The organism is Candidatus Blastococcus massiliensis AP3 (genome assembly GCF_000582785.1).
Classification (GTDB): domain Bacteria; phylum Actinomycetota; class Actinomycetes; order Mycobacteriales; family Geodermatophilaceae; genus Blastococcus; species Blastococcus massiliensis.
Genome location: NZ_HG931175.1, coordinates 490,259 through 547,929 on the forward strand (window position 1 = coordinate 490,259; position 57,671 = coordinate 547,929).

Sequence of the window (57,671 nt, forward strand, 5' to 3'; positions counted from 1 at the left end):
CCCACATGGTGTCCGCGTTGGCGGCACCGTTGCCCTTGGTGCCGTCCGGGAACACCCAGCCGTCGATGTTCTTGACCTCCTCACGGGCGGCCAGGACGGTGAGCGTGCCACCGGCGAACGTGTGGATCGCCTCCTCGTTGAGCACCAGGCCGATCTCCTCGACCGCGGCCTTGCGCTCGTCGAGGTCGGTGGTGCTCTTCAGGATGTCCAGCTGCTCGTCGATGTCCGGGTGCTGGAAGGCCGACATGTTCAGCGGCCCGTCGGTGAAGGCGTTGTCCAGCGTGATGTACGGGTCGCTCTCACCGCCCACCCGCGTGCACCCGGTCTGGTAGTCGCGAGCGAGCATGTCCTGGATCCAGGCCGCCTGCTCCGTCTGCTGGAGCTGGACCTGTGCCCCCAGGTCGCCCCACAGCGACTGGATGATCTGGGAGAGCTCGTTGAGGCTCGGGTCCGGCGGGCACTGGAAGGTGAAGGAGAGGTCCTCGCCGACCGGCCGGCCGTCGGAGCGGTCGGGGTCGTTGATGTACTCGTCGTACAGCTCCTGGGCCCGCTCGGGGTCGTACGACGGGTAGGCCTCGGCCACCTCCTCGGACCAGTAGGGGCTGTCCTCGCTGAAGAACTGCGTCTGCGGCGGCGTGATGCCGGCTCCGCCGAGCGTCGCGATCAGCTGCTCCTGGTCCAGGGCGTGCGCCAGCGCCTGGCGCACCCGGACGTCGTCGAAGGGCGCGACGCTGGTGTTCAGCGTCGTCGCGCCAGCGTTGCTGCCGAGGTTCTCGTAGTTGCTGACGCCGTCGAGGTCGCGGGCGCGGACGATGGTGCTCTGCCGCAGCGACTGCATCACGTCGATGTCACCGCTCTGCAGGCTCTGGAAGCGGGTGTCCTCGTCGGGGATCGGCCGGAAGGTGATCTTGTCGAGGTACGGCAGACCGTCCTGCCAGTAGTCCTCGTTCTTCTCGACCACCAGGCGGCTGTCCCGCTGCCATTCGACGAACCGGAACGGGCCGGTGCCGACCGGGTTGGCGCCGGCGTCGGGACCCGCGGCCGCCGCGGCGGTGGGCGAGAACGGCCAGCCGGCGGCGGTGATCAGCGCGTCCGGGAAGGCGGCGTTGGTCTCCGCGAGGTTGTACGTGACGGTGAGGTCGTCGACGACGTCCATCGACTCGACCTCGGCGAGCGACGCGGCCAGCCGTGAACCGGGGGCCTTGAGGTAGTCGTCGAAGACCGTCTTGAGCGCCTCGGAGTTCAGCGGCGTCCCGTCGTGGAAGCTGATGCCCTCGCGCAGCGTCAGCGTCCACTGGGTGAGGTCCTCGTTGGCCTCCAGCGACTCGGCCAGGTAGGGCTCGACCGAGCCGTCCTCCGCGCGCTGCATCAGCGGGTCGTAGATCGCGTGCGCGACGGTCAGGCCCGGCTGGTTGAAGGTGCCCTCGCTGGGCAGCCAGCTGTTGGTCTCGGCCTCCAGCCCGACGGTGATCTCGCCGCCCTCGACCGGGTCACCCGCCTCCGTGGCATCGACGATGGCGCCTTCTCCGGAGTCCCCGTTGCCGTTCCCGCTGCCGCAGGCGGCGCTCCCCAGTAGCAGGGCCGCCAGCCCGGCGGACGCGAGCGTCCGGCTCCAGGGGGCTCTCATCGGCCGATGTCCTCGCATGTGTTGCCTCTCCGATCCACGATGCCGGCAGCACAGCGACAATCGATCGACGTCGATGTGCGGCGCTCCCTAGAGCGCCTCGGGAGTCTGGCTCAGATCAGTGAGCGAAGTCACTAGCTGTGTCCAGCCTGTGACCAGGCCCACACGGTGGGGTGACACGAGGCCGGGGCGCGTCCTGTCGCACGACGCACGGCGGCGGTCCCGGGACCTGGTCCCGGGACCGCCGCGCGGCCAGGGCCTGAGTGGCTGGGCCCTGATAGTCCGGTCTAGTCGGCCAGCCAGACGTAGGCCCACATGGTCGTCGCGCCCGGGACGCCGTTGCCCGCCGTGCCGTCCGGGAACTCCCAGCCGTCGACGTTCTTCACCTGCTCGCGCACCGCGACGTCGGTGAGGGTGTAGCCGGTGAACAGGTTCGGCACGTTCTCGGAGATGTCCAGGCTGATCGCCTCGACGGCTGCCTGCCGGTCCGCCAGGTCCGTGGTGGTACGCAGGATCTCCAGGTTCTCGTCGATGACGGCGCTGGTGTAGCCGGTGAAGTTCAGCGGCCCGGCGGTGAACGCGTCCTTCAACGTGAAGTACGGGTCGGTCTCCGCGCCCACCCGCCAGCACTGCACGTCGTAGTCCTTCGCCAACCCGTTCTGGATGTGCGCGGCCTGCTCGACCGTGTTGAGCGAGACGTCGATCCCGAGGTCGCTCCAGAACGACTGGTAGAGCTGGGAGAGCTCGTTGAGGCTCGGGTCCGGTGGGCAGTTGTACGTGAACGAGATGTCCGTGCCCACCGGCTGGCCGTCCGACCGCGCCGGGTCGTTGATGTACTCGTCGTACAGCTCCTGCGCCCGCTCGGGGTCGTAGACGGGGAAGGCCTCGGCGGCCTCCTCCGAGTAGAAGGGGCTGTCCGGGCTGAAGTACTGGGTGGCGTCCGGGGTGAGCCCGGTGCCGCCGATGACGTCGATCAGCGCGGGCTGGTCGATGCCGTGGGCCAGCGCCTGCCGCACCCGGACGTCGTCGAACGGCGGCTTGCTGGTGTTGATGATCGACCCGCCGCTGTTGTTGCCCAGGTACTCGTAGTTGTCCACCCCGTCCAGGTCGCGGGCGCGGGCGACGGTGCTCTGCCGCAGGGTCTGCATGACGTCGATGTCACCGCTCTGCAGGCTCTGGAAGCGAGTGTCCTCGTCGGGGATCGGCCGGAACGTGATCCCGTCCAGGTAGGGCAGGCCCTCCTGCCAGTAGTCCTCGTTCCTCTCCACGACGAGGCGGCTGTCCCGCTGCCACTCGACGAACCGGAACGGCCCCGTGCCCACGGGGTTGGCGCCGGCGTCGGGGCCGGCGGCGGCCGCGGCGGTCGGGGAGAACGGCCAGCCGGGCGAACCGGTCAGCACGTCCGGGAAGGCGGCGTTGGGCTCCTCGAGGACGTACTGCACGGTGAGGTCGTCCACCACGTCCAGCGAGGTGACGTCGGCCAGCCGGTTGGCGACGTTGGACGTAGGAACGGTGAGGTACTCGTCGAAGATCGTCTTGAGCGCCTCGCCGTTCAGCGGCGTGCCGTCGTGGAACTGGATGCCCTCCCGCAGCGTCAGGGTCCAGGTCGTGAAGTCCTCGTTCGGCTCCATCGACTCGGCGAGGTACGGCTGGAGATCACCGTCCGCGGTCTGCTTGATCAGCGGGTCGTAGATCGCGTACGCGACCGTGGTGCCCGCATTGGCGAAGCTGCCCTCGCCGGGGATCCAACCGTTGGTCTCGGCCTCGAGCCCCACCGTGATGGTGCCCCCGGTGACCGGCTCGCCCTGCTCGGAGATCTGGTCGGGTCCGACGCCTCCGGAAGTGTCGCCCCCGCCCGCTCCGTCGTCCGCACCGCAGGCCGCGGCGCCGAGCAGCAGGGCCGCGACGCCCGCGGAGGCGAGCACGCGCCTCCAGGAAGTTGTCGCCGGCCGACGATGTCCTCGCATGTCCACACTCCTTGACAGGGGGCGCGCCGGGTGCGGAGCCCGCTGACCAGCGCGTTGGGGCGCCCGAGCGGCGCGTGAGCGGAGTCTGGTCCACGACCATGACGTACGTCACTCATCGCAGCCGAACTGTGACCCGGACCACAGGGACCTCACAGGTCGGGCTGCCTCGTCAGTCCGTCACCCACACGTGGCCCCACATGACCTGGGCACTCGCCGCGCCGTTGCCCTTCGTGCCTCCGGGGAAGATCCAGCCGTCGATGTTCTTCACCTCGTCGCGGGCCGCCATGACCGTCAGCGTCCCGCCGCTGAAGGTGTTGGGGACGTTCTCGTTGATCACCAGCCCGATGGCCTCGACGGCGGCCTTGCGCTCGTCCACGTCCGTGGTGGTCCGCAGGATGTCCAGCTGCTCGTCGATCTCGGGGTGCTGGAAGGCCGTCATGTTGAGCGGACCGTCGGTGAAGGCCGCGTCGAAGACCAGGTAGGGGTCCCGGTCGGCGCCCACGCGGGTGCACCCCGTGTCGTAGTCCCGGGCGAGCATCATCTGGATCCAGGCGGCCTGCTCGACCTGCTGGAGCTCGACCTGCGCGCCGAGCTCGCCGTAGAGCGACTGCACCAGCTGTGCGACCTCGTTGAGGCTCGGGTCGGGCGGGCAGGAGTAGGTGAACGCCAGGGGCGTGCCCACCGGCTTGCCGTCCGAACGCTCCGGGTCGTCGACGTAGGAGTCGTACAGCTCCTGCGCCTTCTCGAGGTCGTACTCCGGATAGGCCTCCGCCACCTTCTCCGAGTAGTACGGGCTGTCCTCGCTGTAGAACTGGGTCGTCGGGGGCGTGACGCCGGCACCACCGAGGACCTCGATGATCGCTTCCTGGTCCAGCGCGTGGGCCAGGGCCTGGCGCACCCGGATGTCGTCGAACGGCGGCTTGCTGGTGTTGACCGTCCCGCCGCCGGAGTTGCTGCCGAGGTGCTCGTAGTTGCTGACCCCGTCGAGGTCGCGGGCCCGGATGACCGCGCTCTGCCGCAGCGACTGCATCACGTCGATGTCACCGCTCTGCAGGCTCTGCAAGCGGGTGTCCTCGTCCGGCATCGGCCGGAAGACGATCCGGTCCAGGTAGGGCAGCCCCTCCTGCCAGTAGTTCTCGTTCCGCTCCAGCACGATCTGGCTGTCGCGCTGCCAGCTGACGAACCTGAAGGGGCCGGTACCGACCGGGTTGGCACCCGCGTCCTCGCCGAACTGCGCGGCGGCGGTCGGCGAGAAGGGCCAGCCGGGCGAGGAGACCAGCAGCTCGGGGAACGCCGCGTTCGCCTGCGAGAGCCGGTAGACGGCGGTGAGGTCGTCGACGACGTCGAGCGAGTCGACCTCCGCGAGCGACGCCGCGGTGTTCGAGTCCGGTGCCGTCAGGTACTCGTCGAAGATCGTCTTGAGCGCCTGGGCGTCGAGGGGCGTGCCGTCGTGGAACAGGACTCCCGGGCGGAGCGTCAGCGTCCACTCGGTGAGCTCCTCGTTGGGCTCGAGCGACTCCGCCAGGTAGGGCTCGAGTTCGCCGTCCTCGTTGCGGTGCATCAGCGGGTCGTAGAGCGACCAGGCGACGTTGACCCCGGGCTGGTTGAAGGTCCCCTTGCCGGGGAGCCAGCTGCTGGTCTCGGCCTCGAGCCCGACCGTGATCTCGCCGCCCCGGACCGGGTCCCCCGCGTCCGCGGCGTCGACCACCGCCCCTTCGCCGACCTCCCCGTTGCCACCTCCGCAGGCGGCACTCCCCAGCAGGAGAGCCACCAACCCCGCCGAAGCCACCACCCGCCGCCACGGGCCTCTCGTCGGCCGCCGATGTCCTCGCATGCGCTCGTCCTCCCCGTCCACGTCGACTGCGGCACAGCGACCGGTCCGGAGGTCCCGGCGGCGCTGTGCGACCGCGCTGGCGCGCGCTGGGAGTGTGGACCACGGGAGTGAGCCACGTCACTACCTGCCGCCGAACTGTGACAGCGAGTCCCTGTCGCGCGACGTCCGGACGGCACAGCGGCCCGGGCGATGTCCGCCCGGGCCGCTGTGGAGATCAGCTGTGTGGATCAGCTGTGTGGATCAGGACTCAGTCGGTCACCCAGGCCTGTCCCCACATGGCGGTCGCGTTCGCCGCGCCGTTGCCCTTGGTGCCGTCCGGGAAGACCCAGCCGTTCAGGTTCTTCACCGCGTCACGGGTGGCGATGACGGTGAGCGTGGCCGCGGTGAAGGTGTTGGGCACGTTGGCGTTGAGCACCAGCCCGATCTCCTCGACGGCGGCCTTGCGGGCCTCGAGGTCGGTCGTGCTCTTGAGGATCTCGAGCTGCGCGTCGATCTCGGGGTCCTGGAACGCCGTCATGTTCAGCGGGTTCGGCTGGAAGGCCTGGCTGAAGACGATGTAGGGGTCCCGGTCGTTGCCCACGCGGGTGCAGCCGACCTCGTAGTCACGGGCCAGCATCTTCTGGATCCAGGCAGCCTGCTCGACCTGGCTCAGCTGCACCTCGGCACCCAGGGCGGTCCAGAACGCCTGGTACAGCTGCGAGAGCTCGTTGAGGCTCGGGTCCGGCGGGCACTCGAAGGTGAACGACAGGTTCTCCCCCACCGGCTTGCCGTCGCTGCGCTCGGGGTCGTTGATGTAGGAGTCGTACAGCTCCTGGGCCTGGTCGAAGTCGTACGACGGGTACGCGTCCTCGACCGCCTGCGAGTAGTACGGCGAGTCGGGGCTGAAGTACTGCGTCTGCGGCGGGGTGACGCCCGTGCCGCCGAGGACCTCGATGAGCTCGTCCTGGTCCATGGCGTAGGCCAGGGCCTGACGCACGCGGACGTCGTCGAACGGCGCCTGGCTGGTGTTCATCGTCGCCGCCCCGGAGTTGCTGCCGAGGTGCTCGTAGTTGCTGATGCCGTCGAACTCGCGAGCGCGCACGACGGTGCTCTGCCGGAGGCTTTGCATCGCGTCGACGTCACCGCTCTGCAGGCTGGACAGACGGGTGTCCTCGTCGGGGATCGGCCGGAAGGTGATCTGGTCCAGGTACGGGAGCCCCTCCTGCCAGTAGTCCTCGTTCTTCTCGACGACCAGGCGGTTGTCCCGCTGCCACTCGACGAAGGTGAAGGGGCCGGTGCCGACCGGGTTGGCGCCGGCGTCGTCACCGGCCGCGGCGGCCGCGGTCGGCGAGAACGGCCACCCGGCGGCGGTGACCAGCTCGTCGGGGAACGCCGCGTTGGGCGACGAGAGCCGGTAGACGACGGTGAGCTCGTCGATCACGTCGAGCGAGGTGACCTGCGCCAGCTGGGCGGCCAGGTTGGAGCCGGGTGCGGTGAGGTACGTGTCGAAGACCGTCTTGAGCGCCTCGGAGTTCAGCGGCGTCCCGTCGTGGAAGTCGATGCCCGGGCGCAGCGTCAGCGTCCACTCGGTCAGCGCCTCGTTCGGCTCCATCGACTCGGCGAGGTAGGGCGCGACCCCGCCGTCCTCGGTGCGCTGCATGAGCGGGTCGTAGATCGCGTAGGCGACGTTGAGGCCGGGCTGGTTGAACGTGCCCTCGCCGGGCAGCCAGCTGTTGGTCTCGGCCTCCAGGCCGACGGAGATGGAACCACCCTCGACCGGGTCCCCCGCCTCCGAGACGTCGACGACGGCGCCGGCCTCGGCGCCCCCGTTCCCGTTGCCGCCGCCGCAGGCGGCGCTGCCCAGGAGGAGCCCCGCGAGGCCCACGGAAGCGAGCGTGCGCTTCCAGGGGCCCCTCGTCGGGCGCCGATGTGCGTGCATGTGAGAACTCCTTGACCGTGTGCGTGTCGGCACCTCGCAGCACGCCGGGATGCAGGCGCGTCGAAGTGCAGCGCTGAGCGCCTGGTCGGAGTCTCTCCCGGGGATTGCGCAGAGTCATTGGGCGACCCGCCACCGTTACCGACGGTGACCCCCGGCGGCCTGCACAGCAGGCCGGCTGTGCTAACCGGGCGCACGACAGGGCGGCCCGGGCAGTTGCCCGCCCGGGCCGCCGTGTCCGCTACGGCCTAGTCAGCCAGCCAGATGTGCCCCCACATCGCCGTGCCCTCCGGCACACCGTTGCCGTCCGAGCCGTCCGGGAACGTCCAGCCGTCGACGTTCTTCACGGCTTCCTTGACCGCGATGACCGTCAGCGTGCCGCCGGTGAGCGTCACCGGCACCTGGTCGGCCAGCACCAGGCTGATGGCCTCGGCCGCGGCCTTCCGCTCCTCCACGTCGTTCGTGCTGCGGAGGATCGCCAGGTTCTCGTCGATGTCCGGGTGCTGGAACTCCGTCACGTTCGGGACTCCCGGCGTGAACGCGCGGGAGAAGACGTAGTACGGATCCCGGGCGCCGCCGTGCCGGGTGCAGCCGGCGTCGTAGTCCCGCGCGATCGCCTGCTGCGTGTAGGCCGCCTGCTCCACCTGCTCGAGCTCGACCTGCATGCCCAGGTCGGACCAGAACGACTGGTAGAGCTGGGAGAGCTCGTTCAGGCTCGGGTCGGGCGGGCAGGTGTAGGTGAAGGAGATGTCCGTGCCGACGGGCTGGCCGTCGGAGCGCGCCGGGTCGTTGATGTAGTCGTCGTACAGCTCCTGCGCCTGCTCGGGGTCGTGGTCCGGCCACGCCTCGGCCGCCTTCTCCGAGTAGTACGGGTCGTCCGGGCCGAAGAACTGGGTCGACGCCGGGGTGAGGCCGGTGCCGCCGAGGACCTCGACCAGCGCCTCCTGGTCGAGCGCGAGGGCCATCGCCTTGCGGATGCGCACGTCGTCGAACGGCGGCTTGCCGGTGTTGATGTTGGACCCGCCGCTGTTGTTGCCCAGGAACTCGTAGTTGTCGACGCCGTCGAAGTCGCGGGCCCGGTCGACGGTGCTCTGCCGCAGCGACTGCATGGCGTCGATGTCGCCGCTCTGCAGGCTCTGGAGGCGGGTGTCCTCGTCCGGGATCGGCCGGAAGGTGATCTTGTCGAGGTACGGCAGCCCTTCCTGCCAGTAGTTCTCGTTCTTCTCGACGACCAGCTGGCTGTCGCGCGTCCAGCTGACGAACCGGAAGGGCCCTGTCCCGACGGGGTTCGAGCCGGCGTCGTCGCCGAACTCGGCCGCCGCGGTGGGCGAGAACGGCCAGCCGGCGGGGTCGGTGAGCAGATCCGGGAAGGCCGCGTTGGGCGCCTTCAGCTGGTAGGTGACCGTGAGGTCGTCCACGACGTCGAGCGAGGCCACCTCGGCCAGGTTGGACGCCAGGTTGGAACCGGGGGCGACGAGGTAGGTGTCCCAGACCGTCTTGAGGGCCTCGGCGTTCAGCGGCGTGTCGTCGTGGAACTGCACGCCCGGGCGCAGGGTCAGCGTCCAGGCGGAGAAGTCCTCGTTGGGCTCCATCGACTCGGCCAGGTAGGGCTTGACCTCGCCGTCGGGCGTCCGCTTCATCAGCGGGTCGTAGATGGCGAAGCCGACGTTGTAGCCGGGGTTGCCGAAGTTCGCCGTGCCGGGGAGCCAGGCGTTGGTCTCGGCCTCGAGCCCGACCGTGATCTCACCGCCCTCGACCGGTTCCCCCTGCTCGGAGATGTCGACGACCGCGCCGGCCTCGTCGTCCCCACCCCCGTTGCCTCCGTCGTCGTCGGAGCCGCAGGCCGCCGAGGCCATCAGCAGCGCCACGATCCCCACCGACGTCAGCGCACGGGCCGACGTCCTCCACGGCCGTCGCCGACGCACCTGTTCCCGCATGTGACCACCCCTCGACGAAGTTGCCGGCCCGTGCGCGCGCCGACCGACGCCGCGACGAGCCCGCGCTGATCGCGCTGGCGAGAGTGTGCTCCCTCACAGTGAGGAACGTCACTAGTCGTCATGCCACAGTCACAGGCGGTCGGACTATGCGCCGCGCCCAATCGGCGGGTGGAGCATGGCGCTCAGCTGCAGCCGGCGTCGCCCAGGACCGAGGGCTCCAGCAGCCGCAACGCCTCCACCGCGACGAACAGGCGGGCGACGCTGCGCGGGTCCTCCAGCGACTGCCCGCTGAGCTGCTCGAGCCGGCCGAGCCTGTTGCGCACCGTGTTGCGGTGGCAGAACAGCAGCCTCGCCGTCTCCGTGGAGTTGCCGTTGGTCGCCAGCCAGGTCGCCAGCGTGGAGAGCAGGGTCTGCTGCTCGGCGTCGGGCAGGTCCATGACGCCGCCGAGCAGCAGCCGGGAGACCTCGCTCGACGTCTCGACCGACGAGGCCAGGAGCGCCGCGACGGGGTCGTCGTCGATCGCCGTCACGCCGACCGCCCCGGCCGGCAGGCACCGGCGGGCCACCGCCGCGCGGGCCACGGCCGCGGAGGTCTGGTGCGCGTCGTCGTAGGAGCGGCTGAGCCCGACCCGGCCGGTGGCGAGCGTCCCGAGCAGCTCGCGGATCGAGGTCACGGTGCGCCACTCGCCGATGGCGACGATGCCCACGACGCCGTCGGCGCCGGTGCGCCACGCCGAGCGCACACCGTGGCCGGAGAGGAACTCCTCCACGGCGGGGAGGACGGCGCCCCGGCGGACCGACTCCGCGGAGACCGCCACATAGGGACCGCGCTCGGGCAGCCCGAGCCCGGCCAGCGAACCGCCGAGGCGGGCCCACTCCCCCGGACGCCCGTCGAGCAGGGCGTCGAGCAGCGCGCGCCGGCGCTCGTGATCGGCCTCCAGGAGCGCGGCGAGCCCCTCCTCGTGCCCGCGGATCGCCGCCCGGAGCAGCTCGTCCGTCGCCGTCCACACGGCGCCGGACCCGTGCAGGCAGGCGGCCATCTCCTCGGCCGGCCGCACGGCTGCCCTGGCCACCAGGGCCTGCCATCCGACGGCCCCGACGGTGTGGACGGCGAGGAGCGAGGCGGCGAGCGGAACGTCCCGCCCGGCGCGCCGCCGGGAGACCGCCGACGCGTCCCGGGCCGTGCGCTCCGCTGCCGCCGGACCGACGGCGAGCCGTCGCAGGAGGCCGTCGAGGAGGGTCCCGACGTCGCGGGCGAGCTCCTCGACGTCGTGGCGAGGGTGGACGTCGTGCGCCAGGAGGCGGCCGACGGCCTCCGCGATGAGTCCGTCGAGGTCGCTGCCGAGCAGGTCGACGGCGAGCGCGCGGAGCGTCGACGAGGACCCGTCCGGCTCCTCCACGGCGGCGCACAGGGCGCTCCCCCGGGCCGGGGCCTTGGGCTGCTGGTCGGGCACGGTGCCTCCGGGATGTGCGAGCGACGACCGCGCCGCCGGTGCCGAGTGTGTCGGTCGCTCGAGAATGCCGATGGTTAGAGGCTTGTACTTTTCCAGGGGAGCACTAGATTCGGGAGACCCGAGCGCCCGAAGGAGTGCGTATGGCCACCGACACCGCGGCCGAGCGACTGGACAGCCCGAACGACGTCCGTTCCGCCGTCAAGGCTTTCATCGACGAGAACTGGGACCCGCAGGCGTCCCTCAAGGACTGGCTGAACCGGCTGGCGGATTCCGGCTGGGCGGTGCCGCAGTGGCCCGCGCAGTGGTTCGGCAAGGGCCTCACCAACGACCTCGCCGCCGTCGCCTACGACGAGTTCAAGAAGCTGGGCGCCGTCGGCCCGCCGGCCGGCCTGTCCCGCATGCTCGCCGCGCCGACGATCATCGCCCACGGCAGCGACGAGCAGAAGAGCGCCTTCGTCCGGCGGATCCTGGTCGGCGAGGACGCCTGGTGCCAGCTGTTCAGCGAGCCGGGGGCCGGCTCCGACCTCGCGTCGCTCTCGACGCGGGCCGAGCTCGACGGTGACGAGTACGTCGTCAACGGCCAGAAGGTGTGGACCTCCGGCGCCATGGGGTCCGACGTCGGCATGCTGATCGCCCGCACCGACCCCGACGCCGTCAAGCACGCCGGCATCACCTACTTCGCGATCGACATGGACCAGCCCGGCATCGAGGTGCGGCCGCTGCGCCAGATCACCGGCGAGTCGCACTTCGCCGAGGTCTTCCTCACCGACGCCCGCGTCAGCGCGGAGAACATCATCGGTGGCCTGAACAACGGCTGGAACGTCGCGCGGACGACCCTGGCCAACGAGCGCGTCGGCCTCGGCGGTGGTGGGTCCCTCGGGTTCCCCATGTCGGCCCCCGGTGGCCGACGGTCGGCCCAGCTGCTCGAGCAGTCCGTCGGCGAGTACGTCGAGTCGGTCAAGCGCCAGGCGACCGGCGGTCGCGTGCCGGCCATGATGATGGTCCGGAACGGCGAGGCGCTGGCGAAGATGGCCAAGGCGATGGGCCGCGACAAGGACCCGTCGGTGCGCCAGGGCATCGCCCGGGTGCACGCCCTGACCTCGCTCAACCGCTGGAACACCCTGCGCGCCAAGGCCGCGGTGGAGGCCGGTGGCCGCCCCGGTCCGGAGGCCTCGCTCGGCAAGCTGATGGTCTCGCGCATCACCCGGATGTCGCGCGACGTCGGCATGGAGATCGCCGGCCCGTCGGGAATGCTCGCCGGTGAGGACGGCCCGCTGAACGGGGCGCTGGCCCTGCAGTTCCTCGGGGCGCCCGCGCCGTCGATCTACGGCGGCTCGGACGAGGTCCAGCACAACATCATCGGCGAGCGGGTGCTCGGTCTCCCGCGTGAGCCCGACACCTCCAAGTCGGTGCCGTTCCGCCAGCTGAAGACCGGCACGCAGCAGTAGGCAGTACGCATCCGGGACCCGTGGTCCGGCCCGACGGGCCGGCCACGGGTCTCGTGCGTTCCGAGCCCGCTCAGGTGTCGGCGGCGTCGCTCGCGGCCTGGGCCCGGCCCCCGAACACGTCGGCGGCGACCTGCCGGCGCGCCTCGGCCAGCCACTCGTGCTGATGGTCGGCCTGGTCGATCAGCCGGTCCAGCAGGCGCGCGTCGACCCGCCGGTCGTACTCGCCGATGGCCCGCAGCGTCTCGAATCCGGCCCGCTTCGCGAGCACGGCGGTGGCGATGAACTCGAACTCGATCAGATCGCTGAGCGGCGACCGGGACAGCACCCGTCCGTTCAGCTTGGCCCGGCTGAACTTCTCCCCCACCCACGTGGCCAGCTGCTTGTACTGGCGGACCGGGAGGCCCAGGGACGCCATCGTCGACCGCACCCCGGACCGCTCCTCCCGGAGCTCGTCGAGCAGCTGCTCGAGCGGCTGCTCGAACGGGCTGCCGCGCCAGCGCGACAGCATCCGGCCGACCAGTTCGATGCCGCCGGTGGCGGCGGCGAGGTGGTCGTTGCAGTAGACGCCGAGCAGGTCGGGGTTGTGCAGTGCGCCGCCGGTGGACGACTCGGTCACGGGGCCTCCTGGGGACGACGGGGTCGCGGCCATTGCGGCCACGAGCAGGACTGCCCGCTCCGCCGCCGGATCAACCGCGCAGAAGGACCGCGACGCCCGCGCAGGCCGCGGCCCACAGCGCGCTGGCCAGCGTGCCGACGATGAACCGCTCGGCGGCAGCGGAGGAGGCGCGCAGCTCGGAGAACCGGCCCAGCCCCTTCACGGCGAAGACCACGGCCAGCCCCTCGGGCCAGCCCGCCAGCAACGTGCCGGCGATCGCGGCGCGCTCCAGCACCCCGATCCAGGCCCCGCCGCGCAGGATCTCCGGGTCCTGGGGGCCGCCGGTGACACCGACGGCTGCGGGCGCGTGCAGCACCCCGGTGGCCACCGGTCCTCCTCCGGACACGGCCGCGAGGACGGCCAGCACCGTCGCGACCTGCACGGTCGCGTCGGAGGACTCCCCCGCCCCCCAGGCCAGCGCGGCCACCACCGCCAGCAGCGCGGCCACCCCGGCGGCGCTCGCCCGGGGCGGCAGCCGCTCCTCGAGGAAGCTCATGCCGAGGCCGACCGCGCCGGTCAGCCCCAGGAGCAGGAGGGCGGCGACGCTCATCCCGCCGCCCGCTCGAGCAGGCGGGCCGCGGTGGGCCGCAGGTCGCGCTCCAGCTCCCACAGGCCGGCGGCGAGTCGCTGGCCGACCGCCTGCCGGGAGATGCCGAGCTCGGCGGCGGCCTCGGCCTGGGTGCGGCCGGCCTCGACCAGGCCGATCGCCTCCCACGCCTGCTCGCTGCGCCGCTCGACCACGACCGCCAGGGCGCTCAGGACCGCCTGCGCGTCGCCGGCGTCGGCCGGGGCGGCGCCGCGCACGGCGACCCGTGCCGGACGCTGCTTGGCCGCGTCCACCGCGCGGCGGGCACTGAGGAAGGCCGGGCCGCTCCCGGCGCGGGTGCTGGGCGGCAGCGGTGTCTGCACCGGGCCCGCACCCACGCCGATGCTCCACGCGCCCTCGCGCAGCAGCCCCAGCACCACCTCGACGACGACGTCGGGCTCGGCCAGCACGCCCTGGAACTCGTCGCCGGCGGTGCGCTCGAAGCCGAGCAGGGTGGGGACGGTGCCCTCGAGCCGGCGCAGCACGTCAGCGACCCGGTCCGGAGAGCGCCGGCTGGCTCGCTGGTCGACCGTCAGGACGAAGGGCACCGCGCAAGTCTGACACCTTTCGGGCACGCATGCAAGCCTCAGAGCTTGTCGACCACGTCCGGGGGGAAACCTCCCGTCGCGACCGGCCCCCACCCGGTCACCGTGATCCGCAGCAGCGACTTGCCCTGCCGGACCATGGCCGCGCGGTACTCGTCCCAGTCGGGGTGCTCGCCGCTGATCGCCCGGTAGTAGTCGACCAGCGGCTCCAGCGCCTCGGGCAGGTCGAGCACCTCCGCCTCCCCGTCGACCTGGACCCAGGGGCCGTCGAAGTCGTCCGACAGGACGCACAGCGACACCGCCGACGTCCGGCGGGCGTTGGTGACCTTCGCCCGCTGCGGATAGGTGGAGACCACGATGCGCCCCTCGCCGTCCACCCCGCAGGTCACCAGCGAGAGCTGCACGCCCTCCTGACGGCGACGGGTGACCAGCACCGCCTTGTGACGCGGTCGGACGAACTCCAGGAGGGCATCCCGGTCGACGCGGTCGGCGGTGGCGGTCCTCGGCATGCCCCGACGCTACGACGCGGGTGTGACGATCGCCGTCCGGCCGGTCGGACCGCGCCCCGTGTGCTGAGATCTCCCGCATGAGGATCCGTCTGCCCGGTCGCACCAAGCCTGCGCCGAACGCGACCACCGACGCCGCCGGGACCAGCGTCTCCGCACCGGACCCCGACGAGCCCGACCAGTACGCCGACGGGGCCGGCGTCCGGCCCGGCTCCTACACGCCCGGCACCACCAACCTGCGCGGTCAGCGCCTGCAGCAGGCCAGCCGCGCCCTGGCCGGCGCCTCGGCCCAGCTGCTCCTGATCGTCCTGGCGCTGATCGTGGTCGGCTACGTCCTGGGCAAGCTCTGGATCGTCCTGCTCCCGGTCGTGCTGGGTCTGCTGTTCAGCACCGTGCTCTGGCCGCCCGTGCGCTTCCTCCGCAACCACGGGTGGCCCTCCGCGCTCGCCTCGATCAGCGTCCTGCTGACCTTCTTCGCCGCCTTCGCCGGCATCATCGCGTGGCTGGCACCCCAGGTCATCGACCAGGTCGAGGACCTCGCCGACGGCGTGACCAGCGGCCTGGAGCAGCTGCAGGAGTGGCTGGCCGGCCCGCCGTTCAACATCGGCGAGGAGCAGCTCGGCACCGCCATCGACCAGGTCATCGACTCGGTACAGGGCAACGCCCAGAACATCGCGCAGTACGCCGTGACGGGCGCCACCGCGATCGGCGGCATCGTGCTCAACCTGGTCCTGGCGCTGGTGCTGACCTTCTTCTTCCTCAAGGACGGTCCGCGCTGGGTCCCGTGGCTCGCCGCGCAGACCGGCCCGCCCGCCGCACCGCACATCGCGGCGCTGTCCTACAAGACGTGGTCGACCCTCTCGGAGTTCATCCGTCTCCAGGCCGTCGTGGGGTTCGTCGACGCGCTGTTCATCGGTCTCGGCCTGTGGGCCCTCGGCGTTCCGCTGGTGCTCCCGCTGGCCGTCCTGACCTTCTTCGGTGCCTTCATCCCCATCATCGGGGCCTTCGTGGCCGGCGGGTTCGCGGTGCTCATCGCACTGGTGGACAGCGGCCCCACCACCGCCCTCCTCGTCCTGGGCCTGATCATCGTCGTGCAGCAGATCGAGGGCAACGTGCTGCAGCCGATCCTCCAGGGCCGCGGCCTGAACCTGCACGCCGCCGTCGTCATCCTGGCGGTCACCGCAGGCAGCAGCCTCGCGGGCATCATCGGCGCCTTCCTCGCCGTCCCGGTGACCGCGCTCATCGCCGTCTCCTACCGCTACGCGCGCGACCAGCTCGACGGCAAGTCACCGGAGGTCGACTCCGACGGCACCCGGGCCCAGGTCGTCGAGGACGAGACGGGCGCACACCTGACCCGGGAACAGGTCGCTCCTCCGGAGGACCCCGACGAGGAGGGGTCCCCCGTCCGGAGCTGAGTCCGCCCCCCTCCTGCGGGGGCGGGAATGCGGCAGGGCCCGGTGGGGCTGCACCGGCAGTGGTTTCGACGTCGACGGAGGAATGACCAGGTGACCCAGCGACCGGAGGAGCTCGTGGAGCTGCTCCCCGAGGCGGAGCGCTTCCTCGCCCGTCAGGAGGCGGCCGACGACGCCGCCCGGCGCCGGGGGCTGGTCCTCGTGCACGACGTCGCCGGTGACTTCGACGCCGCCCGCGCGGGCGCGACGGCGGGGTCGCACCTGCTGGCCGGGCTGTCGCACGAGGTGCTGGCCCGGTTCGACGCCGACGCCCTCGTCGACTACCGGGCGCACCGTCCCCGGGTCACCTTCAGCGGGGACCGCTACGAGGCGTTCCTCGCCCCGGAGATCGCGCTCTACGCCCTCGAGGACGACGCGGGCGTGCCCTTCCTGCTGCTGCACGGGGCGGAACCGGACTACCAGTGGGAGCGGTTCGTCAGCGCCGTCCGCGGGCTGGTCGAGCGCTTCGGCGTGACATCCGTGGTAGCCCTGCAGGCGATCCCCATGCCGGTGCCGCACACCCGGCCGGTCACCGTCACCGCGCACGCCACGCGCCGCGCGCTCATCGAGCACTATCCGGTCTACTGGGGCGAGATGCGCATCCCCGGCAGCGTCGCCTCGCTGCTCGAGATCCGGCTGGGCGAAGCCGGCGTCGACGCCCTCGGCGTGGCCGCGCACGTCCCGCACTACCTGGCGCAGACCGTCTACCCGGCCGCCTCGCTCACCCTGGTCGAGCACCTCGAGCGGCTCACCGGGCTGCACCTGCCCACCGAGTCGCTGCGGGTCGCCGCGGAGACCCACCGCACCGAGGTCGACGAGCAGATCGCCCGCTCGGCGGAGAACACCGCGGTGGTCGCCGCCCTGGAGCAGCAGTACGACGCGTTCACCGCCGCCCGCGAGAGCAGCGACCTGCTCGGCAGCGCGGGCGAGGTGCCCACGGCCGAGGAGATCGGCGCGGAGTTCGAGCGGTTCCTGGCGGACCAGGACCGCAAGCCGCCCCGTGGCGGCGAGTGACAGCGCGGGTGCTCCAGCCCTGACCGGCACGATGCACGGCCGGTTCGACGACCTCCTCACCGGCAGCGCGCTCACGTTCCCCGGCGCGTCCCGGGTCCTGGTCGCCCGCGAGCCGGCCGACGTCGTGCCGGTGCTCGCCGAGGTCGAGCGGGCCACCGCCGGCGGGGAGTGGGCGTTCGGCTACCTGGCGTACGAGGCGGCCGGGGGCCTGGATCCGGGCCTCGCCGTCGCGCCCCCGGTCCCCGGCGACACCCTGCCGCTGGCCGTGTTCGCGCTGACCGACCGGATGGTCCCCGCGCCCGTGGTGACCACACCGCCCGGACGGGCCCGCGACTACACGGCCGGCCCCTGGCAGCGCGGCTGGACCCGCGAGAGCCACCGGGACGCGGTGGCCGGCGTGCGCGCCGCCATCGCGGCGGGGGACGCGTACCAGGTGAACCTCACCGTGCGGATGCGGGCGCCCGTCGACGGGGACCTGACCCAGCTCTACGCCGACCTCGCCTGCGGGCAGCGCGGCGGGTGGTCGGCCTACCTGGACCTCGGCAGCCACGTCGTCGCCAGCGCCAGCCCGGAACTGTTCTTCGACTGGACCGGCGACCGGCTGCTCACCCGCCCGATGAAGGGCACGGCCCGCCGGGGCGCGCTCACCGCGGACGACGGCGCGGTACGGGCGGCGCTCCTGGGCAGCGAGAAGGAGCGCGCCGAGAACCTGATGATCGTCGACCTGCTGCGCAACGACCTCGGCCGGATCGCCGAGGTGGGCAGCGTCGACGTGCCCGCCCTGTTCCGGGCCGAGCGGTACGAGACCGTCTGGCAGCTCACCTCCGACGTGACCGCCCGGCCCCGGCCGGACGTGGGCCTGGTCGACGTGTTCCGCGCGCTGTTCCCGTCCGGCTCGGTCACCGGCGCCCCCAAGCAGCGGACCATGGAGCTGATCCGGGAGCTCGAGGACGAGCCACGCGGCGCCTACTGCGGGGCGATCGGGGTGGTCGCTCCCCCGGGCCAGGCGTTCCGCGCCCGGTTCAACGTGGCGATCCGGACGGTCACGGTCGACCGGACCACGGGGACCGCCGTCTACGGCACCGGGGGCGGGATCACCTGGGCTTCCGATCCGGACGCCGAGCACGCCGAGCTGCTGGCGAAGGCGGCGATCCTGACGCAACCGTACGAGGAGTTCGCGCTGCTGGAGACGATGGCCCGCACCAGCGGTGGGAACCTGCGCAACCTGGAGCGGCACCTGGCCCGGCTGGCCGACTCCGCCGCCTACGCCGGATTCGCCCTCGACCTCGACGACGCCCGGAGGCGGCTCGCGGCCGTCGCCGGGCAACCGTCGGCTGCCCGGGTGCGCCTGCTCCTGCGGCGCGACGGGACCGTCGAGGTCGGTGTGCACCCACCTCCCGCGCCGCTCGCCGGCCCGGTCCGGCTGGCAATCGACCCCGAGCCGGTCGACGCCGACGACGTCTGGCTGCGGCACAAGACGACCCGGCGGACGCCCTACGAGGAGCGCGCCCGCCGGTGGCCGGACGCCGACGACGTCGTCCTCGTCTCCTCCCGCGGTGAGGTCACGGAGACGACGATCGCCAACCTCGCCGTCCGCCTGGACGGGCAGTGGTGGACCCCGCCGGTCTCCAGCGGCTGCCTGCCCGGCGTCGAACGCGGTCGACTGGTCGACGACGGCAGGCTGCGCGAGCGGGTGCTCCGCCCCGCCGACCTCGCCGCGGCCGAGGGGCTCGCCGTCGTCAGCTCGCTGCGCGGCTGGCGGGAGGCCCGCCTGGTGTAGTGCCGCGCGAGTGGGGCCCGGAGGGTCCCGCGCAGGCGTGGCGGGCACGCTCAGCCTGCGCGGGACGGCTCCTGGCCGCGGTGTCGTCCGGAGGACGACGATGTGCTCAGGCGACGACGACGTGCTCGTTGGGCACGCAGTGCGTCATGTCCTTGCCGGTGACGTCGCGCGGACCGTTCTTGCCGAGGTTGGCCGCACGGGCCAGCTCGTCCCCGGAGAGGGTCTGCGTCTGCAGCGGCTCCAGGCCACGGACGTCGTCGGCGGAGATGCCGAGGGCGTCACCGACCCGCTGGCCCCACTCGTCGTCGCACATGAAGAAGTGCCACACCATCCGCTCCTGGATGTCGCGGCGGCACTGCTCGAGGGCACCGACGAGGTTCGCCACCAGCTCGTCCTTCTCCCACTGCTCGGAGAGCTGGTAGCGCTCGCCGGCCTGCTGGTAGTCGTTCGTCCGCGGGATCCGCTTGCGGGTGAGCCGGCCGGTGATGACCGGGCCCTGCTCGTCGTGCGTCGGGTACTCCGCCTCACGCAGACCGCCGAGGATCGACGGCTCGTAGTTCACGTGCGGGTTCGTGCCCTCGGCGCGGTCCACGCCGTAGGCCATCGCACCGTCGCGCTGGTTGGTGGCCACCTTCGCCTTCGGGGCATTCACCGGCAGCTGCAGGTAGTTCGGCCCGACGCGGTAGCGCTGGGTGTCGGAGTAGGAGAACGTCCGGCCGACCAGCATCTTGTCGTCGGAGAAGTCCAGGCCGTCCACCAGCACGCCGGTGCCGAACGCGATCTGCTCGTTCTCGGTGAAGTTGTCCACCGGCATCCGGTTCAGGGTCATCGTGCCGACCTTGCGCACCGGGAAGAGCTCCTGCGGCCAGGTCTTCGTGTCGTCCAGCGGGTCGAAGTCGAGCTCGGGGTGCTCGTCGTCGCTCATGATCTGGACGTAGAGGTCCCACTGCGGGAAGTCGCCCGCGGCGATGGAGTCGTGCAGGTCCTTGGTGTGGGTGCCCAGGCTCGTCGCCTGCGCGGCCGACGCGTCGGCGGCGCCCCAGGACTTCACGCCGTCGCGCGGGTACCAGTGGTACTTGACCAGGACGGTCTCGCCCTGGGCGTTGACCCACTTGTAGGTGTTCACGCCAAAGCCCTGCATGTTCCGGTAGTTGGCCGGCGTGCCGCGGGGGCTGAAGACCAGCGAGATCATGTGCAGGGCCTCGGGGGTCTGGCTGAAGAAGTCGAACGCGCGCTCGGCGACGTTGGCCTCGAAGGTGACCGGGTCGGGCTTCTGCGAGTGGATGAAGTCGGGGAACTTGATGGCGTCCCGGATGAAGAAGACGCCCAGGTTGTTGCCGACGAGGTCCCAGTTGCCGTCCTCGGTGTAGAACTTCACCGCGAAGCCGCGGGGGTCGCGCGCGGACTCCGAGGAGTCACGGCCACCGGCCACGGTGGAGAAGCGGACGGCGACGTCGGTGCGCTTGCCCTTCTCCTGGAACAGCTTGGCGCGGGTGTACGTCGAGACCGGCTCGTCGCCGACGGTGCCGTCGGCCTCGAAGTAGCCGAACGCGGTGATGCCGCGGGCGTGCACCACGCGCTCCGGGATCCGCTCCCGGTCGAAGTGGCTGATCTTCTCGAGGAACTGGTAGTTCTCCAGGGTGGCCGGGCCTCGGGCGCCCACCGTCCGCTGGTTCTGGTTGTCGTAGACCGGGTGACCCTGACGGTTGGTCAGGAGCGGGCGGTCGGCCTCGCTCGGGGCCGGGCCCTGCGATGCGACGTCGGTCATGCGGGTATGCCTCCTACTTCGTCGGACACTTCTGCTGCCGTTCCCTGGCAGCTGCGGCACAGGCCCCAGAACACGACCTCGGCCTCGTCGACGACGAAGCCGGCCGTGTCCGAGGGGCTCAGGCACGGGGCCGCCCCGACGGTGCAGTCGACATCGGCGACGGCACCGCACGAGCGGCAGACCAGGTGGTGGTGGTTGTCGCCCACCCGCAGCTCGAAGAGCGCAGGCGCACCGGCGGGTTCGATCCGGCGGGCGAGCCCCACGGAGACCAGGGCGTCCAGCACGCCGTAGACCGTCTGCGGGGACAGCGTGGGGTGCTGGGCGCGGGCGCCGGTGACGAGGGTGTCGGCATCGGCGTGGGGATGGGTGGAGAGGACCTCGAGCACCGACAGCCTCGGTCGGGTGACCCGCAGACCGGCCTCGCGCAGCTGGTGCGCCCACGTCGTCTCCATCGACGTCCAGTGTCCGCCCTTGTTTTGAACCAGTCAAATCAAGGCCGACCCGTAGGGGCGAGGATGATCAGCTCACCTGATCGTCCAGCGTCCTCCCTCAGCGCCGGCCGTGAGGGAGGACACGCGATGATCAGGTCAGCTGATCATCGACGGGGCGGTCAGGCGAAGACGATGGTGCGGTCGCCCTCGACGACGACGCGGTCCTCGACGTGCCAGGTCACCGCCTGCGCGAGCACCTGCCGCTCGACGTAGCGGCCCACTCGCCGCATGTCCTCGACCGTCGCCCGGTGATCCACGCGGGCGACCTCCTGCTCGATGATCGGCCCGGCGTCGAGTTCCTCGGTCACGTAATGGGCGGTCGCGCCGATCAGCTTCACGCCGCGGTCGTGCGCCGCCTGGTACGGGTTCGCGCCGACGAACGCCGGCAGGAAGCTGTGGTGGATGTTGATCAGCCGCTCCGGGAACCGCGCGCAGAACTCCGGCGACACGATCTGCATGTAGCGCGCCAGCACCACGAGGTCGACGTCGCCGACGACCTCCAGCGCGCGGGCCTCGGCCTCCGGCTTCGTGTCCGGGGTGACCGGCACGTGGTGGAACGGGATGCCGGCGGCGCGGGCCACCGGTTCGAGATCCGGGTGGTTGGAGACGACTGCGGTGATCTCGGCACGCAGGTCACCGGCGCGGACGCGGTAGATCAGCTCCTGCAGCACGTGGTCGGCTCGGCTGACGAACACCGCGACCGCGGGCAGGTGGCGCGCCTCGCTCAGCCGCCAGGTGAGCTGCCACTCCCCCGCCAGATCGCCGAGCCGCTGCTCGAGCTCGGCCCGCCGCGCCGGCAGGTCGGCGACGACGAACTCGAGCCGGAGGGTGAACGTGCCCCCGCTCGGGTCCGACGAGTGCTGCTGCGATTCGGTGATGTTCGCGCCGACGTCGGCCAGCAGGCGGGACAGGACGGCGACGATCCCCGGCTGGTCGGGGCAGCGGACCACCAGCCGCCCGAGGTCGGCGGTACGGGGGTCGTGCGGGCCTGCGGCGGACATGCGCGAGATCGTCCCAGAGGTCGGCCCGGCCCCCTCCAGGGCACCGCCCCGAGCCCGCGAGGGGGTGGGGAGGAAGGGGTTCTCTATTCGGGCAGGGGTGCCCGGGTGGCGCCCGCGACGTCGAACAGGTCGCCGTACTCCTCGACCCGCGCCAGCACGTCGTCGGTCGTGAACCGCAGCTCCGCCGGGTCCAGGCTGCCGTCGCGCACCGCGTCGACCTCGTCCCAGCCGATCGGGGTGGACACCGTGGCCCCCGCCCGCGCCCGCAACGAGTACGGGGCGACGGTCGTCTTGGCCGTGTTGTTCTGGCTCCAGTCGATGAGCACCTTGCCCGGGCGCAGCACCTTCTCCATCCGCCAGACGACGTCGTCGGGCGTCTCGGCCGAGAGCTCCTGCGCCAGCATCTTGGCGTAGCGGCTCGGGTGCTCCCGGTCCGCCGGCGTCTCGATCGGCGCGTACACCTGCATGCCCTTCGACCCGGACGTCTTCACCACCGGGTCGAGGCCGTCGGACTCCAGCCGCTCCCCCAGCCGCTCGGCCACCGCGCAGCACTCCGCGATACCGGTGTCGGGGCCCGGGTCGAGATCGAGCACGAGCAGGTCGGGCAGCTGCGGCTCGCCGTCGTCGTCCACCTGCCACTGCGGCACGTGCAGCTCGAGCGCCGCCAGGTTGGCCGCCCACGCCAGGTCGGGCACGTCCTCCAGCACGACCATGTCGAGGGTCTCCCGGCCCCTGGTGCTGCCCGGACTCGGGATGGTCACCCTGCGTACCCACTCGGGAGCGTGCCGGGCGCTGTTCTTCTCGAAGAACGCCTGGCCCTCCACGCCGTCGGGCCAGCGGGTGAAGGTGACCGGCCGGCCGGCGAGGTGCGGCAGCAGCACCGGCGCGACCCGCACGTAGTAGTCGATGACCTGCGCCTTGGTGAAGCCCACCTCGGGGAAGAGCACCTTCTCCAGGTTGGAGACGGCCAGCCGGCGCCCCGCGATCTCCACCCGCTGCTTCGCGGGACTCACGGTTCCTGCACCACGTCGTCGGGCTCCAGGTCGTCGCGCACCCCGCGCCACGACGGGTGCCGCAGCCGGCCTTCGGCCGTCCACACCGCGTACGCCACCTCACCGACGAGGTCCGGTTCCACCCAGTGGGCGTCCCGGGTGATCTCCCGCGGCAGAGAGCCCTCGAACGGCGAGGACGCGGCCGGGGTCAGGGACCGCTGCAGGTCCCGCAGGTCCTGGTCGCGGAAACCGGTGCCGACGTGGCCGACGTACACCAGCCGGCCCTCGTCGTCGGGCACGCCGACCAGCAGCGAGCCGATGGTGCCGGACCGCCGGCCCTGACCGGGCCGCCAGCCACCCACCACGACCGACTGGGTGAAGAAGTTCTTGATCTTGCGCCACTCGGGGCTGCGCACGCCCTCGCGGTACGGCGAGGTCAGCCGCTTGGCGACGACGCCCTCCAGCCCGTTCTCCTGGCTCGCCGCGCGCACGCCCGCGCCTCCGCCCCGGAACCATGGCGTCAGCGCCCACCGGTGCCCGGCCGGCGCGAGCCCGTCGAGGCGCTCCCGCCGCTCGACGTAGGGCCGCTCCCGCAGGTCCTCCCCGTCAAGGGCCAGCAGATCGAAGACCAGGAACGTCACCGGCTTCGCGGCGGCCAGGCGCGGCACCTCGGGGCCGGTGCGGTGCATCCGGTTCTGCAGCGCCCCGAAGTCGGGCCGGCCCAGCTCGTCCATGAGGACGATCTCCCCGTCGACGACGGCGTCGCGGCCGGCGAGGACTGCGGGCAGCCGGCCCACCTCGGGATAGCGCACGGTGATGTCGGTGCCTTTGCGGGAGCTCAGCGCCAGCACGCCGCCGCGCACCGTCGCGACCGCCCGGACGCCGTCCCACTTGAACTCGTAGCCCCAGCCGGGGTCTTCGTCCCCGCCGGGCAGCTCACCCGCGGTGGCCAGCATGGGCAGGGGCGCGGGGAGCGCCTCCTCCCGCCGGCTCGGCACCTCAGGCGCTGCGGCGGGCGCGCTTGGCCGGGGCCTTCGCCGCCGCCTTCTTCTCGGCGCCGGCCGAGGACGACGACGTCTTCTTGGCCGCTGCCTTCGAGGCGGGCGCCTTCTTCGCCGGCGCCGCCTTCTTGGCGGGAGTGGCCTTCGTGGCGGCCGGCTTCTCCGCCGGCGCCTTCTCGGCCGGCGCGTCGTCGTCGGCGTCCTCCGCGGCACCGCCGCGGGCCCGCTCGACCGACGCCCGCAGGGCGCTCATCAGGTCCACCACGGCGGCACCGTCGTCGGGGACCTCGGCCGGCTGGGCGACCTCGCCGCCGCTCTGCTTGGCCTCCAGGAGCGCGGTCATCGCCTCCCGGTAGTCGTCGGTGAACTCGCTCGGGTCGAACTCGGCGGTCATCGAACCGATCAGCGCCTCGGCCATCTTCAGCTCCTGCGGGCGGACGCTGATGTCCTCGTCGAGGAAGGCGAAGTCGGGCCGGCGGATCTCGTCGGGCCAGCGCATCGTGTGCAGGACGAGGATGCCGTCGCGTACCCGCAGCGCCGCCAGGGACTCGCGCTGGCGGATGGCGATCTTGGTGATGGCGACCTGCCCGGCGTTCTCCAGGGCGTCGCGGAGCAGGACGTAGGGCCGCGCGGCCGGGCCGTCGGGCTCGAGGTAGTAGGTTTTCTCGAACATGATCGGGTCGATCTGGTCCTGGTCGACGAACTCCAGCACCTCGATCTCGCGGCGGGTGCTCAGCGGCAGCTCGTCGAAGTCCTCGTCGGTGAGGATGACGACCTCGCCGCTGGGCAGCTCGTAGCCCTTGGCGATGTCGCCGTACTCGACCTCCTCGCCGTCGATCGAGCAGACCCGCCGGTACTTCACCCGGCCACCGTCGGCGGCGTGCACCTGGTGGAAGCGGATGTCCTTGTCCTCCGTGGCGGAGTACAGCTTCACGCCGATGCTGACGAGGCCGAACGACACGGCCCCGCGCCAGATCGATCGCATGCCGCCCCTTCCCGAGCGGGGCCCGGACGGGCCCAGACAGACCCGCACCGGGTCAAGATCACAGGATAGGTCCGCGGGGGCGACCGCGGCAGGTCAGATGACCCGCCGCCTCCCCCGGTCGAGCGACGGCCCTAGCCGGCGTCCACGCCGGCGGCCTCGGCCGCGGCGGTGCCCTCGTCGTCGCCGGCCGGCGCCAGCGCGCCGTTCTGGATGGCGTCGTAGACGAACTGCAGGACGTCGGACCCGGCGACCATCGTCATGGTGAGCGCGGCGAGCCGGGTGGCCTTCGGGGCGGCGACGTAGCCGAACACGAAACCGGTGCCGACCCACTGCGCCAGGCAGAACGGGCAGGTGAGGAGCTCCCCCACCGCGTGCTTGACGCCGCCGTGCTCGCGGACCTCCTCGGCGACCTCCGCATGCCCCGACGGTCCTTCGAACCGGACGAACGGCGCCCGGACCGGCGCGGTCACGGGGTCCTTCGCGATCCGGCGGGCCAGCCGGAAGGTGGCCACCGTCAGCAGCGCGGCGTCCCCGAAGGGGATCCGCTCGGGCAGCTCCTTCCCCGAGGCGCGCACCGCCGCGGCCGCGGCCGACACCAGGCCCGCGTAGACACCCATGGCACCGAGGTCGGCGCCGAGCGGCCGGGGTTCGCCGTCGGTGTACTCCCGCTTCTGCGTGCGGGCCCACCGGCGGACCGGGGCCCCGATCCGCTGCACCTCGTCTGCGATCGCCATGGGCCCGCGCTACCCCCGGCGTCGGCCGGGTGAACCCACCGGGCCGCACCGTGCGCCGGGGCACACGACGCATGGCGACGAAGGTCACGGGTAGGGCCGAGCTACGACGCCGGTCCCCCGGACCGGCTCCCCGTCCCCCAGGGACGACGAGAGCGGGTGCGCCCGCCCGACGAACGGAGACGCGCATGACCGACCCCGGCACCACCGACGGCACCACGCAGACCGAGGGTCAGACCTCCCGGGACATCTTCCCCGAGGACGACGGCATCCCCGAGGTGGCGCAGGACGACTCGCCCACCATGCAGCGCGCCGAGGACCCGCAGTTCGAGGCCCTGCCCGGCGAACGCCCGACGGCGAGCACCGACTTCGGCACGACCGCGTCCGAGCAGGCCGAGGGCGAGTCGCTCACCGGCCGGCTGGACCGGGAGATCCCCGACGACGCCTCCGGCGTCCGCCCCACCGAGGACCCCCAGCGGGCCGACGTGCAGTTGGAGCAGGACCTGAACACCACGCCCGACAGCGACTCGGGCACCCACCGCACGGCGGACGACATGGAGGCCACCGGCGACGCGCCGATCGGCGGCGAGGGTCCCGAGGAATCCGCCGTGCACCTCACCGACGGCTGACCTCCTCTCCTCCGTCCGGCCCGCACCACCGGCACGCGCGCCACGCCCGCGTCGGCCGGGGGCGGGTTGGCGCGCGCGCGCCCGGTTGTCTACGTTGGGTCAGCGGTTCAGCAGGCAGCCGCACCGGAACGGACCCGTCAGGGCCCGATTCCGGCCGCGTAGACCAGACGCGGGCCCGGGGGCTCCTGTACCCCGGTCCACGCAGCGGTAGATTGACCGGGCGGAGTGCCGCCAGGCACCGCCGCCGAGAGGAGCACCGTCCGTGACGACTTCCGACCTGCCCGCCGAGGGGCAGCCCGACGTGTCGACCGAGGGCACCGAGGCACCCTTCGACGACGTGATCACGCTCTCGACCTCCACCGAGGACGGCGTGGTGACGGTGAAGGTCGTCGGCGAGGTGGACACCTTCACCGCCCCGGTGCTGCGTTCGACGCTGGACAGCCAGCTGGAGCAGTCGCCCAGCGAGCTGGTGATCGACCTGTCCGGTGTCCAGTTCCTGGGCTCCGCCGGCCTGGCCGTGCTCGTCGAGACGCAGAAGTCCGCCCGCAGCCGTGAGGTCGCCCTGCGGCTGATCGCCACGACCCGTGCCGTGACGCGGCCGCTCGAGGTGACCGGCCTGATCGACCTGTTCACGATCGCCGACAGCACCGCTCGCTGAGGTCCGGCCCCTGCCCGGGGCCGGACGACGCAAGGCCCTCGCCGGAGTTCCGGCGGGGGCCTTGCGTCGTCTCAGGCGGAGAGCAGCTGGCAGACGGCCTGCTCGAGCACCCGCTGGGTGTCGCGGTCGGCGTCGGCCTCGGCAGCCACCCGGAGGGCGTGGGCGACGGTCTCCCCGTTCTCGAACCGGTCGACCACCCGGGGGTCGACGTAGCTGGCCTTGCACACCGCCGGGGTGTTCCCCAGCTGCTCGCTGACCTCCCGGTAGGCGGCCGAGACGATCCGCTTGCGGGCCGTGCGCGAGGACGGCGGCGCCGCCTCGGCGAGCTTGGCCGCCATGAGCACCGTGGCGTTCCAGGTCCGGAAGTCCTTCGCCGTGATCTCCGCGCCGCTGATCTCCTTGAGGAAGGCGTTGATCTCGGCGCTGGTCACGTCGCGCCAGGTGCCGTCCTCGACCTGGTAGGCCAGGAGTTCCTCCCCCGTGCCCTCGGGGCGCTCCAGCAGCTGGCGGACGACGGTGGCCGTGGGCCGGTCGGTGAGCTCCACCTCCCGCTCGATGCCGCCCTTGGCGGTGTAGGAGAAGAAGGTGCGCTCGCCGCGGACCCGGACGTGCTCCCGCCGCAGCGTGGCCAGGCCGTAGGTGCCGTTCTCCTCCGCGTACTGCTCGCTGCCGACGCGGAACGCGGCCAGGTCCAGCAGCCGGATGGCGGTCGCCAGCACCCGCTCCCGGTTGAGGCCCCGGGTGCGCAGGGCGGCGACCACCTCGTCACGGACGTCGGGGAGCTGCCGGGCGATCTCCAGCACGCGCTCGTGCTTCTCGGCATCCCGCCGCGCGCGCCACTGGTCGTGGTAGCGGTACTGGCGCCGGCCGGCGGCGTCGATGCCGGTGGCCTGGATGTGGCCGTTGGGCCACGGGCAGATCCAGACGTCCCGCCAGGCGGGCGGGATGGCCAGGCCTCGGATGCGGTCGAGCCGGTCGTCCCGGATCAGCACGCCGTCGGTGTCGTAGTAGGCGAAGCCCCTCCCCGCCCGGCGGCGCCGGTAGCCGGGTGCGTTGACGTCGCTCCGCCGCAGTCTCACCGCCGGAGGATGGGCACCGGGACCGCGACGCAAACCCCCAGGGCCCGGAGCTCACCCGTCAGCGGAGGTCCACCAGCCCGCCGAGTCCGCTGATCTCGAGCACGTGCCGGGTGACGCCGCCCGCCTCCGCGTGCACCACCAGGCGCCAGCCCTCGTCGCGGGCGATGCGCGCCACCGCGAGGACGACGCGGACGGCGGCGCTGCTGAACAGCGTGACGTCGGCCAGGTCGAGCTCCACGCGCGCGGTCCCGCCGCGGCTGGCCTCGAGCAGCCGGATGCGCAACTGGTCGGCGCCGGCCTCGTCCACCGCTCCGCCGGCGCGGACCACCGGGCAGGCACCTTCCCGGTCCACGACGATCGAGGCGCCCTCGCCACCGGACGCCGAACCGGGCTCGCCGTCGGGGCTGCGCCGCAACCGCACCGCGAGCGTCACCGTCGTCCCTGGCCCGTCCTCCAGGGAGACGCTGTCCACCAGCTGGCGCATGATCAGCAGTCCGCGGCCGCGGTCGCCGGGATCGCGGTCCGGAGGGCGCCAGGTGCCGTCGTCGTGGACCCGCACCGTCAGCACACCGTCCACGTCGACGGTCGCCGTCACGGACATCCCGCCCGGCTCGGACCCGCGGTAGGCGTGCTCGGCGGCGTTGGCGCAGGCCTCCCCGACGGCCACCATCACGCCGACCCGGTCGTTCTCCCCCATGCCGAGTGCGGAGAGCCAGGTGGTCAGCCGGCGCCGGATGCCCGGCAGCGAGGCGGGGACGGCGGGTAGGTCGAGGTGCAGCGGTTCGGGTCGCGTCGCCCGGCGGTGGGCCACCAGCACGGCCACGTCGTCGGGCCAGTCCTGCGGCGGGCGGACGAGCTCCGCGATGGCGACGGCCAGCCCCGGGGCGGCGTCCGGCTCGGTCGCGCCCGGCCGGGCGAGGACCTCGCGGGAGGCAGCGACCAGCCGGTCGAGTGCTGTGGCGTACCCGGCGCCCGCACCGGCCAGAGCGCCGTTGGAGAACAGGACGAGGGTGGCGCCGGGCTCGAGGACGTAGCGGTGCACCGGCGTCTCGGCACCGGGCAGGCTGCCCAGCGGCGGCCGCGGCGTGACCGGCAGGAAGGCGGCGGTGCCGTCGCTGCCCACGACGAGGGGCGCCGGGTGGCCGGCCGTCGTGTACGCGAGCTCACCGGTACCGGCATCCAGCACGCCGTAGAAGACCGACGCACCCTCGACGTCCTCCATCTGGCTCGCGAAGGCGTCCAGGTCGCCGAGCACCGACGGCGGTGCGGAGTTCCGCAGCGCCGTCGACCGCATGGCCCCGCGGAGCCGGCTCATCGCCCCGGCGGCGGGCACGCCGTGGCCCACCGCGTCCCCGACCACGAGCGCCACCCGGCCGTCGCCCAGCGGCACGGCGTCGTACCAGTCGCCACCGGCGGCCCGCACCGACGTCGCCCGGTGGTAGCTGCCGGCCAGGGCGAGGTCGGGCAGCATCGGGAGGAAGGGCGGGAGGAGCGAGGACTGGGCGGCCTCGACGACGTCCTGGGGCCAGCTCGACGGGTCGACGTCGCGCTGGTCGTGGTCGAGCACGAGCATCGCGCCGGGCTCGCCGGCGACCGACAACGGCCGCACGACGGCCGTCACGACCGGCCCCTCGTGCCCCATCGGCCCGCTGAGGCTCTCCGATCGGCCGCTGCCGATGACGGCGTCGACGACGTCGACCAGGGGACGCCCGTCGACCGAGGGCAGCAGGCCGTCGGCCCCGAGCTGACGAGCGCTGGCGTTCGCCCACACCGTCCGCGCGCCGACGTCCAGGCACCAGATCGCAGCGGGTGCGTCCTCCATCGCCGCGAGCAGCACGGCCGCCCCCTCCGGCCCGGGGACCGGGAGAGGGGTCGACAGACTGCCCTGACTGGCGCTCATCCCAGGCCAGGGAACATCAGGCCTCCTCCCTCGGCAACCGCGCCGGGGAGGCAGCGGACCGTGGGACAGCCCACGTTTGGCCGGGCGTGGCGCGGGGGTAGTAGACGCCGTCGGCAGTGCGCTCGGCAGGCCGGGCGCTGCCCCGCCCCGGCCGGCCGGGCAGGATGGACGCTGCGCTCGAGGGCCGAGTGCGACAGGACGAAGGAGCAGTACGCGGATGGTGGATTCGAGGGGTGCCCTCGCGCAGGACGGACGACGCGCGGAACGGCTCGAGCTGCGGGTGCCCATCACCGCGATGCAGCTGCCGGCGGTCCGGGCCATGGCCGGTGACCTCGCCATCCGCATGGACTACGACCTCGACAGCGTGGAGGACCTGCGCCTCGCGGTCGACGAGGCCTGCGCGACGCTGGTCAGCGTCGCGCAGGGCGACGTCCCGCTGACCGTCGTCTTCGAGACCACGCGCACGGGCCTGCACATCGAGGCCTGGGTGCCCACCGCGGCCGGCACCGACGTCCCCCGCGACGGCTTCGGCTGGGCCGTGCTCGCCACGCTGGTCGACGCGGTCGAGGGCCGGCCGTCGACGCAGTCCGAGGTGCCGGGCGGGAACGGTTCCGGGGACGCGGTTGCTGTCATCGCCATGGACAAGTACCTGCCGGGCCAGCGGCCGGCCGAGATGGCGGGCGGAGCCGGCCAGAACCTCTCGGTGGCCCGGTGACCCGGTCCCCCGCCACCGATCCGACGGGGATCGCGGTGGATCCGCGCGACGGCGTCACCCCGGGGCCACGCGAGGCGCCCGAGGAGGGCATGTCCGCGGTGGCCGAGGAGCCCGCTGCCGCCGAGGAGCCTGCTGCCGTCGAGGAGCCCGCTGCCGTCGAGGAGCCCGCTGCCGTCGAGGAGCCGGCCGCCCCGGAGGCGGCGCCCCCGATCTCGGACAACCGCCGCCGGGCCGAGCGCACCGCCCCGCTGTTCGCCGAGCTGGCCACGCTCGAGAAGGACGACCCGCGCCGCGAGCGGCTGCGCGAGATCCTCGTCGAGGAGCACCTTCCCCTGGTGCGGCACTTCGCCCGCCGGTTCAGCAACCGCGGCGAGCCTTTCGACGACCTGCTGCAGGTCGGCACCCTGGGCCTCATCGCCGCGATCGACCGGTTCGACCCGACGCGGGGTGTGGAGTTCCTGTCCTTCGCGGTGCCCACGATCACCGGCGAGATCAAGCGGCACTTCCGCGACCAGGGCTGGTCGGTGCGGGTGCCGCGCCGCCTGCAGGAGCTGCACCTGTCGCTCAACGCGGCCGTGGGCGAGCTGGCCCAGAAGAACGGCCGCGCGCCGACGCCCAGCGAGCTCGCCCAGCACCTGGGCATCCCGCGCGAGGAGGTCCTCGAGGGGCTCGCCGTCGCCAATGCCTACCGCAGCAGCTCCCTGGACGAACGGCTCTCGGGTGACGACGACTCCCCCACCCTGGCCGCGACCCTCGGCGAGGAGGACGCCGCGCTCGAGGGCGTGGAGTACCGGGAGTCGCTGCAGCCGCTGCTGGCCACCATCCCGGCCCGTGAGCGCCGCATCCTCATCCTGCGGTTCTTCGGCAACATGACCCAGTCGCAGATCGCGGCCGACATCGGCATCTCGCAGATGCACGTCTCCCGCCTGCTGAGCCAGACGCTGGCCAAGCTCCGCGAGGGCCTGCTCAAGGACTGAGCGCCGGAACAGCGAGAGGCCGTCACCCTTCCTCGGAAGGGTGACGGCCTCTCGGCGTTCGGGCTCAGCCCCGGGCCGGGGGCACGCCGTTGTCGTCGGGTTCGCGGCCCGAGCCGATCCCGCGGACCTCGTCGGTGACCTGGCTCAGCGGCGGCGGTGACGGCACCTCCGGCGTGGGCATGGCCGGCGCCGTGTCGGTGATGCTGGTCAGTTCGATCTTGGCCTCGGGCTGGTCGGCGGCCTTGGGCAGCTGCGACTCGAACCAGCTGCTGGTGTCGATCCCGCCCTCCGGCGGGGCGGTCCGCCCGTCGCCCGACGGCTCGACGTCCATCCAGGACTTCCCACCCTCGGCGCCGCCGAGCGAGGCCAGGCCCTCGAGCGCCTTGCTGAACTCGCTCGGGACGATCCACATCTTGTTCGCGTCGCCCTGGGCGATCTGCGGCAGCGTCTGAAGGTACTGGTAGGCCAGCAGCCCCTGGTCGGGCTTGCCGTCGTGGATGGCCTGGAAGACCGTCTCGATCGACTTCGCCTGGCCCTGCGCCTGCAGGAACAGCGCGGCGCGCTCACCCTCGGCACGGAGGATCCGGCTCTGCCGCTCGGCCTCCGCCTCGAGGATCGCCGCCTGCTTGCGGCCCTCCGCCGACAGGATCGCCGAGGCCTTCTCGCCCTCGGCCGAGGTGATCGCGGCCTGCCGGTGGCCCTCGGCGGTGAGGATGACCGCGCGCTTGTCGCGGTCGGCCCGCATCTGCTTCTCCATGGAGTCCTGGATCGACGGCGGCGGGTCGATGGCCTTGATCTCCACCCGGGCGACGCGCAGGCCCCAGGGCCCGGTCGTGCCGTCGAGCACCTCGCGCAGCTGGCTGTTGATGCCGTCACGCCCGGTCAGCGCACCCTCGAGGTTGAGCCCGCCGACGACGTTGCGCAGCGTCGTGGTGGTCAGCTGCTCCATGCCGGTGATGTAGTTCGCGATCCCGTAGACGGCCAGGCGCGGGTCGGTGACCTGGAAGTACACGACGGTGTCGATGCCGACCTGCAGGTTGTCCGCGGTGATGACCGGCTGCGGCGGGAACGAGATCACCTGCTCGCGCAGGTCGATGGTGGCCCGCACCCGGTCGACGAACGGGACGAGCACCGACAACCCGGGCGAGAGCGTGCGGCTGTAGCGGCCGAGACGCTCGATCACCTTCGCCTGGGCCTGGGGGACGATCGTCACGCTCTTGGCCAGCACGACGATCAGCAGGACGGCGACGACGATCAGGGCGATGAGGGCGGGCTCCACGGGGGCCTCCTACGTCGGGGTGGGTCGGTTCCGACCCTTTCACGTCCGTCCAGACAGGTCACGCCCCGTCCACAGGTTCACTCCAGTGCGTCGCCGACCACGGCCGTGGCGCCGTCGATCTCCAGGATGCGGACCCGGCTGCCGATGGCGAACGCCTCTCCGCTGTGCTGGCTGCGGGCGGTCCACTCGTCGGCGCCCATCCGGATGCGGCCACCGGAGACGTCGACGGCGCGGGTCACCGTCGCCGTGCGGCCGACGAGCGGGTCGACCCCGTCGAGCTGCAGCGGGGAGCGGTCCTCGAGGTGCCGCTTGGCCACGGGCCGGACGACGGCGAGCAGCGCTGCCGAGACCAGGATGAACGCGAGGAGCTGGAACACCACCGCGCCGCCGGCCAGCGCCACGGTCATGCCGCCGAGCGCCCCGCCGGCGAACATGAGCAACACCAGGTCCAGGGTCAGGACCTCGCCCCCGGCGAACAGCCCGGCGGCGATCAGCCAGAGCAACCACGCAGCCATGCCGGGAGTCTTGCAGAACGACGCCGTGCCGCGCGCCTGTCGCCGTCGGCGGGGCGCGCGGCGGGCGGCGGGCCACGTAACCTCGGCCGGTGCACGACTACCCCGCCGGCCGGTTCGCGGTGTGGGCCACCGCCTGGCTCACCGGCCGCGCCTCCTACGACGAGGCCCTCGACGCCGTCGTGGGCGGGTCCGCGCACCGCGTCGCCGGCCTTCCCGGCACGGAGGCGGCAGTGCCCCTGGGCTCCGCGCTGAGCGCGCTGCGCGGCCTCGGCGAGCACCGGATCCGGCTGGTGCTGCCGGTGGCCGGTGACGTCCGCGGGCTGCCCGCGGTACCGGAGCTGGCGCCGCTGGCGGTGGAGTCCGGGCAGGCCGCCGTCGGGAGCCGCGTCGCGCTGGTCCCGGAGGCACTGGGCGACGAGGTCGTCGAGTGGACGGCGTTCGACCTCGCGGGCGCTCCGCCCGTCGGGCCGCCCGTGGAGGGCACGCTGCGGGCCGCCTCCGGTGCCCTCGACCTCGCCGTCACCGCGGCCGCGCGGACGCTGGCCGACCTGGACCTCGCCCGGTGGCATCCCGAGGTGCCGGCCCTCCTGGCGGGGCTGTCGAAGGGTCCGCGCACCCCCGGCGTGCCCGCCGACCACGACCCGCTCGCCCTCTCGGTGCTGGCGCGGGCGCAGCGACTGGCCGCGGTGCTGGATGTGGCGCTCACCGATGCCCCGGGCGGCGCCGTCAGCCACACGCAGGCGGCCGCGCGCGACGTCGCTCTGCGGCCCCTGGGGGACGCGGTGCGCGACGCCGTCACCGCCGCCTACAACTGGCTGCCCCGGTAGACGGGACACCACGTCCGCGGGGCCCCTTCGGGGGCCCGGAGGGGTCTACGGTCCCCCGCCATGACCGAGTCGATGACGATGAACCGGGTGATCCATGCCGCCGTGCGCCGGGACCTGGACCGGCTGTCGACAGCCCTCGGGGCGATGCCCGACGGGGACCGGGCGCGTGCCCAGGCGCTGGACCGCGCCTACGGCAACCTGCGCGAGGAGCTGACCCACCACCACGAGGGCGAGGACACCCACATCTGGCCGATGCTGGCGACCGCCGGCGTCGACCGGGAGCTGCTCACCGCCATGGAGAACGAGCACCACACCATGGCCGAGTCCCTGGCCGAGACCGCCACGGCCATGTCGGCCGTGGCGGCCAGCGGGTCCGCCGTGGACGCGGCCGCCGCCCGAGCGAGCGTCCTGCGCACCCGCGAGGTCGTCGAGCAGCACCTGCGCCACGAGGAGACCGAGCTGGAACCACGGCTGGTCCCGCTGCACGACAGTCCCGAGTGGAAGGCCGTGGAGAAGAAGCTGCGCAGCAACCCGCCGGCGGTGACCGGGCGCTTCTTCGCCTGGCTCACCGACGGGATGAGCGACGACCACCGCGCGTTCCTGAAGGCGACGGTGCCGACGCCCGTCGTCACCGTGTTCAGCCGGGTGTTCGGCCGCCGCTACCACCGCGAGGTCGCGCCGGTCTGGAAGGCGCAGGCCGGCTGAGGTGACCAAGGACTGACGCAGCGGCCCAGCTCAGCTCGGGGACGGCTCCTGGCCGCGGTGGAGGCCGGTAGGCCGACCGGAGACATAGCAGCAGCTCGCGGGGCAGTTCGTGCCCAGGCGCGGGAGACCGCCGGCGCGGCGCTCCTCGACCAGCATCCGGACCGACTCGACGAACGCCGGGTGGGTGCCCGCCGTCGCCGCGCGGGCGAACGCGAGGCCGACGTCCGCGGCGGTCTCCTTCGCCTCGTTGTCCAGGTCCCAGATCACCTCGAGGTGATCGCTGACGAACCCGATCGGGAACAGGACGACGGCGGTCTCGCCCGCCGCCGCGAGCGCCCGCAGGTGGTCGTTGACGTCGGGCTCCAGCCACGGCACTGACGGCGGGCCGCTGCGGCTCTGCCAGACCAGGTCGAAGCTGCGGCCCGGGGCGGCCTCGGCGACGACGCGCTCGGCGGCGGCCCGCAGCTCCGCCTCGTAGGCGTGGCCGTCGGGGCCCGCCACGGCGGCCATCGTGTCGGGGATGCTGTGCGCGGTCGCCACCAGGCGGGCGGTGTCGCGCACCTCGGCCGGCAGCGTGGCGATCGCCGCGGCCAGCGCGTCGGCGTTGGCGCGGATGAAGCCCGGGGTGTCGTAGTAGTGCGGCAGCTTCTCCGCCGTGGGGGCTGGGCGGGTGGAGTCCTGGCCGTACGAGACGCGGGCCCGGGCGATGTCCTCGTGGTACTGCCGGCAGCTGGAGTACGAGGCAGTGGACGAGGTGGGGAACACGTACACGTGCTCGACCCCGTCGTCGGCCATCTGCTGCCAGGTGTCCTCGACGTAGGGCGCCCAGTTCCGGTTGCCCCAGTAGACGGGGAGGTCGACCCCCGCCGCGGCGAGTTCCTTCTCGACGGCCGCGACCAGCGCCTTGTTCTGCTCGTTGATCGGGCTCACACCGCCGAAGTGGTAGTAGTGCTCGGCCACTTCCGCCAGCCGCTCGCGCGGGATGCCACGACCGCGGGTCACGTTCTCGAGGAACGGCATCACGTCGTCCGGGCCCTCGGGCCCACCGAACGAGAGCACGAGCAGCGCCTCCCGCCGGCCGGCCGGAGCGGAGTCGGACGACGGCTCGACGCCGCCGTTGTTGCGGACGGCGAGGGACGGGTCTCCGTCCGGTCGCTGTCCGGCGGGGGTGATGTCGACGATTGCGCGGGGCACGGTGGGTTCTTCTCTTCTCCTGGTGCGGACGGATGCACTCACACGCCGACGGCGTGGAAGCCTCCGTCGACGTGCACGATCTCGCCGGTGGTGGCGGGGAACCAGTCCGACAGCAGCGCGACCACTGCCTTGCCGGCCGGCTCGGTATCGGTGACCGACCAGCCCAGCGGGGCGCGGCCCTCCCAGGCCTCCTCGAACTGGGCGCTGCCGGGGATGGACTTCATCGCCATGCTGCGCAGCGGCCCGGCGGCCACGATGTTGGACCGCACGCCCTCGGGGCCGAGCTCGCGGGCCACGTACCGGCTGGTCGACTCCAGCGCCGCCTTCGCCGCCCCCATCCAGCCGTAGACCGGCCAGGCGACCGACGCATCGAAGGTCAGCCCGACCACCGACGACGGGTTGGCCAGCAGCGGCCGGCAGGCCTGGGTGAGCGAGGCGTAGGACCAGGCCGAGACCTGGAAGGCGGTGGCGGCGTGCTCCCAGGCGACCTCGGGGAAGCCCTCCCCCATCGCCTCCTGCGGGGCGAAGCCGATCGAGTGGACAACCCCATCGAGACGACCGTCGAGCCCGTCGATCTCGCGGAGCCGGTCGGCCAGCGTGGCCAGGTGCTCGGGATCGGTGACGTCGAGTTCGATCACGGCCGCCTCCTGCGGCAGCCGCTTGGCGATCCGCTGGCACAGCGACAGCGCCCGCCCGAAGTTGGACAGGACGACGGTGGCGCCCTGCTCCTGCGCGATGCGCGCGGTGGCGAAGGCGATCGACGCCTCGGTGAGGACGCCGGTGACCAGAACCTTCTTGCCGTCCAGGATCCCGCTCATCAGTGCCCCATCCCCAGTCCGCCGTCGACCGGGACGACCGCCCCGGTGATGTATGCCGCCGCGTCGCTCGCCAGGAAACGGACGACGCCGGCGATCTCGTCGACCGACGCGTACCGGCCCAGCGGGACCTGCCCCAGGATCTCCTGCTGCCGCTTCTCGGGCAGCTCCGCGGTCATGTCCGTCTCCACGAAGCCCGGCGCGACGACGTTCGCGGTGATGCTGCGGCTGCCGAGCTCCCGGGCGATCGAGCGGGCCAGCCCGACGAGGCCGGCCTTCGACGCCGCGTAGTTGGTCTGCCCCGCCGAACCGAGCAGCCCGACCACCGACGACACGAAGATCATCCGGCCCGAGCGGGCGCGGACCATCTTGGCGCTGGCGCGCTTGGCCACCCGGTAGGCGGCGGTGAGGTTGGCGTCGAGGACGTCGGTGAAGTCGTCCTCCTTCATCCGCATGAGCAGGCCGTCGCGGGTGATGCCGGCGTTGCTGACCAGCACCTCGACCGGACCCTGGCGGGCCTCGATCTCGGAGAACGCCCGGTCGACGTCGTCGGCACTGGTGACGTCGCACTGCACGCCGAACAGGCCGTCGGGGGCGCCGCTACCGCGGTGGGTGACCGCCACCTCGTCGCCGTGCTCGGCGAAGGAGCGGGCGATCGCCAGCCCGATGCCTCGATTGCCACCGGTCACCAGCACCGATCTGCCGCCCGAACTCACAGTGCACTCCCCTGCCGACGCGCCGACGTCCTGCGCCGAACCTATCCCGTGGTCCCAGGTCACACCGCCTACCGGCCGGTACGGAGGACAGCGCACTCCTCGGAGATCTCACCCCCATCGGACGAAGTCGGCCTGATGGACAGAGCGGCAGCCTTCAGGCGCTGCAGCACAGCACTCCTCCGGAGGGGAGCCGCCACGTGCTCTGGCCGTGGGAGTGCCCACCCGTCATCTCGAGCGAGGAGCGTGCGGACGATGACCGAGACCTCGGAATGAGTCGCGCACGGGGACGCGCACGGGACGGGTCGAGCCGGCTGGGCACCGCGGCGCGCACCGCGATCATCGCGGGCGCCGTAGCCGTGGTGTCCAGCCGGGTCGCCCGGAGGATGCGGCTGTCGCCGGCCCTTCAGCCGGCGCCCCCGGCGGCCTCCCAGGCCAGCGTCGACAGGTTGCACGTCGAGCTGACGAGGCTGACGGAACTGCGCGACGCCGGCGTGCTGACCGACGAGGACTTCGCCGCCCGGAAGGCCCGCCTGCTGGCCCCCTAGCTACCACGGCGCATCGAGAGGATCGGGCCGACGGCGCTCGACCAGCCCACGAGTGAGACGAGCTGACGATGGTCGACACGGTTCCTGGCTCCCGCGTTGGCGACGGCGCCGCGGACGCCCCGACCGCAGTGACGAAGAAGATGAGCGTGCCGACGCTGACCGGAATGGTGGTCGGCAGCATGGTCGGCGCGGGCGTGTTCTCGCTGCCTGCCCGGTTCGGTGTGGCCACCGGCATCCTCGGCTCGCTGATCGCCTGGGCGGTCGCGGGCGCCGGGATGCTGATGCTCGCCTTCGTCTTCCAGAACCTCGCCGTCCGCAAGCCGGAGCTGGACTCCGGGGTCTTCATCTACGCCAAGGCCGGCTTCGGTGACTACGTCGGGTTCAACTCCGCGATCGGCTTCTGGGCCAGCGCGGTCGCCGGCAACACCTTCTACTGGGTGTTCATCACCGCGACCCTCGGTGCGTTCTTCCCCGCCTTCGGCGACGGCGACACCGTCCTCGCGATGGCGCTCGGCACCGCCGGTGTCTGGCTGTTCCACACCCTGATCGCGCGGGGCATCCGGGACGCCGCCGTGATCAACCGGATCGTGACGGTCTTCAAGATCCTGCCGATCCTGGTCTTCATCGTGGTGCTGTTCATCGCCTTCGACGCCGGCATCTTCGCCGACAACTGGACCGCCTACGGGTACGGCGACCTCGGCGGGCTCGACGAGCAGATCCGCAACACCATGCTCATCACGACGTTCGTCTTCCTCGGCATCGAAGGCGCCAGCGTCTACAGCCGCTACGCCAAGCGGCGCGAGGACGTGGGAAAGGCGACCGTCCTGGGGTTCCTGAGCGTGCTGGCGATCTTCTCCCTGGTGACCCTGTCGAGCTACGCGGTGATGACCCAGCCGGAGATCGCCGCAACCCGGCAGCCCTCGATGATCGGGGTGTTCGAGTCCGTCGTGGGCGAGTGGGGTAGCTGGTTCATCAGCGCCGGCGTCATCATCTCGGTGCTCGGCGCCTACCTCGCCTGGACCCTGATGGCCGCCGAGGTGATGTACATGCCTGCTCGTAACGAGGACTTCCCGGTCTTCCTGGGCCGGGAGAACGAGAACGGGACGCCCATCACCGCGCTCGTGGTCAGTTCGATGGCGGTGCAGGGCCTGCTCGCCGTGACCCTCGTCCTGAGCGACGCGCTGAACTTCATGCTCGACCTGACCGCCAGCTTGGCGTTGATCCCGTTTTTCCTCGCCGCCGCGTACGGGCTGAAGCTCGGCCTGACGGGCGAGTCCTACGAGGGCGTGGAACGGAGGACGCGCCGCAAGGAGGCGATCTTCGCGGGGATCGCGACCGCCTACACGCTGTTTCTGCTCGAGGCGGCCGGCCTGGAGTTCCTGCTGCTGTCCGCGGTGGTTCTCGCCCCGGCGACCCTGCTGTACGTCAAGGCGCGCAGCGAACGGGGCCGTCGGATCTTCACCCCCACCGAGATCGTGCTCTGCGCTGTGATCGTGGCGGCCGGCATCACCGGCGTCGTCGGTCTGTGGACCGGCTTCATCGCCATCTGACACGCCCCCACCAGGTCACCTGCCCGACCGGAACCCGACCTTTGGAGTCCGCATGAACCGCACCGGAGTCGTCGGGACGGTCCTGCTCCTGCTGCTGGTGCTCGGCGGCTGCAGCTCGGACCAGGTCCGCTCCTCCCAGGGAGACCCGCGCCTCGATCGGACGAGGATCGGCCTCGAAGGCATCGACGGGCGAGCCGATCAGCTCCGGCTGCTCGGCGTGGCTGTCGCGTCCCCCGGCACGCGGGGCAGTCTGCACATCGCCGGTGACAGCGCCGCACTCCTGCTGACGATCACGAACGGCGGCCGGGCCGACGACGTGCTCACCTCGGCAACCACCGACGTAGCCGACGAGGTCGTCCTCCGGGACGGTGATGCCGCGCCGGATCCGGACCTCGACGTGCCGGTGCGTTCGGATGGAGCGGTGGTCCTCCGCCAGGTGGACGGGCCGCACCTGGAACTGTCCGGACTGCGCGAGCTGATGCGCAGCGGCCACCGGGTCCCGATCACCTTCCACTTCCGCGACGCCGGGCCGGTCACCCTCCAGGTCCCGGTCAACGCCTACAGCGACGTCCGGCCGGACCGGTTCTCCAGCTCGCTGCCGTGCTGTTCGTGACCCTGGCTATCCGGACCGGATGAGCGCGCGGAGCTGGTCGGCCTTCTCCTCGGTCCAGCCGGCCGGGCGGAGCAGCAGCGCCCACGCATCCACCGACTCGCGGGTGTAGCGGTGCCCATGGCCCTCCGGGACGTCGAGGGAGAACGGCATGTCGAGGGCGATCTGCCAAGCCACTCCGGATCGACGCCGCGTCCGGAAAGGTGCCGGCAGCCTCGGAGACGTCTCATCCCCGCCGGACGAAGACGAACTGCTCGGGCAGGAGCAACGTCCGGTCCTCTCGAGCGAGGAGCGTGCAGACGATGACCGACACCACGATCTCCCGGGGCGGCGCAGGCGCGCCGGCCGCGGCCTACGGCGTCCACTCCGAGGTCGGGGTGCTGCGCAAGGTGATGGTGTGCAGGCCGGGTCTCGCCCACCAACGGCTCACCCCGACCAACTCCGACGACCTGCTCTTCGACGACGTGATGTGGGTCCAGAACGCCCGCCGGGACCATGCCGAGTTCGTGACGATGCTGCGCGACCGCGGCGTCGAGGTGGCCGAACTGCACGACGTGCTGGCCGAGACGATGGCCATCCCGGAGGCCAAGTCGTGGCTGCTCGACCGCGAGATCGTCGCCAACGAGGTCGGTCTGGGCCTGGTCGAGGACACCCGCGCGTTCCTCGAGGAGCTCGACGACCGGCGGCTGGCCGAGTTCCTGATCGGCGGGCTGTCCACCGCCGACCTGCCCGCCGACTTCCGCCCCGGCTACGTGGCACTGGCACGGGAGTCCACCGGTGCCCGCGAGTACCTGGTGCCCCCGCTGCCGAACACGCTGTACACCCGCGACACCACCTGCTGGATCTACGGCGGGGTGACTCTCAACCCGCTGTACTGGCCGGCACGACACGACGAGACCCTGCTCTACAAGGCGATCTACACCTTCCACCCCGACTTCTCCGGCGCCCGCGTCTGGTGGGGCGACCCCGAGCGCGAGTGGGGACAGGCCACGCTCGAGGGCGGCGACGTCATGCCCATCGGCAACGGCGCCGTCGCCGTCGGCATGAGCGAGCGCACCTCCCGGCAGGCGATCACCCAGCTCGCGGCCGCGTTGTTCGCCGACGGTGCGGCCGAGCGGGTGATCGTCGCCGGCATGCCGAAGCTGCGGTCGGCGATGCACCTGGACACCGTCTTCACCTTCGCCGACCGCGACCTGGCCACCGCGTACGCCGACATCGTCGACGGCATCCACACCTTCTCCCTGCGCCCCAGTGACAAGGGGCCGGTCGAGGTGACCGAGGAGAAGGACTCGTTCCCCGGGGTCGTCGCCGACGCGCTCGGCCTGCGCGAACTGCGCGTGCTGCCGACCGGCGGGGACACCTACGAGAGCGAGCGCCAGCAGTGGGACAGCGGCAACAACGTCGTGGCCGCAGCCCCCGGCGTCGTCTTCGCCTACGACCGCAACACCACCACCAACGCCCTGCTGCGCGACGCCGGCGTAGAGGTCCTTCCCATCGTGGGTGCGGAGCTCGGCCGCGGCCGGGGCGGCGGCCACTGCATGACCTGCCCGATCATCCGCGACCCCGTCGACTTCTGAGCGGGCGAACGGTGACCCTGTTCCGCTTTCCACTGCTCGTCGCCGCGGCAACGGTCGGTGTCGCGCTCGCGGCGTGCGGGTCGCCGAACGGCACAGCGTCGCCGGACGGCACACCGAGCGAGACGGCCGGACTTCCGGACCTCGAACAGGCGTTGACGGCCCATGACTGGCTGCTCGACATCGCCGATAGCTCGCTTCCCGGCGGCGTCGCGAACCCGGTGACGCTGACCTTCGCCGATGGGACCGCGGCGTCAGGCACTGCCCCGTGCAACACCTACCGGGGCACGGTCACCCTCGACGGCGACGACGGCGTGCGCATCGGGGACATCGCCACGACCCTCATGAGCTGCGAGCCGGACGTCGAGGCAGCCGAACACGAGTACCTGGACGCGTTGGCGCAGGTGCGCACCGCCGAAATCAGCGACCCGGCGCGGCTGGTCCTCACGTCGGACGGCGTGCGGTTGTCCTTCACCGCCATCGACGCGCGTGAGCTGATCGTCGGCGACTGGGCGCTCACCGGCGTCCGGACCGACGCCGGGATCCAGAGCATGGTGGAAGGCACCGCGCCGGTCGCACGAATCACCGCGGACGGGAACGTCACCGTCGAGACGGGCTGCAACACGTTGCGCAGCACCTGGCGGACCGACGGCCGGACCATCGCCATCCAGCCGCCTGCCGGGACGTTGATGGAGTGCGCCGAACCTGCCGGCGTCATGGACCAGGAAGCCGCCATCGCGGCGGCGCTCACCGCCGCCTCGACGATCGCGATCACTCCCGTCACGCTGACCCTGCTGGACGACGCCGGCGACATCGTGCTGACCGCCCAGCGCGGCTGAAGAGCGCTTAGGGCTTCACCTCGTGCACGGCTACGACATGCAGCCCGAGGTCCTGGATCAGCGCCAGCACACCGTGGAGGTGGGCCTCGTCGATCACCTCCCCGTAGATGATCGTCTCGGGGGGTGCCTCGAGCAGGACCATGTCGGGGAACGCGCCGCGGGTCCGGTCGGACAGGCGCCCCGCGACACGGAAGTGGTAGTGCGTCACCTTCGCCCTCCCTATCGCGTCGCCGTGACCGTGACCGTGGCACACGTCGCTGCCGCTGCCCTCGTCCGGCGGAGGTGAGACGCGTTCGGAGTTGTCCCGATCGCCTCGCTGGTCGTAGTTTAGGCTGGGTCATGGCTGCCTCCGGTCCAGCGCACGGCTCGGCTCGGGGCGCGAGGCGCCCCGGTGTGCCGAGGGTGAAGACTGCGCTGCCCCGCCTCCCCGCGCGGCACGTGCATCGTCCCCGGCTGATCGTCGGGATGGACGGCACGGCGCCGACGCAGGTCACCCTGGTGTGTGCGCCGGCCGGGTACGGCAAGACGCTGCTGCTGGCCGAGTGGGCGTCCCGGCACCCGGGCACGACCGCGTGGATGTCGCTCGACGTCGACGACAACGACGACCACCGCTTCTGGTCGGCGGTGCTGTCGGCGTTCGCGTCGTGCCCATCGGTCCCGGAGGACAGCGGGCTTCGTCGGCTCGCCATCCCCGCCCGGCCGAGCCGGGACCCGCTGTTCCTGGCCGCGGTTGTCGACGCGGTCGACCTGCTGCCGGACCGCGTGCACCTCGTGCTGGACGACGTGCACGAGTTGACGGCGGCCGACCCCCTGCACGGGCTGACCTGCCTCGTCCGGGACCGACCGCCGGGGTTGCACCTCGTGCTGGGGAGCCGGAGCGATCCACCACTGCCACTCGGCCGGATGCGGTTGAACGGCGAGGTCCACGAGATCCGGGCAGGTGCACTCCGGTTCTCGGCATCCGAAGCGGAGGAGATGCTGGCCGGGATCGACGTCGTGCTCTGCCCCGAGCAGCTGCGTCTGCTCGTCGAGCAGACGGAGGGCTGGGCGGCCGGGCTCCGGCTGGCAGCGCTGTCCCTGCGCGAGGCCGACGACCCGGACACGTTCCTCTCCGACCTCGCCGGAAACAGCCACGCTGTCTCCGAGTACCTCGTCGACGAGATCCTCGCCCGGCTCCCCGTGGAGGCAGTGGACCTGCTGCGGGCGGTGAGCGTCTGCGACCCGGTGACCGCGACGCTTGCGGCGACGCTGTCGGGACGGCCGGACGCGGGCGAGGTCCTCGACTCCCTGGAGCACGACACCTCCCTGGTCCTCAGTTCGGGGGCGGACCGAAGCTGGTACCGGATGCATCCACTGCTGCGGTCGCACCTGATGTCGGATCTGCGGCGCCGGCGGCCCGACCTGGTGCTGGACCTGCACCGGCGCGCCGCCGACTGGTACGGAGCGCGAGGTGAACGCGTACCGGCGCTGGCGCACGCGGGTCAGGCCGGTGAGCCGATCCGGCTGGACCTGCTCCTGCGCGAGCACTCCGTCGCCCTGATCGCCGACGGGGGGCACCGAGCCGTACGGAAGGCCTTGGACCAGCTCGGGGGCGGATTCGTGGACCGGGACCCGTGGCTGTCCCTCATCGCGGGGCTGGTGGATGCGGAGACCGGGGCTCTGACGTCCGCCGACGTCCATCTCCGACGTGCCGACGACGTGTGGCCGGCCGAGCCGACGGCCGATCTCATGGCCCTGCGCGTCCTCGTGCATGCGCGCCGGGTGAGCATGACCGGCGATCCGGGCGCGATGGTGCGGGTGACGCGGGACCTCGACGCGACGTTCGACGGCCGGCCCGAGCTGGCCGTCATCGGGCAGTTGGCCCGGGCCTTGGCCCTGCTCGCGGTCGACCGGCAGGAGGAGGCGCACGATGTCGCCTCGGCCGCGATCTGCCGGGCCCGTCTGGGGGGCCAGCCCTACCTCGTCGCGCGGGGGCTGACAGTTCTCGCAGCAGCCGAATCCGCTCAGGGGAACTACCGGCGCATGGTCGCCCTCGCCGAGGAGGCCGACGGGCTCCTGCCAGGCGCCGACTGGGAGGGCACGGCCGGAGTGGCGATGTCCTCGATCCTGCGTGCCTACGGCGCACTGCTTCGAGCCGAGCCCGCGCGTTGCCTGGAGCTTCTCGACCCAGCGCTCGCCTTCGGAGAGCCGCAGGATGCACCCCTGAGCGCGGTCGACGCGCCGACCCGCGGACTCCGGGGAGCTGCCCTGGTGGACCTCGGACGCGTCGCGGAGGGCCTCGACGAGCTACGACGCGCGCGCACGCAGACGGCCGACGAGCCACGGTTGGCGGCCACTGACGCGATGCTCGCGTTGCTCGAATACCCGACGGCGGCGCTCGCCGGTCACCCGGAGCTCGCCCGCTCGGTCCTGGAGTGGGCCGAGCACAGCATCGGCCACGCGGGGGACGTCGTCCTGCTGCGGGCTCGACGACTGACCGCGATGGGCAGGCATGGGACTGCCGTCGAGGCCCTGCGCCCGCTCCTCGACGGGACAGCGCCCGTCCTCCAACCGTGGGTGCTCGTCGAGGCCTGCGTGCTGGACTGCCGCCTCGCGCTGCTCGCCGGGCGCCGGGAGCACGCCCGCGCCGCCCTGCTGCGGGCGCTGGCTCTGAGCGAGGAGATGGATGTGCTGCGGCCTCTGGCGTTCGGCCCGGTCGAGGTGGCCGACCTCCTCGCCCGCCTGCTGGGCAGCTTCGACGCCCGCGAGCCCATCGCGCGCCGAGTCCTGCGCGCCCGGTTCGAGCTCAGCGCCGACGGGCGCCCACAGGCTCTGACCGAGCGGGAGCGGGCTGTCCTCGACCTGCTGCCCTCACAGCGCTCGTTCGGTGAGATCGCCACCGAACTGGCCGTCTCGCACAGCACCGTCAAAACCCACGTCCGGGCGATCTACGGCAAGCTCGGCGCGACCTCCCGCCGGGACGCCGTCGACCGCGCACGCGGCGGCGGCCTCCTCTCCCCCGGGCCCTGATCCGCCGTACGGGTCCGCCGGATCAGCCCCGGAGGTCGCGCCGCGTCCAGCCGCCGCCGAAGAGCGCCCACAGCACGAGCAGGGGCTGGAAGAACAGCCGGGCCAGCCGCTTGGTGTCGGTGTCCAGGCCGAAGGCGTCGGTGCCCTCGAGGTACTGGGCGACGTTGCCCGGGAAGATCACGACGAAGAACGCGGCGAGCAGCCCGCCGATCAGCCGCTTCTTCCGCGGGAGGGCGACGAAGGCGGCGCCCAGGACGATCTCGGCGACGCCCGAACCGACCACCGTCAGGTCCTCGTCGACCGGGAACCAGTCGGGTACCTGGGCCCGGAACTCCTGACGCTGGGTGGTCAGGTGCAGCACCCCGGCTCCCACCATGGTCGCGCCGAGCAGCAGTCGGGCAGCGGTGCGGGGAAGGGAGGTCACGCCGGGAGCGTAGGCAGGGCGCCGTCCCTCCCGCCGGGCGCGTTGACAGGGCGGTCGTGCCGCCCGTAGACAGCGGGCATGGACGACTCGCGCCGGGTGGCGCTCGATGTGGCCGACGGCGTGGCGACGGTGCGCCTGGACCGGCCCGAGAAGATGAACGCCCTGGACCCGGCGATGTTCGCGGCGATCCTGGCCACCGGCAAGGAGCTGATGGACCGCGACGACGTCAGCGCGGTGGTGCTCCACGGCGCCGGCCGGGCGTTCTGCGCCGGCCTGGACTTCGGCTCGTTCGCCGACATGGCCGAGCGCGGCGAGGAGCGGACGCGGGAACGGCAGGCGAACGCCCCGGAGCCGCTGGGTGCCGCCGGTGCCCTGGCCCAGCAGGTCGTGCACGTGTGGTCGCTGGTGCCCGCACCCGTGATCGCCGCAGTGCACGGCTACGCCTTCGGCGGCGGCCTGCAGATCGCTCTGGGCGCCGACATCCGGCTGGTCGCCCCCGATGCGCAGCTGTCCCTCATGGAGATCCAGTGGGGCATCGTGCCGGACATGTGCGGCACGCAGCTGCTGCCGGAACTCGTCGGCCGCGACGTCGCGAAGGAGCTGGCGCTGACCGGTCGGAAGGTGTCCGGCACCGACGCCGCCCGGCTCGGGATGGCCACGCGGGAGGAAGCCGATCCGCTCGCGGCGGCGCTCGAGTTGGCCACGGAGATCGCCGGTCACAGCCGGAACGCCACCCGGGCCATCAAGCGGCTGGTCGACCTCGCCGGCCGGGTGCCGCTGGCCGAGGGGCTGGCCGCCGAGCAGCGCGAGATCGGGCAGCTGATCGGCTCCCCCGAGCAAGCGGCCGTGGTCCGCCGCCGGCTCGGCGGCGGTAGCTGAGGCCGCGAGGTCAGAGGCTGCGGCCGCAGGTCGGCCAGGCTCCTCGCCCCTGGACGGCGAGAACCCGTTCGGCGACGGCGATCTGCTGCTCCCGCGTGGCCAGGTCGGCGCGCGGCGCGAACTCGCCGCCGCCGAAGCCGGTCCACGTGCGCGGCGAGAACTGCAGCCCGCCGTAGTAGCCGTTGCCGGTGTTGATGCTCCAGTTGCCGCCCGACTCGCACTGCGCGACGGCGTCCCAGTCGCGCCCGGTCGACGGCGCCGGGACGACGGGGGCACGCGGTGCCGGCGGTGGGGTCGCAGCGCTGGTGGAGCGCGAGGCGGGCGGTGGTGCGGTCCGTGCGGCCACCTGCTCGAGCCGGAGCTCCACCAGTGCCGTCCGGGCCTCCTCCAGGCGGGACCGGAGCCCGGCCTGCCGGAGCTCGAACTCCGCCGCGGCGCGGCGGGCCTCGGTCTGCGCCTGCTCGGCCGCGGCCAACGCGGTGGACGCCTGCTGCTCGAGCGCGGCGGCCGCGTCGACGGCCGCCGCCGCGTCGTCCGCCGCACCGGCAGCCTCGCGCTGGACTGTGGTGAACCGGTCGAGGGCGTCCGTCCGCCCCTGTCCGGCGGCGTCGAGGAGGGCCACCCGCTCGATCAGCTGTGCGGGGTCGCCGGAGGTGAGCAGTATCCGGAGGCCCGGGGACGAGGTGCCGTCCATGTAGCTGCGCCGGGCGAACGCGGCCAGGTCGACCCGTGCGGAGTCCACTGCGGCCACCGCGTCGTCCGCCGCGGCGCGGGCCGTGTCGGCGGCGGTCCGGGCGTCGGCCAGGCGGGCCCGCTCGGCGTCGTANGGGCCCTGGGCCGCCGCGGCGGCCCCCTCGGCGGCGCCGAGCGCCGTGCGCACGGCGCCCTCCTCGGTGAGGAGTCCGGTGACCTGGGCGGCGAGGTCGTCGGTGGCGAGCTGCGCATCGCTCACCTCGGCGTCGGTGGGTGCGGCGGAGGCGGGGCCGCCGGTCAGGCCCAGCACGAGCGCGGTCGCGACGGCGAGGGCGGCCGATCGGCCGACCATCCGGCCGCGAGCCGCTCGTCTGTCCTGATGCACCGCCATCTCCTCCTCGACCTGCGCTTCGCGCCCACCATGCCTGCCGCGGAGCGGTCGTGCAGGGCTCTGCCCTGACCTGTCCACCGGTTCATCGGCCCGACCAGCACGTTCCTTGAGAGAAATCGGACCGGGGTCAGCGCGCGATCGCGTCCAGCAGGCGGCCGCGGGCGGTGGCGAGGGACGGGCCGTACCAGGTGAGGTCGCGGCCGGAGACGAGGACCGTACGGACGTGCGGGAACGCCTCGGGGCCGTCGTCGGCGGTGAACACGTACGGCTCGTCCGGCAGCAGGACGACGTCGACGTCCGGGAGCGCGGCGGGCTCGAACCGCGGATAGCGCTGCTCGGCGTCGTCGACGACGGTCCGCAGACCGAGGCGCCGCAGCAGGTCGCCGGTGAAGGTGCGCGGGCCCACCGCCATCCAGGGGTCCCGCCAGATGGGGACGACCGCCTGCAGCGGCGGCTCGGGTGCGGGCCGCGCCCACTCCTCCGCGGCCGTCCGGAGCCAGTCCGGCTCGCCGACGCCGAGCACCTCGGTGAACAGCCGGCCCATCGAGGCCAGTGCCTGGTCGAGCGACTCGATGACGGTCACCCACACCGGGATCCCGTCGGCGCGCAGTCGCTCCACGTCCAGCTTGCGGTTCTCCTCCTGGTTGGCGATCACCAGGTCCGGGGCGAGGGCTGCGATCGCGGCGCGGTCCGGGTTTTTCGTGCCTCGCACGCGGGCGACGTCGAGGTCGGCCGGGTGCGTGCACCAGTCCGTGGCACCCATGAGCCGCTCGGGCACCGTGACCGCGAGCGCCTCGGTCAGCGACGGGACGAGCGACACGATCCGCCGCGGCGGCTCCGGCACCGGGACCGGCGTCCCCAGGTCATCGGTGGCGACGTGCTGGAACGGCCCCGCTGCAGGGTCCCGTCGCGAGCGGAGCGAGTGGCGGGGGGCAGCGGGGTCCTTCATACGTTGCGGCGGTACTGGCCGCCCACCTCGAAGAACGCCTCGCTGATCTGCCCGAGGGTGCAGCAGCGGACGGCCTCCACCAGCTCGGCGAAGACGTTGCCGCCCTCGGTGGCCACCTGCTGGAGGCGGGCGAGGGCGGCGGGGGCCTCGGCGGCGTGCTGCTCCTTGAACGCGGCAAGCCGATCGAGCTGGGACTGCTTCTCCGCCTCGGTTGCCCGTGCCAGCTCGACCGGTGCCGGTGGGGCGTCGCCCCGGTCGGGGGCGAGGAAGGTGTTGACGCCGACGATCGGCAGGCTGCCGTCGTGCTTGCGGTGCTCGTAGAGCATCGACTCGTCCTGGATCCGGCCGCGCTGGTAGCCGGTCTCCATCGCGCCGAGCACTCCCCCGCGTTCGGCGATCCGGTCGAACTCGGCCAGGACCGCCTCCTCGACGAGGTCGGTGAGCTCGTCGATGACGAACGAGCCCTGCAGCGGGTTCTCGTTGCCCGCCAGCCCCCACTCCTTGTCGATGATCAGCTGGATCGCCAGCGCCCGGCGGACCGACTGCTCGCTCGGCGTCGTCACCGCCTCGTCGAAGGCGTTGGTGTGCAGGCTGTTGGCGTTGTCGTAGACGGCGCACAGCGCCTGCAGCGTGGTGCGGATGTCGTTGAAGTCCATCTCCTGCGCGTGCAGCGACCGGCCCGAGGTCTGCACGTGGTACTTCAGCTTCTGCGACCGCTCGCCGGCGCCGTACCGCTCCCTCATGGCCACGGCCCAGATGCGGCGGGCCACCCGGCCGATGACGGAGTACTCGGCGTCCATGCCGTTGGAGAAGAAGAAGGACAGGTTGGGCGCGAAGTCGTCGATGACCATCCCGCGCGCGAGGTAGCTCTCCACGTAGGTGAACCCGTTGGCCAGCGTGAACGCGAGCTGGCTGAGGGGGTTCGCCCCCGCCTCGGCGATGTGGTAGCCGGAGATCGAGACGGAGTAGAAGTTCCGGACACCGTGGTCGATGAAGTACTGCTGGATGTCGCCCATCGCCCGCAGGGCGAACTCGGTGGAGAAGATGCAGGTGTTCTGGCCCTGGTCCTCCTTGAGGATGTCGGCCTGCACCGTGCCGCGGACGTTGGCGAGCACCCAGGCACGGATCTCCTCGGCCTCCGCCTCGTCTGGTTCCCGGCCCTCCTCGGCGCGGAAGGCGTCGAGCCGTTGGTCGATCGCGGTGGCGAAGAACATCGCCAGGATCGTCGGGGCCGGCCCGTTGATGGTCATGGACACCGACGTCGTGGGCGAGCACAGGTCGAACCCGGAGTACAGGACCTTCATGTCCTCGACGGTGGCGATCGAGACGCCCGACGTCCCGACCTTGCCGTAGATGTCCGGGCGCGGGTCGGGGTCCCGGCCGTAGAGGGTGACCGAGTCGAACGCCGTCGACAGTCGCGTCGCCTCATCGCCGGCCGAGAGCAGGCGGAAGCGCCGGCTGGTGCGGAAGGCGTCGCCCTCGCCGGCGAACATGCGGGCCGGGGCCTCGCCCTCGCGCTTGAACGGGAAGACACCGGCGGTGAACGGGAAGAAGCCCGGCAGGTGCTCGGCACGCAGGAAGCGGAGGAGCTCGGCCTCCTCGGCCGTCCGGGGAAGCGCCACGCGCGGCACCTTCGTGCCCGACAGCGACTCGCGGTTGAGCCGGGTGCGGATCTCCCTGCCGCGCACCGAGTAGACCAGTTCGTCGCCGGAGTACTCCTCCGCGAGCGCCGTCCACCGGTCGAGGAGGTCGCGCACCTCGGGCAGCACCTCCCGGTCGGCGGCGGCGAGCAGCTCCGTCAGCCGCGCGGCCGCGGGATCGTCCCCGAGCAGGTCGACGGCCGTCCGCAGGTGCTGACGGCGGCGCACGACCTCGGCCTGGTCCGCCGTGGCCCGGTGGTAGCCGCGGACCGCCTCGGCGATGTCGGCGAGATACCGGGACCGCGACGAGGGCACCACGCTGGTCAGACCGGAGGACGCCCGCACGTCGACCCGCGGCAGGACGCCGCTCCCGGCCGGGAGTCCCTTCTCCACGAGCAGGCCGCGCAAGTGCTGGTAGAGCGCGGTCACGCCGTCGTCGTTGAACCGGGCGGCGCTGGTGCCGTAGACCGGCATCTCCTCCCACGGAACCCCGAAGGCCTCCCGGTTGCGGACCAGCTGCCGGGCGACGTCTCGCCGGGCGTCCTCGGCCCCGCGGCGCTCGTACTTGTTGATGGCGACGACGTCGGCGAAGTCGAGCATGTCGATCTTCTCGAGCTGCGAGGCGGCGCCGAACTCCGGCGTCATGACGTAGAGCGAGACGTCGCTGAACGGGACGATGGCGGCGTCGCCCTGCCCGATGCCCGGGGTCTCGACGATCACCAGGTCGAAGCCCGCGGCCTTGACCGCCGCGAGGACGTCGTCGAGCTGCTCGGGCACCTGGGCGCCGGCGCTGCGGGTGGCCATCGACCGGAAGAAGGTGCGCGACCGGTCGCTCAGATCCCCGTCCGCGGAGTCCAGCGCGTTCATGCGGATCCGGTCGCCCAGCAGTGCCCCGCCGCCCCGCCGCCGGGTCGGGTCGATGGCGAGGACGGCGACGCGCAGCTTGTCCTCCTGGTCGAGCCGCAGGCGCCGGAGCAGCTCGTCGGTCAGCGAGGACTTGCCGGAGCCGCCGGTGCCGGTGATGCCCAGGACGGGGACCTGCCGTCGCCCGGCGGCGGCACGGAGCTGCTCGGCCAGCTGCGGCGAGCGGCCGCTCTCCAGCACGGTGATGGCGCGGGCCAGGGCGGCCGGTGAGCCACCGACGACGGCCTCGACGTCGGGCGCCCGCTCGGCGAGGTCGACGTCGCAGGCCCGGACGAGCTCGTTGATCATGCCGGGCAGCCCCAGCCGCTGGCCGTCCTCGGGGGCGAAGACCGTGACGCCCCGCTCCCGCAGCGTGGCGATCTCCTCGGGGACGATCACCCCGCCGCCACCACCGAACACCTGGACGTGGCCGGCCCCCTCCTCCACCAGGCGCTCCACCAGGTAGCTGAAGTACTCCACGTGGCCGCCCTGGTAGGAGGACAGGGCCACGCCCTGCACGTCCTCCTCGACGGCCGCGCGGACGACGGCGTCGACACTGCGGTCGTGGCCGAGATGCACCACCTCGGCGCCCTGGCTCTGCAGCATCCGCCGCATGATGTTGATCGAGGCGTCGTGGCCGTCGAACAGGCTGGCGGCGGTCACGAAGCGCACCGGGTGGACCGGCACGTGCAGGGGCGGCGCACTCGGGTTCATGGCACTCCTCACCGAGGTGCCCGGGGCGATTCCAGGGGCGTGGTCGCACCGTACGGCGAAAGTAGTAGGACGTGCACGTATCTCGTCCGGGCGCGCCGACCCCCGGCCGCGGACGGAGGGCACGCAAACAGAGCGGCGTTCTAGCAATACCGATCTTCCGCCGGTACGTTCGAGACGTGCATCACCCAGCTGGCGAGGAGTGCCCGGCATGACGACGACCGAGTCCCCCGAGCGCCGGACCCCCACCACGGATCGCCAGCACGTCGACGTCCTCGTCGTGGGTGCCGGCATCGCCGGCATCGGCGCCGCCTACCACCTGCAGCAGCGGCACCCCGGGCGCAGCTTCGCCATCGTCGACGCCCTCGACACCCGCGGCGGCACCTGGCGGACGCACCGCTACCCGGGCGTGCGGTCGGACAGCGACCTGTTCACCTTCGGCTACGGGTTCAAGCCCTGGCGAGGCCCGTCGATCGCCACCGGGGACGAGATCCTGGCCTACCTCGACGAGGTCATCGACGAGAACGGGCTGGCCGAGCACATCCGCTACCGGCACCGGGTGACGGCCGCGAGCTGGTCCTCGGCGGACCGGCGGTGGACCGTCGAGGTGAACCGGGAGGACACCGGCGAGCAGCTGCGCCTCACCACCGACTTCCTCTGGATGTGCCAGGGCTACTACGACCACGACCGGCCCTACCGGCCCGAGTGGGCCGGGATGGACGAGTTCCAGGGCCGGATCGTGCACCCCCAGCAGTGGCCCGAGGACCTCGACCACACCGGCAAGCGGGTCGTCGTCATCGGCTCCGGCGCGACGGCGGCCACCCTGGTCCCGGCCATCGCCGAGACCGCCAAGCACGTCACGATGCTGCAGCGCTCGCCCACGTTCTTCATCGCCCGCCCCAAGGTCGCCGAGCTGGCCGCGACGCTGCGCGCGCTGGACATCCCCGACGAGTGGACGCACGAGATCATGCGCCGCGCGTCGGTCGTGCAGGGCGAGGAGGTCATGCGGATGGCCAAGGAGACCCCCGACGTCCTGCGCGAGTTCCTCATCGACTCGATGCGGCCGCTGCTGCCCGAGGACTTCGACATCGACAAGCACTTCAACCCGACCTACCGGCCGTGGCAGCAGCGGCTGGCCGCGCTGCCCGAGGGCGACCTCTTCACCGCGCTGCGCGAGGGCACCGCCTCGGTCGTCACCGACACCATCGAGACGTTCACCCCGACCGGCATCCGGCTGAGCTCCGGCGACGAGCTCGAGGCCGACATCATCGTGACCGCCACCGGCTTCGACCTGTCGTTGTTCGGCAACGTCGCCTTCACCGTCGACGACGAGCCGGTCGACTTCACCCAGCAGGTCACCTACCGCGGCCTCATGATCACCGGCGTCCCGAACATGGCCTACGTGTTCGGCTACTTCCGGGCCAGCTGGACCCTGCGGGCGGACCTGGTCAGCGAGTTCGTGTGCCGGCTGCTCGACCGGATGGACGAGCGGGGCCACGAGGTCGTCGTCCCGCAGCTGCGGCCGGAGGACGCCGACATGCCGCTGCTCCCCTGGTCGGACCCGGAGAACTTCAATCCCGGCTACGTGATGCGCTCGCAGCACCGGATGTACAAGCGCGGCGACCGGGAACCGTGGACGCACCACAAGGAGTACATCGAGGAGCGGGCCCTCCTGCCGGCGGCCGACCTCGACGACGGCCTCGTCTACCGCTGAGCCGAACACCCCCCACCCGCTCCGACAAGAGGAGAACCGTGCCGGTCGACCAGCACATCGCCGCCCTGCTCGCCATGGCCCAGCAGGCGGACCTGCCCCCGATGTACGAGGGGACGCCGGACGTCGGCCGGGCGCAGTACCTGGCGATGACCACCGGCCTGCGCGGTCCCGAGCAGGTGGTCCCGGTCGGCAGCACCGAGGACATCACCGTCCCCGGGGCCGAGGGCGACCTGCCGGCGCGGGTCTACCGACCCGAGGGTGAGGGGCCCTTCCCGACCGTCGTGTTCTTCCACGGCGGCGGCTGGGTCATCGGCGACCTCGAGACGCACGACAACATGGCCCGGCACGTCTGCCGCGGCGCCGACGCCGTGGTCGTCTCGGTCGACTACCGGCTGGCGCCGGAGCACCCGTTCCCGGCCGCCGCCGACGACGCCGTGGCGTCCGCGCGCTGGATCGCCGCCCACCTCCACCGCTTCGGTGGGGACGACCGCCTGGCCGTCGCCGGGGACAGCGCCGGCGGGAACCTGTCCGCCGTCGTCGCCCAGACCCTGCACGCGGAAGGCACCGCGCTCACCGGGCAGCTGCTCATCTACCCCGCCGTCGACGCCGAGGGCGAGTACGCCTCGCGGGTCGAGAACGCGCGTGGCTACTTCCTCGAGCAGCCGACCATGGACTGGTTCTACGGGCACTACGCCGGGGCGTGGGAGGACGCCAAGGACCCGCGCCTGGCGCCGCTGCACGGCAAGGACCTGTCCCAGCAGCCCCCCACGGTCATCGTCACCGCCGAGTTCGACCCGTTGCGCGACGAGGGCGAGGCCTACGGCGAGGCCCTGCGCGCGGCCGGCGTGGAGGTCGACGTGACCCGCTACGACGGCCTCATCCACGGCTTCTTCGACATGGGGACGATCTCGCCCGCGGCCCAGCAGGCCATCGACGAGACCTGCGCGAGGTTCCGGCAGACGCTGCACGGCTGACCACGACGGACAGGAGCCCGGGGACATCGGTGTCCCCGGGCTCCTGTGCTCTCGGGCGGCGTCACGGCGCCGCCGGCCTCAGCCGGCCGCTCGGGGCTGGGCCGGAGCCTTGGCGGGCAGGGCGTGGACCTGGGCGACGAACTCCTCGAAGTCGATGCCCGGGCCGAGTGCCCGGCGACTGGCGACGGTGACCTTCGGCCAGTTCACCGTCACGGCGCCGGCCAGCCGGCCGTCGTCGTCGGCGTACAGGACCGCCGCCCGCGTCGGCTCGGCGGACAGGTCGCCCACAGTCACATGCCGGGCGCCCCGCGACGCGTGGCCGACGATCTGCATCTTCCAGTGGTACTGGTCGCTCCAGACGTACTCGAGCGGCGCGTACGCCCGCAGGTCGGCGGGGTGGACGATGTTGTGCGCGACGGCGGCACCCTGCTCGACGGCGTTGGTCCAGTGCTCGACCCGCACCTCGGTCGGGTACCGGGGGTCCTGCCAGCGGGCCACGTCGCCCACGGCCCAGACGCGGTCGGAGTCGACGGCGCGGCAGTACCGGTCGCAGACGACGCCGTTGTCGACCAGCAGCCCGGAGTCGGCGAGCCACGCGTCGTTGGGCAGGGCGCCGATGCCGACGAGGACGGTGGCGGCGGCCAGCACGGTGCCGTCGGTCAGCGCGACGGTCAGGTCACCGGCCTTCCCCTCGATCCCCTCGACGCCGACGCCGAACCGGGTCTCGACGCCGTTGCGGCGGTGCAGCTCCTCCAGGGGCCGGCCGACCTCGGGACCGACGAGCCGGGCCAGCGGCGTGGCCAGCGGGTCGACCATCGTCACCTCGTGGCCGAGCCCGCGGATGGTGGCGGCGGCCTCGGCGCCGATGACGCCACCGCCGACCACGACGACCGGGCCGCCGGCGGCGAGGTCGGCGCGCAGGCCGTCGACGTCGGAGAGCGTGCGGATCACGTGCACGCCGGAGTCGACCCGCCACGGCGACGGGCGCGCAGTCGCACCCGTGGCGATCACCACGTGGTCGTAGTCGAGGGTGCCGCCGTCGGCGAGCAGGACCTGCTGGGCGGCCACGTCGAGCCGCACCGCGGCGACGCCGAGCCGCAGCTCGACGTCCAGGGCGGTCGCGGCCTCCTCCGTGAGCAGGGCCAGCCTGTCGGGCTGCCACTCCCCCGCCAGGTACTGCTTGGACAGCGGGGGCTTGTCGTACGGGGCCGCGGACTCCTCACCGACGAGGACGAGCCGGCCGGCGAAGCCCTCCCGCCGGAGTGCCTGGGCGGTACGGACGCCACCGACGGACGATCCGACGACCACGACGGTCTGGGTGGACACGGGCGCGACCCCTTGCTGTTGAGAAGACATTCCTGTCGAACTGGTGGAGACGTGCCGGAGCCCCGGCGACCGCATGCACACGGTCGCCGGGGCTCCGGAGATGTCAGCCGATGCGGACCGGCAGCTCGCGCGGGCCGCGGATCTGACCGACCGACCAGCGCACCGACTCGGGGTCCACCAGCGTGAACTCCGGGACGCGGTCCAGCCAGACGTCGAGCGCAACGGTCAGCTCCATCCGGGCGAGGTGGGAACCCACGCAGCGGTGGATGCCCAGCCCGAACGCGGCGTGCCGGTTGACCTCGCGGTCGATGATCACCTTGTCGGCGTCCTCGAAGCGCTCCGGGTCGCGGTTGGCGGCCGGGAAGGGAAGCAGGACCCAGTCCTCCTTCTTCATCTCGACGCCGCCGAGCTCCACGTCCTCCTTGACCAGGCGCGCCATGGTGACCGGCGCGTAGGCCCGCAGGAACTCCTCGACCGCCTTCGGGCGCAGCGACGGGTCCTCGACCAGCCGCTTGCGGTCCTCGGGGTTCTGGGCGAGGTGCCACAGCGAGGCGCCGATCGCGCTCCACGTGGTGTCGATGCCCGCGATGAGCAGCAGCGCCATCGTGCCCGCGACGTGCTGGGGCTCGAGCTTCTGGCCGTACAGCTCGGCGTTGATCAGGTAGGTCGTCAGGTCGTCCCGCGGGTTGGCGACGTGGTCACGGATCTGCACGAGGAGGTAGTCGAACAGGTCGCCCGCACTCTCCTGGCGCTCCTCGGGCGTGCCGTTCGCACCCTCGAGCGCGCGCTCGACGAACACCGCGAACTTCTCGTTGTCCTCCGGCGGGAAGCCCAGCATGTCCGCGATGACCCGCATCGGGATGTGCATGCCGTAGTCGACCGCGGCGTCGACGACGTCCTTGCCCTCGAACGCGTCGATCAGCTTGTGGCAGAACGCGCGCGTCGTGATCTCCTGCTTGGCCACGTTCGTCTTGGTGAACGCGGGCAGCAGGAGCTTGCGGGCGTCGTGGTGGAACGGCGGGTCGGACGAGATCGGGGGCACTCCACCGACCGGCGCCAGGTCCAGCGGCGGCCGGTAGTTGCTCACGATGATCGCGCGGGAGGTGAAGTGGTCGGTGTCGTAGGCGATGGCCTGGACGTCCTCGTACCGCGTGGGCAGCCACGCACCGCCGAAGCGCTCGGTGCGCGCGACGGGGCAGCGACCGCGCAGGTCGTCCCAGATCTGGATCGCGTTCTGCGCGTACTC

The 57,671-nt window shown here is 72.4% G+C and carries 51 protein-coding genes (2 of these 51 running past the window's edge); 19 read left to right on the forward strand and 32 right to left on the reverse strand.

Going from position 1 to position 57,671, the window contains the following annotated elements; genetic code table 11:
* The 6 genes from BN344_RS16475 to BN344_RS19225 all read right to left on the reverse strand — a co-directional run.
* Positions 1–1,627: the 5' portion of an ABC transporter substrate-binding protein gene (locus BN344_RS16475; protein WP_040339605.1), read on the reverse strand. Its footprint begins 23 nt before the window's first position; only the first 1,627 of its 1,650 coding nucleotides appear in the window; the start codon lies at positions 1,625–1,627; the stop codon falls past the left edge of the window.
* Positions 1,628–1,911: 284 nt separating this feature from the next.
* Positions 1,912–3,549, reverse strand: a complete 1,638-nt coding sequence (locus BN344_RS16480; protein WP_040339606.1) for an ABC transporter substrate-binding protein — start codon at positions 3,547–3,549, stop codon at positions 1,912–1,914.
* 211 nt (positions 3,550–3,760) lie between these two features.
* Positions 3,761–5,362: an ABC transporter substrate-binding protein gene (locus BN344_RS16485; protein WP_155858923.1), complete on the reverse strand. Its 1,602-nt coding sequence runs from the start codon at positions 5,360–5,362 to the stop codon at positions 3,761–3,763.
* A gap of 310 nt (positions 5,363–5,672) precedes the next feature.
* Positions 5,673–7,289, reverse strand: coding sequence for an ABC transporter substrate-binding protein (locus tag BN344_RS16490; RefSeq protein WP_040339608.1), 1,617 nt, complete (start codon positions 7,287–7,289; stop codon positions 5,673–5,675).
* Between the two features lie 299 nt (positions 7,290–7,588).
* Positions 7,589–9,217, reverse strand: a complete 1,629-nt coding sequence (locus BN344_RS16495; RefSeq protein ID WP_040339609.1) for an ABC transporter substrate-binding protein — start codon at positions 9,215–9,217, stop codon at positions 7,589–7,591.
* A gap of 242 nt (positions 9,218–9,459) precedes the next feature.
* On the reverse strand, positions 9,460–10,731 hold the full coding sequence (locus tag BN344_RS19225; protein ID WP_051516044.1) for a PucR family transcriptional regulator: 1,272 nt from the start codon (positions 10,729–10,731) through the stop codon (positions 9,460–9,462).
* A 140-nt stretch (positions 10,732–10,871) separates the two neighbouring features.
* Between BN344_RS19225 and BN344_RS16505 the strand changes: the two genes are divergently transcribed.
* Positions 10,872–12,179, forward strand: a complete 1,308-nt coding sequence (locus BN344_RS16505) for an acyl-CoA dehydrogenase family protein (RefSeq protein ID WP_040339610.1) — start codon at positions 10,872–10,874, stop codon at positions 12,177–12,179.
* A gap of 70 nt (positions 12,180–12,249) precedes the next feature.
* On the opposite strand, the gene BN344_RS16510 is transcribed toward BN344_RS16505, so the two are convergent.
* The 4 genes from BN344_RS16510 to BN344_RS16525 all read right to left on the reverse strand — a co-directional run bounded on the left by BN344_RS16510 (position 12,250) and on the right by BN344_RS16525 (position 14,474).
* Positions 12,250–12,795 carry a hypothetical protein gene (locus BN344_RS16510; protein WP_081788709.1) on the reverse strand — a complete coding sequence of 182 codons (546 nt, stop codon included), beginning with the start codon at positions 12,793–12,795 and terminating at the stop codon, positions 12,250–12,252.
* Positions 12,796–12,865: 70 nt separating this feature from the next.
* Positions 12,866–13,384, reverse strand: coding sequence for a hypothetical protein (locus tag BN344_RS16515; protein ID WP_040339611.1), 519 nt, complete (start codon positions 13,382–13,384; stop codon positions 12,866–12,868).
* Complete coding sequence (locus BN344_RS16520) at positions 13,381–13,968, reverse strand: hypothetical protein (RefSeq protein ID WP_040339612.1); 588 nt, start codon at positions 13,966–13,968, stop codon at positions 13,381–13,383. Before BN344_RS16520 ends, BN344_RS16515 begins: the two co-directional genes overlap by 4 nt.
* Before the next feature lie 38 nt (positions 13,969–14,006).
* Complete coding sequence (locus BN344_RS16525) at positions 14,007–14,474, reverse strand: PPOX class F420-dependent oxidoreductase (RefSeq protein ID WP_040339613.1); 468 nt, start codon at positions 14,472–14,474, stop codon at positions 14,007–14,009.
* A gap of 77 nt (positions 14,475–14,551) precedes the next feature.
* Between BN344_RS16525 and BN344_RS16530 the strand changes: the two genes are divergently transcribed.
* The 3 genes from BN344_RS16530 to pabB all read left to right on the forward strand — a co-directional run bounded on the left by BN344_RS16530 (position 14,552) and on the right by pabB (position 18,716).
* Positions 14,552–15,886, forward strand: coding sequence for an AI-2E family transporter (locus tag BN344_RS16530; protein ID WP_081788710.1), 1,335 nt, complete (start codon positions 14,552–14,554; stop codon positions 15,884–15,886).
* Between the two features lie 90 nt (positions 15,887–15,976).
* Positions 15,977–16,936, forward strand: a complete 960-nt coding sequence (locus tag BN344_RS16535) for a proteasome assembly chaperone family protein (RefSeq protein ID WP_040339614.1) — start codon at positions 15,977–15,979, stop codon at positions 16,934–16,936.
* Positions 16,923–18,716: an aminodeoxychorismate synthase component I gene (gene pabB, locus BN344_RS16540; RefSeq protein WP_231486935.1), complete on the forward strand. Its 1,794-nt coding sequence runs from the start codon at positions 16,923–16,925 to the stop codon at positions 18,714–18,716. The genes BN344_RS16535 and pabB overlap by 14 nt, the downstream gene beginning before the upstream one ends.
* Positions 18,717–18,822: 106 nt before the next feature.
* Here pabB and BN344_RS16545 read toward each other — a convergent pair whose 3' ends face one another.
* The 7 genes from BN344_RS16545 to BN344_RS16575 form a co-directional block, all read right to left on the reverse strand.
* On the reverse strand, positions 18,823–20,484 hold the full coding sequence (locus BN344_RS16545; protein WP_040339615.1) for a catalase: 1,662 nt from the start codon (positions 20,482–20,484) through the stop codon (positions 18,823–18,825).
* Positions 20,481–20,936 carry a Fur family transcriptional regulator gene (locus tag BN344_RS16550; protein ID WP_040339616.1) on the reverse strand — a complete coding sequence of 152 codons (456 nt, stop codon included), beginning with the start codon at positions 20,934–20,936 and terminating at the stop codon, positions 20,481–20,483. Before BN344_RS16550 ends, BN344_RS16545 begins: the two co-directional genes overlap by 4 nt.
* A 158-nt stretch (positions 20,937–21,094) precedes the next feature.
* Positions 21,095–21,976 carry a formyltetrahydrofolate deformylase gene (purU, locus tag BN344_RS16555; protein WP_040339617.1) on the reverse strand — a complete coding sequence of 294 codons (882 nt, stop codon included), beginning with the start codon at positions 21,974–21,976 and terminating at the stop codon, positions 21,095–21,097.
* Positions 21,977–22,059: 83 nt separating this feature from the next.
* On the reverse strand, positions 22,060–22,989 hold the full coding sequence (gene ligD / locus BN344_RS16560; RefSeq protein WP_040339618.1) for a non-homologous end-joining DNA ligase: 930 nt from the start codon (positions 22,987–22,989) through the stop codon (positions 22,060–22,062).
* On the reverse strand, positions 22,986–23,966 hold the full coding sequence (gene ligD / locus BN344_RS16565) for a non-homologous end-joining DNA ligase (RefSeq protein WP_231486937.1): 981 nt from the start codon (positions 23,964–23,966) through the stop codon (positions 22,986–22,988). Before ligD (BN344_RS16565) ends, ligD (BN344_RS16560) begins: the two co-directional genes overlap by 4 nt.
* 1 nt (position 23,967) lies before the next feature.
* The gene (gene ku, locus BN344_RS16570) at positions 23,968–24,954 is read right to left on the reverse strand and encodes a non-homologous end joining protein Ku (protein WP_040339620.1); all 987 of its coding nucleotides are present in this window, start codon (positions 24,952–24,954) and stop codon (positions 23,968–23,970) included.
* A 131-nt stretch (positions 24,955–25,085) separates the two neighbouring features.
* Complete coding sequence (locus BN344_RS16575; protein ID WP_051516046.1) at positions 25,086–25,688, reverse strand: DUF1360 domain-containing protein; 603 nt, start codon at positions 25,686–25,688, stop codon at positions 25,086–25,088.
* Between the two features lie 185 nt (positions 25,689–25,873).
* On the opposite strand from BN344_RS16575, the gene BN344_RS19230 reads away from it, so the two are divergent.
* Positions 25,874–26,314, forward strand: coding sequence for a hypothetical protein (locus BN344_RS19230; RefSeq protein WP_051516047.1), 441 nt, complete (start codon positions 25,874–25,876; stop codon positions 26,312–26,314).
* A 262-nt stretch (positions 26,315–26,576) separates the two neighbouring features.
* A complete protein-coding gene (locus BN344_RS16585; RefSeq protein WP_051516048.1) occupies positions 26,577–26,972 on the forward strand; it encodes an STAS domain-containing protein in 396 nt (131 codons plus the stop codon).
* 71 nt (positions 26,973–27,043) lie between these two features.
* Here BN344_RS16585 and BN344_RS16590 read toward each other — a convergent pair whose 3' ends face one another.
* Both BN344_RS16590 and BN344_RS16595 read right to left on the reverse strand, forming a co-directional pair.
* Positions 27,044–28,051, reverse strand: coding sequence for a DNA topoisomerase IB (locus BN344_RS16590; RefSeq protein WP_040339621.1), 1,008 nt, complete (start codon positions 28,049–28,051; stop codon positions 27,044–27,046).
* 58 nt (positions 28,052–28,109) lie between these two features.
* Positions 28,110–29,951 (reverse strand): SpoIIE family protein phosphatase, encoded by a 1,842-nt coding sequence (locus BN344_RS16595; protein ID WP_081788712.1) that lies wholly within the window; start codon positions 29,949–29,951, stop codon positions 28,110–28,112.
* A gap of 217 nt (positions 29,952–30,168) precedes the next feature.
* Here BN344_RS16595 and BN344_RS16600 point away from each other — a divergent pair, with 217 nt between their 5' ends.
* Together BN344_RS16600 and BN344_RS16605 are read left to right on the forward strand one after the other, a co-directional pair.
* On the forward strand, positions 30,169–30,666 hold the full coding sequence (locus BN344_RS16600; protein ID WP_040339622.1) for an ATP-binding protein: 498 nt from the start codon (positions 30,169–30,171) through the stop codon (positions 30,664–30,666).
* A complete protein-coding gene (locus BN344_RS16605; protein WP_231486939.1) occupies positions 30,663–31,643 on the forward strand; it encodes an RNA polymerase sigma factor SigF in 981 nt (326 codons plus the stop codon). Before BN344_RS16600 ends, BN344_RS16605 begins: the two co-directional genes overlap by 4 nt.
* A 64-nt stretch (positions 31,644–31,707) precedes the next feature.
* Here BN344_RS16605 and BN344_RS16610 read toward each other — a convergent pair whose 3' ends face one another.
* Both BN344_RS16610 and BN344_RS16615 read right to left on the reverse strand, forming a co-directional pair.
* The gene (locus tag BN344_RS16610) at positions 31,708–32,922 is read right to left on the reverse strand and encodes an SPFH domain-containing protein (protein ID WP_040339623.1); all 1,215 of its coding nucleotides are present in this window, start codon (positions 32,920–32,922) and stop codon (positions 31,708–31,710) included.
* A gap of 77 nt (positions 32,923–32,999) precedes the next feature.
* Positions 33,000–33,437 (reverse strand): NfeD family protein, encoded by a 438-nt coding sequence (locus BN344_RS16615; protein ID WP_040339624.1) that lies wholly within the window; start codon positions 33,435–33,437, stop codon positions 33,000–33,002.
* 89 nt (positions 33,438–33,526) lie between these two features.
* Here BN344_RS16615 and BN344_RS16620 point away from each other — a divergent pair, with 89 nt between their 5' ends.
* On the forward strand, positions 33,527–34,264 hold the full coding sequence (locus BN344_RS16620) for a hypothetical protein (RefSeq protein ID WP_040339625.1): 738 nt from the start codon (positions 33,527–33,529) through the stop codon (positions 34,262–34,264).
* A 60-nt stretch (positions 34,265–34,324) separates the two neighbouring features.
* Complete coding sequence (locus BN344_RS19235) at positions 34,325–34,969, forward strand: hemerythrin domain-containing protein (protein ID WP_051516049.1); 645 nt, start codon at positions 34,325–34,327, stop codon at positions 34,967–34,969.
* A gap of 30 nt (positions 34,970–34,999) precedes the next feature.
* Here BN344_RS19235 and BN344_RS16630 read toward each other — a convergent pair whose 3' ends face one another.
* From BN344_RS16630 to fabG, 3 genes are read right to left on the reverse strand one after another with little or no spacing between them, the layout of a single operon-like run.
* Complete coding sequence (locus tag BN344_RS16630) at positions 35,000–36,163, reverse strand: ferrochelatase (protein WP_081788713.1); 1,164 nt, start codon at positions 36,161–36,163, stop codon at positions 35,000–35,002.
* 38 nt (positions 36,164–36,201) lie between these two features.
* Positions 36,202–36,981, reverse strand: coding sequence for an enoyl-ACP reductase FabI (gene fabI, locus BN344_RS16635; protein WP_040339626.1), 780 nt, complete (start codon positions 36,979–36,981; stop codon positions 36,202–36,204).
* Positions 36,981–37,694 carry a beta-ketoacyl-ACP reductase gene (fabG, locus tag BN344_RS16640; RefSeq protein WP_081788714.1) on the reverse strand — a complete coding sequence of 238 codons (714 nt, stop codon included), beginning with the start codon at positions 37,692–37,694 and terminating at the stop codon, positions 36,981–36,983. The genes fabI and fabG overlap by 1 nt, the downstream gene beginning before the upstream one ends.
* A gap of 269 nt (positions 37,695–37,963) precedes the next feature.
* Between fabG and BN344_RS16645 the strand changes: the two genes are divergently transcribed.
* From BN344_RS16645 to BN344_RS19240, 3 genes are all read left to right on the forward strand, one after another.
* Positions 37,964–38,239, forward strand: coding sequence for an SHOCT domain-containing protein (locus BN344_RS16645; RefSeq protein ID WP_081788792.1), 276 nt, complete (start codon positions 37,964–37,966; stop codon positions 38,237–38,239).
* A 140-nt stretch (positions 38,240–38,379) separates the two neighbouring features.
* A complete protein-coding gene (locus BN344_RS16650) occupies positions 38,380–39,789 on the forward strand; it encodes a basic amino acid/polyamine antiporter (RefSeq protein WP_040340066.1) in 1,410 nt (469 codons plus the stop codon).
* Positions 39,790–39,841: 52 nt separating this feature from the next.
* Entirely contained in the window at positions 39,842–40,402 is a 561-nt protein-coding gene (locus BN344_RS19240; RefSeq protein WP_051516051.1) for a copper chaperone PCu(A)C, read from the forward strand.
* 6 nt (positions 40,403–40,408) lie between these two features.
* On the opposite strand, the gene BN344_RS19725 is transcribed toward BN344_RS19240, so the two are convergent.
* Positions 40,409–40,576 carry an alpha/beta-hydrolase family protein gene (locus tag BN344_RS19725; protein WP_197022361.1) on the reverse strand — a complete coding sequence of 56 codons (168 nt, stop codon included), beginning with the start codon at positions 40,574–40,576 and terminating at the stop codon, positions 40,409–40,411.
* A gap of 125 nt (positions 40,577–40,701) precedes the next feature.
* Here BN344_RS19725 and BN344_RS16660 point away from each other — a divergent pair, with 125 nt between their 5' ends.
* Positions 40,702–41,976, forward strand: coding sequence for an arginine deiminase (locus tag BN344_RS16660; protein WP_051516052.1), 1,275 nt, complete (start codon positions 40,702–40,704; stop codon positions 41,974–41,976).
* An 11-nt stretch (positions 41,977–41,987) separates the two neighbouring features.
* Positions 41,988–42,812, forward strand: a complete 825-nt coding sequence (locus BN344_RS16665; protein ID WP_040339628.1) for an META domain-containing protein — start codon at positions 41,988–41,990, stop codon at positions 42,810–42,812.
* A gap of 7 nt (positions 42,813–42,819) precedes the next feature.
* On the opposite strand, the gene BN344_RS16670 is transcribed toward BN344_RS16665, so the two are convergent.
* On the reverse strand, positions 42,820–43,020 hold the full coding sequence (locus tag BN344_RS16670) for a hypothetical protein (RefSeq protein WP_040339629.1): 201 nt from the start codon (positions 43,018–43,020) through the stop codon (positions 42,820–42,822).
* Positions 43,021–43,205: 185 nt separating this feature from the next.
* Between BN344_RS16670 and BN344_RS16675 the strand changes: the two genes are divergently transcribed.
* On the forward strand, positions 43,206–45,821 hold the full coding sequence (locus BN344_RS16675; protein WP_208091995.1) for a helix-turn-helix transcriptional regulator: 2,616 nt from the start codon (positions 43,206–43,208) through the stop codon (positions 45,819–45,821).
* Between the two features lie 22 nt (positions 45,822–45,843).
* On the opposite strand, the gene BN344_RS16680 is transcribed toward BN344_RS16675, so the two are convergent.
* The gene (locus tag BN344_RS16680; RefSeq protein ID WP_040339630.1) at positions 45,844–46,245 is read right to left on the reverse strand and encodes a DoxX family protein; all 402 of its coding nucleotides are present in this window, start codon (positions 46,243–46,245) and stop codon (positions 45,844–45,846) included.
* A 78-nt stretch (positions 46,246–46,323) separates the two neighbouring features.
* Here BN344_RS16680 and BN344_RS16685 point away from each other — a divergent pair, with 78 nt between their 5' ends.
* Positions 46,324–47,124, forward strand: coding sequence for a crotonase/enoyl-CoA hydratase family protein (locus BN344_RS16685; protein WP_040339631.1), 801 nt, complete (start codon positions 46,324–46,326; stop codon positions 47,122–47,124).
* 10 nt (positions 47,125–47,134) lie between these two features.
* Here the strand turns inward: BN344_RS16685 and BN344_RS21090 are convergent, their stop codons facing one another.
* From BN344_RS21090 to icmF, 3 genes are all read right to left on the reverse strand, one after another.
* Positions 47,135–48,208, reverse strand: a complete 1,074-nt coding sequence (locus BN344_RS21090) for a transglycosylase family protein (protein ID WP_424945183.1) — start codon at positions 48,206–48,208, stop codon at positions 47,135–47,137.
* 127 nt (positions 48,209–48,335) lie between these two features.
* Positions 48,336–49,052, reverse strand: a complete 717-nt coding sequence (locus BN344_RS16695; protein ID WP_231486943.1) for a helical backbone metal receptor — start codon at positions 49,050–49,052, stop codon at positions 48,336–48,338.
* 101 nt (positions 49,053–49,153) lie between these two features.
* Positions 49,154–52,414, reverse strand: coding sequence for a fused isobutyryl-CoA mutase/GTPase IcmF (gene icmF, locus BN344_RS16700; protein ID WP_040339632.1), 3,261 nt, complete (start codon positions 52,412–52,414; stop codon positions 49,154–49,156).
* Between the two features lie 208 nt (positions 52,415–52,622).
* On the opposite strand from icmF, the gene BN344_RS16705 reads away from it, so the two are divergent.
* A complete protein-coding gene (locus tag BN344_RS16705; protein ID WP_040339633.1) occupies positions 52,623–54,125 on the forward strand; it encodes a flavin-containing monooxygenase in 1,503 nt (500 codons plus the stop codon).
* 38 nt (positions 54,126–54,163) lie between these two features.
* Complete coding sequence (locus BN344_RS16710; RefSeq protein WP_040339634.1) at positions 54,164–55,099, forward strand: alpha/beta hydrolase; 936 nt, start codon at positions 54,164–54,166, stop codon at positions 55,097–55,099.
* A gap of 78 nt (positions 55,100–55,177) precedes the next feature.
* Here the strand turns inward: BN344_RS16710 and BN344_RS16715 are convergent, their stop codons facing one another.
* Positions 55,178–56,425, reverse strand: coding sequence for an NAD(P)/FAD-dependent oxidoreductase (locus BN344_RS16715; protein ID WP_051516054.1), 1,248 nt, complete (start codon positions 56,423–56,425; stop codon positions 55,178–55,180).
* Between the two features lie 103 nt (positions 56,426–56,528).
* Positions 56,529–57,671 carry the 3' portion of a cytochrome P450 gene (locus BN344_RS16720; RefSeq protein WP_081788718.1) on the reverse strand. It continues 129 nt past the right edge of the window, so the window shows 1,143 of its 1,272 coding nt (coding positions 130–1,272); its start codon lies beyond the right edge, outside the window; the stop codon is at positions 56,529–56,531.

Bases quoted from the DNA above. Each gene is read 5' to 3' on its own strand.
- BN344_RS16505 (WP_040339610.1), top strand. From the start codon at position 10,872: ATGGCCACCGACACCGCGGCCGAGCGACTGGACAGCCCGAACGACGTC.
- BN344_RS16515 (WP_040339611.1), bottom strand. From the start codon at position 13,384: ATGAGCGTCGCCGCCCTCCTGCTCCTGGGGCTGACCGGCGCGGTCGGC.
- BN344_RS16525 (WP_040339613.1), bottom strand. From the start codon at position 14,474: ATGCCGAGGACCGCCACCGCCGACCGCGTCGACCGGGATGCCCTCCTG.
- BN344_RS16530 (WP_081788710.1), top strand. From the start codon at position 14,552: ATGAGGATCCGTCTGCCCGGTCGCACCAAGCCTGCGCCGAACGCGACC.
- BN344_RS16545 (WP_040339615.1), bottom strand. From the start codon at position 20,484: ATGACCGACGTCGCATCGCAGGGCCCGGCCCCGAGCGAGGCCGACCGC.
- BN344_RS16550 (WP_040339616.1), bottom strand. From the start codon at position 20,936: ATGGAGACGACGTGGGCGCACCAGCTGCGCGAGGCCGGTCTGCGGGTC.
- purU (WP_040339617.1), bottom strand. From the start codon at position 21,976: ATGTCCGCCGCAGGCCCGCACGACCCCCGTACCGCCGACCTCGGGCGG.
- ku (WP_040339620.1), bottom strand. From the start codon at position 24,954: ATGCGATCGATCTGGCGCGGGGCCGTGTCGTTCGGCCTCGTCAGCATC.
- BN344_RS16575 (WP_051516046.1), bottom strand. From the start codon at position 25,688: ATGGCGATCGCAGACGAGGTGCAGCGGATCGGGGCCCCGGTCCGCCGG.
- BN344_RS19230 (WP_051516047.1), top strand. From the start codon at position 25,874: ATGACCGACCCCGGCACCACCGACGGCACCACGCAGACCGAGGGTCAG.
- BN344_RS16595 (WP_081788712.1), bottom strand. From the start codon at position 29,951: ATGAGCGCCAGTCAGGGCAGTCTGTCGACCCCTCTCCCGGTCCCCGGG.
- BN344_RS16600 (WP_040339622.1), top strand. From the start codon at position 30,169: ATGGTGGATTCGAGGGGTGCCCTCGCGCAGGACGGACGACGCGCGGAA.
- BN344_RS16615 (WP_040339624.1), bottom strand. From the start codon at position 33,437: ATGGCTGCGTGGTTGCTCTGGCTGATCGCCGCCGGGCTGTTCGCCGGG.
- BN344_RS19235 (WP_051516049.1), top strand. From the start codon at position 34,325: ATGACCGAGTCGATGACGATGAACCGGGTGATCCATGCCGCCGTGCGC.
- fabI (WP_040339626.1), bottom strand. From the start codon at position 36,981: ATGAGCGGGATCCTGGACGGCAAGAAGGTTCTGGTCACCGGCGTCCTC.
- BN344_RS16645 (WP_081788792.1), top strand. From the start codon at position 37,964: ATGAGTCGCGCACGGGGACGCGCACGGGACGGGTCGAGCCGGCTGGGC.
- BN344_RS16650 (WP_040340066.1), top strand. From the start codon at position 38,380: ATGAGCGTGCCGACGCTGACCGGAATGGTGGTCGGCAGCATGGTCGGC.
- BN344_RS19240 (WP_051516051.1), top strand. From the start codon at position 39,842: ATGAACCGCACCGGAGTCGTCGGGACGGTCCTGCTCCTGCTGCTGGTG.
- BN344_RS16660 (WP_051516052.1), top strand. From the start codon at position 40,702: ATGACCGACACCACGATCTCCCGGGGCGGCGCAGGCGCGCCGGCCGCG.
- BN344_RS16685 (WP_040339631.1), top strand. From the start codon at position 46,324: ATGGACGACTCGCGCCGGGTGGCGCTCGATGTGGCCGACGGCGTGGCG.
- icmF (WP_040339632.1), bottom strand. From the start codon at position 52,414: ATGAACCCGAGTGCGCCGCCCCTGCACGTGCCGGTCCACCCGGTGCGC.
- BN344_RS16705 (WP_040339633.1), top strand. From the start codon at position 52,623: ATGACGACGACCGAGTCCCCCGAGCGCCGGACCCCCACCACGGATCGC.